Source organism: Micromonospora sp. NPDC049559 (genome assembly GCF_040676675.1).
Taxonomy (GTDB): domain Bacteria; phylum Actinomycetota; class Actinomycetes; order Mycobacteriales; family Micromonosporaceae; genus JBFAPK01.
The window spans coordinates 1-57,202 of sequence record NZ_JBFAPK010000044.1 but is presented as its reverse complement, the minus strand read 5'-3'; the positions used below and the strand labels follow the sequence as shown (position 1 = coordinate 57,202).

At 72.9% G+C, this 57,202-nt stretch carries 50 protein-coding genes (1 of these 50 cut by a window edge); 30 read left to right on the top strand and 20 right to left on the bottom strand.

Translation table 11 applies throughout. From position 1 onward, the window contains the following. Positions 1-1,130 carry the 3' portion of an AAA family ATPase gene (locus AB0J86_RS33325; protein ID WP_363861674.1) on the top strand. 1,630 nt of this gene lie to the left of the window's left edge, so the window shows 1,130 of its 2,760 coding nt (coding positions 1,631-2,760); the start codon falls outside the window, past its left edge; it ends in the stop codon at positions 1,128-1,130. Between the two features lie 95 nt (positions 1,131-1,225). On the opposite strand, the gene AB0J86_RS33320 is transcribed toward AB0J86_RS33325, so the two are convergent. From AB0J86_RS33320 to AB0J86_RS33310, 3 genes are all read right to left on the bottom strand, one after another. Then, positions 1,226-1,894 carry a response regulator transcription factor gene (locus AB0J86_RS33320; RefSeq protein WP_363861657.1) on the bottom strand — a complete coding sequence of 223 codons (669 nt, stop codon included), beginning with the start codon at positions 1,892-1,894 and terminating at the stop codon, positions 1,226-1,228. A 4-nt stretch (positions 1,895-1,898) separates the two neighbouring features. Beyond that, positions 1,899-2,999, bottom strand: coding sequence for an ATP-binding protein (locus AB0J86_RS33315; protein ID WP_363861656.1), 1,101 nt, complete (start codon positions 2,997-2,999; stop codon positions 1,899-1,901). A 953-nt stretch (positions 3,000-3,952) separates the two neighbouring features. After that, a complete protein-coding gene (locus tag AB0J86_RS33310; protein ID WP_363861655.1) occupies positions 3,953-5,788 on the bottom strand; it encodes an MFS transporter in 1,836 nt (611 codons plus the stop codon). A 260-nt stretch (positions 5,789-6,048) separates the two neighbouring features. Between AB0J86_RS33310 and AB0J86_RS33305 the strand changes: the two genes are divergently transcribed. Both AB0J86_RS33305 and AB0J86_RS33300 read left to right on the top strand, forming a co-directional pair. Further along, positions 6,049-6,420 carry a YciI family protein gene (locus AB0J86_RS33305; protein ID WP_363861654.1) on the top strand — a complete coding sequence of 124 codons (372 nt, stop codon included), beginning with the start codon at positions 6,049-6,051 and terminating at the stop codon, positions 6,418-6,420. After that, positions 6,417-7,661, top strand: coding sequence for a DUF6596 domain-containing protein (locus AB0J86_RS33300; RefSeq protein WP_363861653.1), 1,245 nt, complete (start codon positions 6,417-6,419; stop codon positions 7,659-7,661). The genes AB0J86_RS33305 and AB0J86_RS33300 overlap by 4 nt, the downstream gene beginning before the upstream one ends. Here the strand turns inward: AB0J86_RS33300 and AB0J86_RS33295 are convergent. After that, positions 7,649-8,566: a glycoside hydrolase family protein gene (locus tag AB0J86_RS33295; protein WP_363861652.1), complete on the bottom strand. Its 918-nt coding sequence runs from the start codon at positions 8,564-8,566 to the stop codon at positions 7,649-7,651. The two genes, AB0J86_RS33300 and AB0J86_RS33295, sit on opposite strands and share 13 nt — an antisense overlap. Positions 8,567-8,854: 288 nt before the next feature. Between AB0J86_RS33295 and AB0J86_RS33290 the strand changes: the two genes are divergently transcribed. The 6 genes from AB0J86_RS33290 to AB0J86_RS33265 all read left to right on the top strand — a co-directional run bounded on the left by AB0J86_RS33290 (position 8,855) and on the right by AB0J86_RS33265 (position 16,081). Continuing rightward, positions 8,855-9,793, top strand: coding sequence for a glycoside hydrolase family protein (locus tag AB0J86_RS33290; protein WP_363861651.1), 939 nt, complete (start codon positions 8,855-8,857; stop codon positions 9,791-9,793). Between the two features lie 43 nt (positions 9,794-9,836). After that, entirely contained in the window at positions 9,837-10,910 is a 1,074-nt protein-coding gene (locus AB0J86_RS33285) for a helix-turn-helix transcriptional regulator (RefSeq protein WP_363861650.1), read from the top strand. 133 nt (positions 10,911-11,043) lie between these two features. Then, the gene (locus AB0J86_RS33280; protein ID WP_363861649.1) at positions 11,044-11,805 is read left to right on the top strand and encodes a protein phosphatase 2C domain-containing protein; all 762 of its coding nucleotides are present in this window, start codon (positions 11,044-11,046) and stop codon (positions 11,803-11,805) included. Positions 11,806-11,918: 113 nt separating this feature from the next. Continuing rightward, positions 11,919-12,755, top strand: coding sequence for a universal stress protein (locus AB0J86_RS33275; protein WP_363861648.1), 837 nt, complete (start codon positions 11,919-11,921; stop codon positions 12,753-12,755). 6 nt (positions 12,756-12,761) lie between these two features. Then, on the top strand, positions 12,762-15,185 hold the full coding sequence (locus tag AB0J86_RS33270) for a phosphoketolase family protein (protein ID WP_363861647.1): 2,424 nt from the start codon (positions 12,762-12,764) through the stop codon (positions 15,183-15,185). An 11-nt stretch (positions 15,186-15,196) separates the two neighbouring features. Next, positions 15,197-16,081: a universal stress protein gene (locus AB0J86_RS33265; RefSeq protein ID WP_363861646.1), complete on the top strand. Its 885-nt coding sequence runs from the start codon at positions 15,197-15,199 to the stop codon at positions 16,079-16,081. Here the strand turns inward: AB0J86_RS33265 and AB0J86_RS33260 are convergent. From AB0J86_RS33260 to AB0J86_RS33250, 3 genes are all read right to left on the bottom strand, one after another. Continuing rightward, positions 16,067-16,849, bottom strand: coding sequence for an amino acid ABC transporter ATP-binding protein (locus AB0J86_RS33260; RefSeq protein WP_363861645.1), 783 nt, complete (start codon positions 16,847-16,849; stop codon positions 16,067-16,069). The two genes, AB0J86_RS33265 and AB0J86_RS33260, sit on opposite strands and share 15 nt — an antisense overlap. 5 nt (positions 16,850-16,854) lie before the next feature. Continuing rightward, positions 16,855-17,715, bottom strand: coding sequence for an amino acid ABC transporter permease (locus AB0J86_RS33255; protein WP_363861644.1), 861 nt, complete (start codon positions 17,713-17,715; stop codon positions 16,855-16,857). A gap of 81 nt (positions 17,716-17,796) precedes the next feature. Next, positions 17,797-18,627, bottom strand: a complete 831-nt coding sequence (locus tag AB0J86_RS33250; protein WP_363861643.1) for a basic amino acid ABC transporter substrate-binding protein — start codon at positions 18,625-18,627, stop codon at positions 17,797-17,799. Positions 18,628-18,684: 57 nt separating this feature from the next. On the opposite strand from AB0J86_RS33250, the gene AB0J86_RS33245 reads away from it, so the two are divergent. Then, positions 18,685-19,458 (top strand): GNAT family N-acetyltransferase, encoded by a 774-nt coding sequence (locus AB0J86_RS33245; RefSeq protein ID WP_363861642.1) that lies wholly within the window; start codon positions 18,685-18,687, stop codon positions 19,456-19,458. On the opposite strand, the gene AB0J86_RS33240 is transcribed toward AB0J86_RS33245, so the two are convergent. After that, positions 19,442-20,107, bottom strand: coding sequence for a helix-turn-helix domain-containing protein (locus AB0J86_RS33240; RefSeq protein ID WP_363861641.1), 666 nt, complete (start codon positions 20,105-20,107; stop codon positions 19,442-19,444). The two genes, AB0J86_RS33245 and AB0J86_RS33240, sit on opposite strands and share 17 nt — an antisense overlap. Positions 20,108-20,192: 85 nt before the next feature. On the opposite strand from AB0J86_RS33240, the gene AB0J86_RS33235 reads away from it, so the two are divergent. Continuing rightward, entirely contained in the window at positions 20,193-21,113 is a 921-nt protein-coding gene (locus AB0J86_RS33235; RefSeq protein WP_363861640.1) for a class I SAM-dependent methyltransferase, read from the top strand. A 77-nt stretch (positions 21,114-21,190) separates the two neighbouring features. Beyond that, positions 21,191-22,030, top strand: a complete 840-nt coding sequence (locus AB0J86_RS33230; RefSeq protein WP_363861639.1) for an NAD-dependent protein deacetylase — start codon at positions 21,191-21,193, stop codon at positions 22,028-22,030. A gap of 23 nt (positions 22,031-22,053) precedes the next feature. Here AB0J86_RS33230 and AB0J86_RS33225 read toward each other — a convergent pair whose 3' ends face one another. The 3 genes from AB0J86_RS33225 to AB0J86_RS33215 form a co-directional block, all read right to left on the bottom strand. Continuing rightward, a complete protein-coding gene (locus AB0J86_RS33225; protein WP_363861638.1) occupies positions 22,054-22,509 on the bottom strand; it encodes an SMI1/KNR4 family protein in 456 nt (151 codons plus the stop codon). A gap of 71 nt (positions 22,510-22,580) precedes the next feature. Next, positions 22,581-22,763 (bottom strand): hypothetical protein, encoded by a 183-nt coding sequence (locus tag AB0J86_RS33220; protein ID WP_363861637.1) that lies wholly within the window; start codon positions 22,761-22,763, stop codon positions 22,581-22,583. After that, positions 22,763-23,026 carry a hypothetical protein gene (locus tag AB0J86_RS33215; RefSeq protein WP_363861636.1) on the bottom strand — a complete coding sequence of 88 codons (264 nt, stop codon included), beginning with the start codon at positions 23,024-23,026 and terminating at the stop codon, positions 22,763-22,765. Before AB0J86_RS33215 ends, AB0J86_RS33220 begins: the two co-directional genes overlap by 1 nt. A gap of 289 nt (positions 23,027-23,315) precedes the next feature. On the opposite strand from AB0J86_RS33215, the gene AB0J86_RS33210 reads away from it, so the two are divergent. Then, on the top strand, positions 23,316-23,537 hold the full coding sequence (locus AB0J86_RS33210; RefSeq protein ID WP_363861635.1) for a winged helix-turn-helix domain-containing protein: 222 nt from the start codon (positions 23,316-23,318) through the stop codon (positions 23,535-23,537). 97 nt (positions 23,538-23,634) lie between these two features. Here the strand turns inward: AB0J86_RS33210 and AB0J86_RS33205 are convergent, their stop codons facing one another. Next, positions 23,635-24,408 (bottom strand): GntR family transcriptional regulator, encoded by a 774-nt coding sequence (locus AB0J86_RS33205; RefSeq protein WP_363861634.1) that lies wholly within the window; start codon positions 24,406-24,408, stop codon positions 23,635-23,637. A 93-nt stretch (positions 24,409-24,501) separates the two neighbouring features. Between AB0J86_RS33205 and AB0J86_RS33200 the strand changes: the two genes are divergently transcribed. The 3 genes from AB0J86_RS33200 (at position 24,502) to AB0J86_RS33190 (ending at position 27,782) form a co-directional block, all read left to right on the top strand. Then, positions 24,502-25,305 carry an enoyl-CoA hydratase/isomerase family protein gene (locus AB0J86_RS33200; RefSeq protein WP_363861633.1) on the top strand — a complete coding sequence of 268 codons (804 nt, stop codon included), beginning with the start codon at positions 24,502-24,504 and terminating at the stop codon, positions 25,303-25,305. A 62-nt stretch (positions 25,306-25,367) separates the two neighbouring features. Continuing rightward, complete coding sequence (locus tag AB0J86_RS33195) at positions 25,368-26,780, top strand: acyl-CoA synthetase (RefSeq protein WP_363861632.1); 1,413 nt, start codon at positions 25,368-25,370, stop codon at positions 26,778-26,780. A gap of 153 nt (positions 26,781-26,933) precedes the next feature. Next, positions 26,934-27,782, top strand: a complete 849-nt coding sequence (locus AB0J86_RS33190) for a hypothetical protein (protein ID WP_363861631.1) — start codon at positions 26,934-26,936, stop codon at positions 27,780-27,782. A gap of 44 nt (positions 27,783-27,826) precedes the next feature. Here the strand turns inward: AB0J86_RS33190 and AB0J86_RS33185 are convergent, their stop codons facing one another. Next, a complete protein-coding gene (locus AB0J86_RS33185) occupies positions 27,827-30,445 on the bottom strand; it encodes a tetratricopeptide repeat protein (protein WP_363861630.1) in 2,619 nt (872 codons plus the stop codon). Between the two features lie 307 nt (positions 30,446-30,752). Here AB0J86_RS33185 and AB0J86_RS33180 point away from each other — a divergent pair, with 307 nt between their 5' ends. Together AB0J86_RS33180 and AB0J86_RS33175 are read left to right on the top strand one after the other, a co-directional pair. Next, a complete protein-coding gene (locus AB0J86_RS33180) occupies positions 30,753-31,202 on the top strand; it encodes a hypothetical protein (protein WP_363861629.1) in 450 nt (149 codons plus the stop codon). Positions 31,203-31,223: 21 nt separating this feature from the next. After that, positions 31,224-31,637 (top strand): peptidase inhibitor family I36 protein, encoded by a 414-nt coding sequence (locus AB0J86_RS33175; protein ID WP_363861628.1) that lies wholly within the window; start codon positions 31,224-31,226, stop codon positions 31,635-31,637. 55 nt (positions 31,638-31,692) lie between these two features. Here AB0J86_RS33175 and AB0J86_RS33170 read toward each other — a convergent pair whose 3' ends face one another. Continuing rightward, positions 31,693-32,565: an oxidoreductase gene (locus AB0J86_RS33170; RefSeq protein WP_363861627.1), complete on the bottom strand. Its 873-nt coding sequence runs from the start codon at positions 32,563-32,565 to the stop codon at positions 31,693-31,695. A 130-nt stretch (positions 32,566-32,695) separates the two neighbouring features. Between AB0J86_RS33170 and AB0J86_RS33165 the strand changes: the two genes are divergently transcribed. After that, positions 32,696-33,583: a LysR family transcriptional regulator gene (locus AB0J86_RS33165; protein WP_363861626.1), complete on the top strand. Its 888-nt coding sequence runs from the start codon at positions 32,696-32,698 to the stop codon at positions 33,581-33,583. 44 nt (positions 33,584-33,627) lie between these two features. Here the strand turns inward: AB0J86_RS33165 and AB0J86_RS33160 are convergent, their stop codons facing one another. Both AB0J86_RS33160 and AB0J86_RS33155 read right to left on the bottom strand, forming a co-directional pair. Beyond that, positions 33,628-34,497: an LLM class F420-dependent oxidoreductase gene (locus tag AB0J86_RS33160; RefSeq protein WP_363861625.1), complete on the bottom strand. Its 870-nt coding sequence runs from the start codon at positions 34,495-34,497 to the stop codon at positions 33,628-33,630. 202 nt (positions 34,498-34,699) lie between these two features. After that, entirely contained in the window at positions 34,700-36,679 is a 1,980-nt protein-coding gene (locus AB0J86_RS33155) for an amino acid transporter (RefSeq protein WP_363861624.1), read from the bottom strand. Positions 36,680-36,935: 256 nt separating this feature from the next. Here AB0J86_RS33155 and AB0J86_RS33150 point away from each other — a divergent pair, with 256 nt between their 5' ends. The 8 genes from AB0J86_RS33150 to map all read left to right on the top strand — a co-directional run bounded on the left by AB0J86_RS33150 (position 36,936) and on the right by map (position 46,291). After that, positions 36,936-37,073: a hypothetical protein gene (locus AB0J86_RS33150; RefSeq protein ID WP_363861623.1), complete on the top strand. Its 138-nt coding sequence runs from the start codon at positions 36,936-36,938 to the stop codon at positions 37,071-37,073. Further along, positions 37,070-37,159 (top strand): K(+)-transporting ATPase subunit F, encoded by a 90-nt coding sequence (kdpF, locus tag AB0J86_RS33145; protein WP_363861622.1) that lies wholly within the window; start codon positions 37,070-37,072, stop codon positions 37,157-37,159. The genes AB0J86_RS33150 and kdpF overlap by 4 nt, the downstream gene beginning before the upstream one ends. Then, on the top strand, positions 37,160-38,815 hold the full coding sequence (gene kdpA, locus AB0J86_RS33140; RefSeq protein WP_363861621.1) for a potassium-transporting ATPase subunit KdpA: 1,656 nt from the start codon (positions 37,160-37,162) through the stop codon (positions 38,813-38,815). A gap of 38 nt (positions 38,816-38,853) precedes the next feature. Next, positions 38,854-41,055 (top strand): potassium-transporting ATPase subunit KdpB, encoded by a 2,202-nt coding sequence (gene kdpB / locus AB0J86_RS33135; RefSeq protein ID WP_363861620.1) that lies wholly within the window; start codon positions 38,854-38,856, stop codon positions 41,053-41,055. After that, positions 41,055-41,942 (top strand): potassium-transporting ATPase subunit C, encoded by an 888-nt coding sequence (locus AB0J86_RS33130; protein ID WP_363861619.1) that lies wholly within the window; start codon positions 41,055-41,057, stop codon positions 41,940-41,942. The genes kdpB and AB0J86_RS33130 overlap by 1 nt, the downstream gene beginning before the upstream one ends. A gap of 78 nt (positions 41,943-42,020) precedes the next feature. Beyond that, positions 42,021-44,579: a DUF4118 domain-containing protein gene (locus AB0J86_RS33125; RefSeq protein WP_363861618.1), complete on the top strand. Its 2,559-nt coding sequence runs from the start codon at positions 42,021-42,023 to the stop codon at positions 44,577-44,579. Continuing rightward, the gene (locus AB0J86_RS33120; protein ID WP_363861617.1) at positions 44,576-45,256 is read left to right on the top strand and encodes a response regulator; all 681 of its coding nucleotides are present in this window, start codon (positions 44,576-44,578) and stop codon (positions 45,254-45,256) included. Before AB0J86_RS33125 ends, AB0J86_RS33120 begins: the two co-directional genes overlap by 4 nt. 267 nt (positions 45,257-45,523) lie before the next feature. Next, the gene (gene map / locus AB0J86_RS33115) at positions 45,524-46,291 is read left to right on the top strand and encodes a type I methionyl aminopeptidase (protein ID WP_363861616.1); all 768 of its coding nucleotides are present in this window, start codon (positions 45,524-45,526) and stop codon (positions 46,289-46,291) included. A gap of 210 nt (positions 46,292-46,501) precedes the next feature. On the opposite strand, the gene AB0J86_RS33110 is transcribed toward map, so the two are convergent. Beyond that, complete coding sequence (locus tag AB0J86_RS33110; protein ID WP_363861673.1) at positions 46,502-47,464, bottom strand: TIGR03557 family F420-dependent LLM class oxidoreductase; 963 nt, start codon at positions 47,462-47,464, stop codon at positions 46,502-46,504. 204 nt (positions 47,465-47,668) lie between these two features. Between AB0J86_RS33110 and AB0J86_RS33105 the strand changes: the two genes are divergently transcribed. Next, a complete protein-coding gene (locus AB0J86_RS33105) occupies positions 47,669-50,353 on the top strand; it encodes a hypothetical protein (protein WP_363861615.1) in 2,685 nt (894 codons plus the stop codon). A 202-nt stretch (positions 50,354-50,555) separates the two neighbouring features. On the opposite strand, the gene AB0J86_RS33100 is transcribed toward AB0J86_RS33105, so the two are convergent. The 3 genes from AB0J86_RS33100 to AB0J86_RS33090 all read right to left on the bottom strand — a co-directional run bounded on the left by AB0J86_RS33100 (position 50,556) and on the right by AB0J86_RS33090 (position 55,257). Beyond that, on the bottom strand, positions 50,556-52,319 hold the full coding sequence (locus AB0J86_RS33100) for a hypothetical protein (protein WP_363861614.1): 1,764 nt from the start codon (positions 52,317-52,319) through the stop codon (positions 50,556-50,558). A 503-nt stretch (positions 52,320-52,822) separates the two neighbouring features. After that, positions 52,823-53,746 carry a DUF2726 domain-containing protein gene (locus tag AB0J86_RS33095; RefSeq protein ID WP_363861613.1) on the bottom strand — a complete coding sequence of 308 codons (924 nt, stop codon included), beginning with the start codon at positions 53,744-53,746 and terminating at the stop codon, positions 52,823-52,825. Positions 53,747-53,862: 116 nt separating this feature from the next. Further along, positions 53,863-55,257: a 6-phospho-beta-glucosidase gene (locus AB0J86_RS33090; protein ID WP_363861612.1), complete on the bottom strand. Its 1,395-nt coding sequence runs from the start codon at positions 55,255-55,257 to the stop codon at positions 53,863-53,865. 71 nt (positions 55,258-55,328) lie between these two features. Between AB0J86_RS33090 and AB0J86_RS33085 the strand changes: the two genes are divergently transcribed. Together AB0J86_RS33085 and AB0J86_RS33080 are read left to right on the top strand one after the other, a co-directional pair. Continuing rightward, complete coding sequence (locus AB0J86_RS33085) at positions 55,329-56,441, top strand: PfkB family carbohydrate kinase (RefSeq protein ID WP_363861611.1); 1,113 nt, start codon at positions 55,329-55,331, stop codon at positions 56,439-56,441. Positions 56,442-56,596: 155 nt separating this feature from the next. Continuing rightward, positions 56,597-57,202: aldehyde dehydrogenase family protein (locus AB0J86_RS33080; RefSeq protein WP_363861610.1), on the top strand; the 606-nt coding region annotated here is incomplete at its 3' end.

Sequence of the window (57,202 nt, the reverse complement as noted above, 5' to 3'; positions counted from 1 at the left end):
TGCTGTCGGGGCTGGTCGACGAGGCCGAGAGGTCGGGCGAGTGGGTGCTGGCCGCGCGAGCGCTGAACAACCTCGCGCAGGGGGTACCGCCGGCCGAGTCCACGGAGCACGCCGAACTGCTGGAGCGGATGCGCGTCGACGCGGAGCGGGCCGGCTTCGACTCCCTCGCGGTCGCCGCGTACTTCCAGGGCCGGGCCCGGCTCCGGATCCGCCAGGGCGAGCTGGACGCCGCGATCGCCGAGCTGGAGGAGGGGCGGGCCCTCGACCGGGGATACCTGCGCCGAGGCCAACCCGCCGACTTCCACGCCGTCTTCCTCGCCGGTCTCTACCTGGAGGCGGGAGAGCTGGACCGGGTCGACGACATCGTGGCCGACCTGCGGGCCGCCCCGGCACGGCCGGGCCGACCCTCGGGCGCCGCGGTACCCGGCATCGCCCTGCACCTGGCCGCCCGCCGCAACCAGCCGGAAGCCGTCGACCAACTGGTCGACGAGGTACTCGCCGAGCTGCGGACACAGCCGTGGCGCACCGGATCCGAGGCGCACGACCTGATCAGCGCCGTGCTGCACGTGGGCCTGCCACTGCCCAGGATCACGCTGCTGGCCGACGCACTGCTCGGGCCGGACACCTGGGACGACTACCGAACCTTGGTGAACGCCCAGCTGGCCGAGGCCCGGGGCGCACACGAGACCGCCCGGGACGCGTACCTGCGGGTGGCGTGCTCAGGCGTGGTACCGCCGTCGGTCCGGGGTACCGCCGAGGTCGGCGCGGCCCGCTGCCTGCTGACGGCCGGGGCGCCGGAGCAGGCCGCCAGCCACCTGGCCCGGGCCGGCGCCCTGCTGGCGCGCTGGCGTGGCTGGCGGGTGGCGCAGCTGGACGTGGTGCGTGCCCGACTGGGCCTGGAGCCCGGGGCCGGACCGCGGGCCGTCTCCGGCACCGACGCGCTCACCGCCCGCGAACGGGAGGTCGCGCTGCTGTTGGCCGACGGGCTCACCAACGCCGAACTGGCCCGCCGGCTGTACATCTCGCCGAAGACCGCCGCGATACACGTCTCCAACATCCTGCGCAAGCTCGGCGTCTCGTCGCGTACCGAGGTCGCCGGCCACGTCTCCTCGGCGGGTCGTGCCTCGTGACGCGGGACATCGGGGGCCACGAGTCCTGTCTCGACTGAGCGGCCGTACCGCCGAGAACCCCGGAAGAGCGGGTCACCGAGCACCGGTCGGGCCGGTCATTGCCGGCTCTGGGTGATCTCGCCGGTCTCCCAGAGCCGGGCGGCGATGCCGACCCGGTTACGGACCCCGAGCTTCTGCTGGATCGTCGCGAGGTGGTTCTTCACGGTGCCGGCGGCGATGAACAGCGTGGCGGCGATCTCGGCGTTCGTCCTGCCCTGGGCGACCAGCCGCGCGACGTCGCGCTCGCGGGGGGTCAGCGGCACCGTTTCCCGGGTGGTCGCGGTGGGCGGTGTGGTGAGGTGTCGCAGCAGCCGGATGGTGACCTGCGGGCTGACGAGTGCGTCGCCGGCCACCGCGGCGCGGATGGCCTCGGTGAGCAGGGCAGGTCCGGACCGCTTGAGCAGGAAGCCGTGCGCTCCGTTGCGCAGCGCCGCGTACACGTACTCGTCGAGGTCGAACGAGGTCACCACGACTATTCGGAGTGGATTGGGAACCTCCGGGCCGGCGAGGACGCGGGTGAGTTCCAGGCCGTCCACCCGGGGCATCCGGATGTCGGCCAGCACCACGTCGGGGCGCAGGTGCCGGGCCTGATCCACGGCCGAGGCGCCGTCGGCGGCCTCGCCGACCACGACCATGTCGGGTTGGGCATCGAGGATGATCCGGTACGCGACGCGGATGTTCTCCTGGTCGTCGGCGATCAGTACCCTGATCCGCTGGTCCGCCACGGCGCTACCGCCCCGCCGGGGCAGTGGGCTGCGCGCGAAGCGGAAGCACCGCGGTGACCCGCCACCCGAGTGGTACGGCCGGGCCCGTGCTCAGCGTGCCACCGAGGGCGTCCAGGCGGGCGGCCAGCCCGGCCAGCCCGTGTCCGCCGTCGTGACCCGGCCCGGTGTCTGCCCGCCCGCCGTTGCGGCCGTCGTCGGTGATCTCCACCCGCACCCGGCCGCCCGGCGCCCGGGCTACCGTCACTCGCACGTGGCCGGCGTCGACGGCGTGGCGGCGGACGTTGGTGAGCGCCTCCACGACGATCCGGTACACCGTCGTGGCTATCTCCGGTGGCAGCGAGGACGGCGCACCCGTGCCGGCCAACAGCCCGGGGTCGAGGTCGAGGCGGGCCCTGATCGACCCCGTGGCGGCGAAACGGTCGACGAGTTCCGGCAGGTCGTCCATCGTGGGCTTCGGCAGCCGCGGCGCGCCGTTCGGATCCGGCTCCACCGGTCCGGCGGACGCCGGGGTCTCGGGGCGGTGCAGGAGATGGACCGTACGGTCCACGGTCGTCAACGCCCGCAGCGCCGTACGCTCGATCCGGCGCAGCACGTCGGCCACCCCGGCCGCGGCCCCGTCGACGAGCACGAGCCCGGCCTGCGCCTGCAACAGCATCTCGTTGATGTCGTGGACGACGAAGTCGTGCAGGTCGTCCGCCAGCTCCAGCCGCTGGGCACGGCGGGCGGCGGCGGCCTCCCGGGCCCGGCGTCCGTCGAGGCCGCGCAGGTACGCCCCGACGGCGACGGCGACCGCCGAGAGGGTCGCCCAGGCGGCGTAACCGCCAACGGACTGCGCCGACCAGGTCGGCGGGCCGAACCGCAGTAACCAGAGCGGAACGGCGAGTCCCGTCGACGCCCCGGCCGCGACCGCCACGCCGGCCCGCGAGCGCCGCACCACCAGCACGCTCAGCACCAGCAGCACGGCCGGCTCGGCCAGACCCAGCGTGCCCACGAGCGTCGCGCCCTGCGGGTAGGGCCTGCCCTGTGCCAGCACCACCGCGTCGGCGACCATCGAGGCCAGACCCGCCCCGGCCGCCGTCACGCCAAGCCTGTCCCGCCCGTCCATACCTCCGAGGGTAGGTGCCCGGCCGACCGCCGTACCCGTGCCGAACGGCACCCTCCACGACCGACCCCGACCACCATCAGCGGCCGGACGGCAGGTGCCCACGCCGCTCCCCCGCCGCCAGCCTGGTGGGCATGACACACACAGTCACGAATCTCGACAACGCCGACGACGCCCGCGCCCGGCTCCGGCCGTGGCCGACCCGCTGGCCCGAATGGATCGGCTGGGCGGCGGCGGCCTGGTCGCTGGCGTACGCGCTGCTCGGCCTGTACTGGTGGCGCGGGGGCGCCGGCTTCCCGTTCGGGACCGCGCACGATCCCGCCGCCGGCGGCGTATCACTGCTCGAACACGCGCGGCCGGAGACCACCGGGCCGGCGCTCGCCGTCGCCGGGCTCTGCGGTGCGGCGATCGCCGTCGTGCTCACCCGTACCCGCCGGGGCGGGCTGCTCGGTGGTGCGCTCACCGGCATCGGTTGGACGGTGGCCGGCACGCTCGCCGTGGTGATTCCCGACTACCGGCCGCTGCTGGCGGTGGTACGCGCGCCCATGCTGCTGATCGGCGCCCCGTTCGGCTGGCCGGAGCAGGTCCGACTGAGCCAGTTCCCCGCCCTGTTCCTGCCCTGGCCGGTGCTCAACCAGGTGCTGTTCATCGTCGGTGGGCTCCTCTGGGCCGCAACGGTGCTCGCGTACCGGCGCCGCAGCCGCTCCGCCTGCGGCAACTGCGGCCGCGACGACAGCCGGACCGGCTGGACGACGCCGGCCGCCGCGGCGCGCTGGGGTCGCCGGGCGGTGGCCGTCGCGGTCGCCGTCCCGGTCGGCTACGCCCTGACCCGCTGGGCGTGGGCGCTGGACATCCCACTCGGAGTGTCCCGCGAAGGGCTCCACACGCAGGCCGCCGAAACGCCGGGGATCTGGCTGGCCGGTGCCATGCTCGCCACCATGGGCGCCAGCGGAGCACTACTCACCATCGGCCTGGTGCGGCCGTGGGGCGAGGTGTACCCGCGCTGGATTCCGTACCTGCGCGGGAAGCGGGTCCGGCCACGCACCGCGATCATCCCGGCCACCGCCGTCGCCCTGCTCGTCACCTCGGCCGGGCTGATGTACCTGCGCTGGCTCGCACTGGGCCGGATCGACCTCACCGCCGACACCTGGGGACTGTTCCTGCCCGAATTCTTCTGGCCGCTCTGGGGCGCCTCGCTCGGCGCGGCCACCCTCGCCTACCACCTCCGCCGACGCGGCGGTTGCCCTGACTGCGGCCGAATCTGAACCGGCGGACTCCTCCGCGCGGGTCGCCGGGTGGTCGCGCGGTCCGGCGGGGGCGGTCCGGGTCGTCGGGCGCATGGCCAGGACCAGTACGGCCAGCCCGGCGAAGATGAGCGCGGCGAGAGCCCCCGTGACGTGCAGGCTGGCGGTGAACGCCGCCCGCGCGTCGTGCAGCAGCGCCGCGCCCTGGCCGGCGGGGAGGTGCCGGCTGGCGGCGACCGCCCCGGCCAGCGAGTCGGAGGTGCCGCCCATCCGGTCCCGGTAGACCACCGTGGCCACCACGCCGAGCAGGGCGAAGCCGAGCGAACCGCCGAAGTAGTTGCCGGTCTCCGACATCGACGCCGCCGAACCGGCGCGCTCCGGCGGTACTGAGCCGACGACCAGGCCGGTGCCCAACGCGAAGAGCGGGCCGGTGCCGAGCGCCAGCACGGCGATGCCGGTCATCACCAGCGGCAGGGCACCCGCGCCGTGGACCCCGACCAGCAGCAGGCCGCCCAGCGCCGACACCGCCAGCCCACCGGCGATCGCCGTCGCCGGCCGCAGCCGCCGGGTCAGCGCCGGCGCGGCCACGGTACCGACCGCCGAGCCGAGGCCCATCGGCGCAAACAGCACCGCCGAGGCGACCGGCGAGAACCCCAGCACGCTCTGCAGGTACTGGGTGACCAGCAGGCCGGTGCCGGCCATGGCGATCCCGGCGAAGACCAGCGCGACGAGCACGGCCGTGAACGGCCGGTTACGCAACAGCCGCAGGTCCAGCAGCGGCGTCTCCAGCCGCAGCTGCCGGCGTACGAACGCCGCGCCGACGACCGCGCCGACGACCAGGGCCGCGGCCGGTACGACCGGCACGCGCTCGACGGTCAGCTGCTTGATGCCGTAGACCGTCAGGAGCACGGCCACGAGCGACAGCCCGACGCTGGCCAGGTCCAGGGCCCGGGTCAGCGGCACCGGCCGGTCGGCCCGGTCGCCGCGGAACTCCGGCAGCAGGACGGGTCCGGCGAGCAGCAGCAGCGCCATCGCCGGCACCGCGGCCAGGAAGACCGATCCCCACCAGAAGTGCTGGAGCAGGAGTCCCGCGAGCACGGGTCCGAACGCGCCGCCGGCGAACTGGCAGGCCGCCCAGATCGCGATGGCCTGCCCGCGCTGCCGCCCGGCCGGGAACATGTTGGTGATCAGGGCGAGCGTGCACGGCGCCAGGGTCGCGCCGGCGACGCCCAGCAGCGCCCGCGCGACGATCAGCAGCAGCGGGTCGGTCGCGAACGCGGCCACGACCGACAGCACCCCGAACGCCGCTCCGCCGATCATCAGCAGCCGCCGGCGGCCGATCCGGTCGCCGAGCGTACCCATCGTGATGACCAGGCCGGCCACCATGAACCCGTAGCTGTCGCTGATCCACAACTGCTGGACGTTCGTGGCCCCCAGCTCGGCGCTCAGCCTCGGTAGCGCGAGGAGCAGCGCCGTCATGTCCATGGCGACCAGCAGTGTCGGCAGCATGAGGACGAACAGCCCCAGCCAGGCCCGGTTGACTCGCATATCCGAAACTTCCCGTTCTCTCGACGTTCCGCAGGGTGGTCGGAGCGGTCGGGGGCTTCTTGACATCGGTACGCGGAAAAATCTCCCGGGTCCGCTCCGGCCCCCGGGTCGTCACCCGGAGCGACGACCTCGCGGCCCGGCGAGCGCGGCGACGGAGAACTTCCGCGTAGGTTCCGGCGGGGATGTCAAGACGGCGGCGTCGGGTCCGACAAGGGGGTGACGGGCCCGGCCGAGGGCCCGCGGACCACGAGGAGTACGAGATGCAGTTCCTGATCAGCCTCTACATCAACCCGGCCGTGCTGGACGCGCTGACCGAGGAGGAGCAGGCGGCGATCGGCGAGGGCCACGGGAAGTTCCTCCAGGCGCTGAAGGAGTCCGGCGAGTTGATCACCACGCAGGCGCTGGCCGACCCGTCACAGGCCGCCGTGGTCTCCGTACGCAACGGCCAGCCCGTGGTCACCGACGGGCCGTTCGTGGAGTTCAAGGAGTACCTGGGCGGTTTCTACCTGATCGACTGCGAGAACAGGGAGCGGGCGATCGAGCTGGCCGCGCGGATCCCGGACACCGCGATCGAGGGTCTGGGTGTCGAGGTGCGGCAGGTGATGTTCGCCGACGGACAATTGGAGGCATGACGGCACGAGCCATCGGGGACCTGCTGCGTGAACTCACGCCGCAGGTCCTCGGCGCGTTGGTGCGCCGGTACGGGCAGTTCGAGGGGTGCGAGGACGCGGTACAGGAGGCGCTGCTCGCCGCCACGGTGCGGTGGCCCGCCGAGGGGGTACCGGAGAACCCGCGCGGCTGGCTGGTGACGGTCGCCTCCCGGCGCTTCATCGACCAGCTGCGCAGCGACCACGCGCGCCGCGAGCGGGAGTCGGCCACGGCCGCCGAGGTGGTGCCCCCGGAGGTGCCGGAGACCGACGACACGCTCGTCCTGCTCTTCATGTGCTGCCATCCGGCGCTGACCCCCGCCTCGCAGACCGCCCTGACGCTGCGGGCGGTCGGCGGCCTGACCACCGCCGAGATCGCCCGCGCGTTCCTGGTGCCGGAGGCCACGATGGCGGCCCGGATCAGCCGAGCCAAGCAGCGGATCAGGGCCGCCGGCAGTACGTTCGGCCTGCCGGCGGGCGCCGAGCGCGAGGAGCGGCTGCGCGTCGTCCTGCACGTGCTCTATCTGATCTTCAACGAGGGCTACACCGCCTCCTCCGGCAGCGAGCTGCACCGCGCCGACCTCGCGCGCGAGGCGATCCGGCTGACCCGGATGGTGCACGCCCAACTGCCCGAGGACGGCGAGGTGACCGGGCTGCTCGCGCTGATGCTGCTGACCCACGCCCGCCGCGAGGCGCGTACGACGGCCGCCGGCGACCTGGTGCCCCTGGACGAGCAGGACCGCACGAGGTGGGACCGCGCCTCGATCGACGAGGGCAGCGCGCTGGTCAAGGCGGCGCTGGCCGGCCCGACGCTGGGGCCGTACCAGCTCCAGGCCGCCATCGCCGCCACGCACGACGACGCGGCCACGGCCGAGGAGACCAACTGGGCCCAGGTGCACGCCCTCTACCTGATCCTGGAGCGGATCGCGCCCAACCCGATGGTCACCCTCAACCGGGCGATCGCGCTCGCCGAGACGCAGGGCCCGCCGGCCGGGCTGGAGCTGCTCGCCACGCTCGACGCCGACGAGCGGATGGCCGGGCATCACCGGCTGCTCTCCGTACGGGCGCACCTGCTGGAGCAGGTCGGCGACCCGGCCGGGGCGTACGAGCACTACCGGCGCGCCGCGCGGGCCACCGCCAGCCTCGCCGAGCGGCGCTACCTGGAGGCCCGGGCCGCTCGGGTGCGGCCACCCGCCCGACCCGGTGCCCGAGGTCAGGCGCAGTAGATGTCGAGGAAGCCGACCCAGTGATTCTCGTAGTAGACCTCGATCCGGGTGAAGTTGCACTTCATGTGCCCCACACCACCGCCGCCACCCGTGGTGTCGGGCGGCGACGACGGCTGGATGGTCGTCACGTCGTTCGGGTAGCGCACCGGGTTGACCGGTATCCCGGGAATGTCGGGCGACACCGGCGGCGGCGGTACCGGTAGCGGCTTCGGATCGCAGACCCCGCCCCGGCGCATGATCGCGATGTCGTGGGTGGCCCGGGTTCCCACCTGCGTCTTCCAGGCGGAACTCGCCATCTCGTTCGCGGCGGCCTCGAAGTCACCGCGGTTGATGGCGGCCAGCATGTTCTGGAACTGCGCCACGCCGGTGGGCCCGAGGTTGAAGATCATGTCGAGGACCACGGCCTGCCGGGACATGGAGAGGTTGTCGAATCCGGGCACCAGCCGGTACGCCGCCGAGTACGCCTCGGCCATGGCCTGCTCGAACAGCAGTGTGGTCTGCAACTGGGTGAGGTCGGCCCGGCCCGCGAGCACGTCGGCGTAGTTCGCCCCGACGGCGGCGAGCGCGGCCGCGGCGTCGGCGCGGTTGAGGTTGAAGCCGATGCCGACGGTGGGGATACCCCGGCTGTCCCGGTAGACGTGCGGGTCGCCGGCGAGTCCGTTGGGGCTCTCGTGCCTGGCGATCATCTCTTTGATCTCGCGCATGTCCATGTCGCGCATGGTCTTCATCGGTCCGCACGGTCCCGGGTCGGGCGGATCGGTGGGCTTCCCGGGCGGCGGGGGCGGCGGCGTGCCGCCCGCGAGCGCCGGAGTGGTGGCCAGCACGGTCGCCGCCACGGTGGCCGCGCCGACGCCGAGCAGCAGCCGCACGGCTTTGGTACGCCGGCGGCGGGTCGTCTCGCTCATGGTTTTCCCCTTGCAGCGGGTACCGCTCGACGGACGTACGCCGAGCACGGGATCAGGGAGGGAATACGGCCGGGAAACGTTCGAGTCCGGCGGCCCGACTCACGTTAGCGAGGCGCCCCCTGGAGCCGCCATCTCCCAGAAATCTGGGATACCGGGGATCGCGAGGGCGTCACTAGTGTGGCCACCGCCGACCGGACGTGAGGATTCCTCGCCTACGTCGTCTCGGCCTTTCCCCGCCCCACCGACGAACTCCCGGCGAGGACGTCCCTTCTGGAAGAGAGATGCTCGATGCGCAGATATCCCCGGCGTGCACGGGTGGCCGCCATGCTGCTCGGCCTGACCACCGCGCTCGTCACGGTCGCGCCCGTGGGGACGGTCCCGGCCCACGCCGGCTCGGCACCGATCGGCAAGGACCAGCCCGGGACGCCGCAGCCGAACGGCCCGTGCCCGTCGAACCGGGTACCGCGCGAGATGCAGGTCGGCGAGCTGAAGGCGTTCATCGCCGGCCACGAAAGCACGCACGGGCTCGCGGGTGACCCGCACGTCTACCTGGACAGCCTGGGCATTCCGACCGTCGGCATCGGCTTCAATCTCGATCGCCCGGACGCCGCGGCCACGCTCGCCGCCGTCGGCGCGAACTACGCCGACGTGCGCGCGGGTCGGGCCGACCTGACGCAGGAACAGATAACGAAGCTGTTCGAGATCACCGTCGCCGAGGCCACCACCCATGTCCGGCAGTTGGTGCCGGGCTTCGACCGGCTTTCCAACGTCCGGAAGGCCGTACTGATCGATATGATGTTCAACCTGGGACCCACCCGCCTGGCGCAGTTCCGGAACATGCTCGCCGCGTTGACCGAGAGCGACTTCGCGGCCGCCGCGCGGGAGATGCAGAATTCGAGCTGGTACAGCCAGACCGGCAACCGCGCCCGGCAGGACGTCGACCTGATGCAGCGGGGCTTCCTGTGCGACGTTCCCGAGCCCCGGTTCACCCCGCCGGGACCGCCGCCGGTGGCGCCCGAGATCCCCGGCATGCCGCGCCCCGACCATCCCGGATACACCCCGTACGACAACGGGATCGCGAGCTACCAGTGGGACGTTCCGTGGGGCGGCGGGGGCGACGGCTCCTCCGGCGGCGGCTCCGCCGCCTGTCCGACCGGCCGGGTCTGGCGGGTCGTGGTGGTGCTGAGCGACGGCCGGGTGGTGGACCAGTGGCACTTCGAATGCTGAGCCGCTGACCGATCCGCGTGCACGAGGGAAGTAGCTTGTCGCCGTGGTCACTCGCCGCCAGGCCCACCGGGCCGTCCTGGGCATGCTCCGCGACATCACCGGGGTACGCCCGCCGCCCGCGGAGATGTTCCGGCAGTGCACCGACCTGCTCCGCGAGTCGGTCGGGTTCGACGCGGTCTGTTGGCACCTCAACGACCCGGTGACCGGGCTGATCGGCACCGTACAGGCCGACGGGCTCGACCCGCGCGGGTTCGCCCAGGCCGTCGCGATGGAGTACGGGGCCGACGACGTCGCGACGTTCGTCAAGATCCGGCAGAGCGGCCAGCCGGCGGACGCCCTCAGCCAGGCCACGCAGGGGCGGGTCGACCGGAGCATCCGCTACCGGCAACAGCTCGCCTCGGCCGGCTTCGGCGACGAACTGAGGGCGAACTTCGACGCGCGGGGCGGCCGGTGGGGGTGCGCGGCGTTCATGCGGGCACCCGACCGGGGCTTCTACACGCCGCACCAGCTGCGGCTCGCCCGCCAGGTCGCCCGGGAACTCGGCGCCGCGCTGCGTGACCTGCACCGGCCGCGCGGCGAGCGGGGACCGTACGCCGACCACCTGCCGGCGACGGCCGTGCTCGGTGCCCGCAACGAGCTGCTGGCGGCCGACCCGGCGGCCCAGGCGATCATCGACGAGCTGACGGAGGACGAGCCGGGTCTCGCGGTGCCGGCCTGTTTCGTCGTCGTCGCCACCGAGGCCCGGCGGGCGTACGCCGACCGGGTCACCCGGCCCGCGAAGGCCCGCGTCCGCGACCGCGGCGGCGCGTGGCTGGTCGTACACGCGTCCCTGCTCGACGGCCGCGCCGACGGTCGGGTGGCCGTGGTGGTGACCGCGGCCTCCCCCGTCGAGGTGCTGCCGGTCGTCCTCACCGGCTACGGGCTCAGCGGCCGCGAGCAGGAGGTGGCGCTGGCGGTCGTACGCGGCGGCAGTACCAGCGAGATCGCCCGAGCCCTGTCGTTGACCAACCTGACGGTGCAGGACCACCTGAAGTCCATCTTCCAGAAGACCGGGGTACGCAGTCGCCGCGAGCTGATCGCGCGGCTGCTCGCGATGGCGCCGCCCGAGATCTGGTAGCGAGCCGGCCGAGACCTGGAGAAACCGGGCCGGGTCGCGGCGTGCCGGCGTGGGAGGCCGACCCCGGGGCCCGACCTTGCTAGCGTGGTCGATCATGCCTGCCCACCTGCCCGCGTCCGACCGGGGCTGACCGATGCCGGTCGAGAGCGACGTCGTCCGCAGCCTCGAATGGGGCCCGTACCGGCTGGAGGTGGCCGCCGGTACCCGGGTCGGCAACCGGTACGCGGCCAACTTCGACGTGCTGCACGTCGACGAGAAGCTGCCCTTCTTCGCCGTCGCCGACGGGATGGGCGACGGGCGGGGCAGCGCGCTGGCCGGCACGACGGCCATGTCGACCCTGGTCCGGCAGGTACGCGAGCTGGACGGTGCCGCCGACGCGGCCGCGCTGCGGGCGGCGGTCGCCGCGGTGCAGCGCCGCGTGCGTACCGCCGGGGCCCGGCTGGCCGAGCTGACCGGGTGCACGCTGACCGCCCTGCTCGCCGGCGCCTCGGGCGAGGACGCCTGGATCGTCCAGCTCGGCGACTCCCGGGCCTACCGGCTCCGGGGCGGCCTGCTCGAACTGCTCACGGTCGACCACACCGTCGCCTGGCTCGGCGCGGTCTACGGCTGGTACCCCGCCGACTCGCCGGCCGCGGCCTCGGCCCGCTACCAGCTCACCCGCTACGTGGGGCACCCCGACGAGCCCGAGCCGGACCTGTCGAACGTCTCGCTGCGCCCGGGTGACGTCTACTGCCTCTGCACGGACGGGGTGGCCGAGCAGGTCGACTACCACCGGCTGCGGGAGCTGCTCGCCGGGGCGCCGGCCGCCGCGGCGCGTACGGTGCTGGCCGACACCCTGGCCGCGGGCGGCCGGGACAACGCCACGATCGTGGTCGTGCGGGTCGAATCCCGCTAGCCGGCCCCGCCACACCGGCGCCACCACTACCGTAAGGAATTGGACGGGTACGCGGCGTGTCCACGTCCTCGGCCGCCGGACGTACCGGGTGACCGGTCCCGGAGGTGACGACGATGAGCGCTTACGCCAAGGCGCCGATCGTGGTCGGGGTCGACGACACCCCACTCGGGCTCTCCGCCGTCCGGATGGCCACCCGGGAGGCGGCCCGGTACGAGCGCCCGCTGCGGATCGTGCACTCCTTCAACTGGAGCCCCGAGCTGGAGGCCCCGCCCGCCAACGAGCTGCGCCGCCCCACCGAGCTGCTGCTCGACCGGGCGGCGACCACGGCGCGCTCGGCCGAGCCGAGGGTCGAGATCAGCACCGCGCTGATCGAGGGCCCGGCACTCACCACCCTGCTGCGCGAGTCCGGCTCGGCCGCGCTGACCGTGATCGGCGACGGCGAGCTGACGTGCCCCGACGCGGTACCGGCCGACACGCTGTCGGTGCAGATCGCGGCCCGGGCCGGCTGCAGCGTGCTCGTCGTCCGCGAGAGCCCGCCGGACCAGGGACCGGTACTGGTCGGCTTCGACGGTTCCGGCGGCTCGTACGCGGCGCTCGACTTCGGCTTCGACGCGGCCGCCCGGCGCGGCACGGAGCTGCTGGTCCTGCGCGCCTGGGATCCGGAGGAGCACCCGCACCGGGAGGCGCCCACCACCGAGCAGCTGGCCGAGGCGGTGCGCCCCTGCCGGGAGAAGTACCCCTCGGTACGGGTCACCGAGCGGGTCCGGGTCGACGATCCCGAGCAGGTGCTGATCGCCGAGTCCCGGCAGGCCCAACTCGTGGTGGTGAGCGCGCGTGGCGACCAGCCGTGGCGGGGAATGTTGGGTTCGGTATCCCAGGCACTGCTCTACCACTCGCCGGTGCCGGTGGCGGTGGTCCGCAGCGCCCACGAGCTCTACATCCAGGAGTGAGACGACGTGGCGACCGCGCTGGAACAGCAGGCACCCCTGACCGACGACGAGCTACGGCGCGTCGACGCGTACTGGCGGGCGGCGAACTACCTCACCGTCGGGCAGATCTACCTGCTGGACAACCCGCTGCTGCGCGAGCCGCTGCGGGCCGAACACGTCAAGCCGCGCATCCTCGGGCACTGGGGCACGAGTCCGGGGCTGAACCTGGTCTACGTCCACCTGAACCGGGCGATCGTACGGCGCGCGCTGAACGCGATCCTGGTGACCGGGCCGGGGCACGGCGGGCCGGCGATCGTGGCGAACACCTGGCTGGAGGGGACCTACAGCGAGCTGTACCCGTCGGTCTCCCGGGACGAGGCCGGCATGGCCCGGCTGTTCCGGCAGTTCTCCTTCCCGGGCGGCATCCCGAGCCACGTGGCCGCCGAGGTGCCCGGCTCGATCCACGAGGGCGGCGAGCTGGGGTACTCGCTGATGCACGCCTACGGCGCCGCGTTCGACAACCCGGACCTGCTGGTCGCCTGCGTGGTCGGCGACGGGGAGGCCGAGACCGGGCCGCTGGCGGCGAGCTGGCTGTCGAACGTCTTCCTCAACCCGGCCCGCGACGGCGCGGTCCTGCCGATCCTGCACCTGAACGGCTACAAGATCGCCAACCCGGCGGTGCTCGACCGGATTCCCCGTCACGACCTGCTCGGCATGCTGCGCGGCTTCGGCTACCAGCCGTACCTGGTCGACGGGGTGGCGAACGAGGTTCCGGTCGGCGGGGTCAGCAGCACCCGGGTGCACCGGGAACTCGCCGCGACCCTGGACCGGGCGCTGGACGACATCGCGGCGATCCAGGGACGGGCCCGCGGCACCGGCCGGGCCGAGCGCCCTCGCTGGCCGATGCTGGTGCTGCGGACGCTCAAGGGCTGGACCGGGCCGGTCGAGGTGGACGGGCACCAGGTCGAGGGCACCTACCGCGCCCACCAGGTGCCGCTGGGCGGCGTACGCGACGACCCGGACCGGCTGGCCGAGTTGGAGCGCTGGCTGCGCGGGTACCGGCCGGAGGAGCTCTTCGACGCCACCGGCGCCCCGGTCGAGGAGCTGCTGGCGCTGCCACCCACCGGGGAACGGCGGATGAGCGCCAACCCGCACGCCAACGGCGGCAGCGTACTGCGCGACCTGGTCCTGCCCGACTACCGCGACTACGCCGTACCGGTCTCGGCGCCCGGCGGCGCGGTCGCCGGGCCGACCCGGGTGCTCGGCAGCTGGCTGCGCGACGTGATCGCGGCGAACCCGGACCGGTTCCGGCTCTTCGGGCCCGACGAGATCTCCTCCAACCGGCTCGACGCGGTCTTCGAGGTGACCGACCGGGTCTTCCTCGGGGAGATCCGACCCGACGACGACCACCTCTCCCCCGACGGGCGGGTACTGGAGGTCCTCTCCGAACACCTCTGCCAGGGCTGGCTGGAGGGCTACCTGCTCACCGGCCGACACGGCCTGTTCACCAGCTACGAAGCGTTCATCCACGTCGTCGACTCGATGGTCAACCAACACGCCAAATGGCTCAAGGTCACCCGCGACATACCCTGGCGGCGACCCGTCGCCTCCCTGAACTACCTGCTCTCCAGCCACGTCTGGCAGCAGGACCACAACGGCTTCTCGCACCAGGACCCCGGCTTCATCGACCACGTCGTCAACAAGAAGGCCGAGGTCGTCCGCGTCTACCTGCCACCGGACGCCAACACCCTGCTCTCCACCATGGACCACTGCCTACGCAGCCGGCACTACGTCAACGTCGTGGTCGCCGGCAAGCAACCCGCCCCCTGCTGGCTGCCGATGGAGGACGCCATCCTGCACTGCCGGCGCGGACTCGGCATCTGGGACTGGGCCAGCAACGACACCGGCACCGAGCCCGACGTCGTCCTCGCCTGCGCCGGCGACGTACCCACCCTCGAAACCCTCGCCGCCACCGACCTGCTCCACCAACACCTACCCCAGCTCAAGGTACGCGTCGTCAACGTCGTCGACCTCATGCGGCTACAACCCGCCGACGCCCACCCCCACGGCCTCCCCGACTCCGAGTTCGACACCATCTTCACCCGCGACAAGCCGATCATCTTCGCCTACCACGGCTACCCCTGGCTCATCCACCGCCTCACCTACCGCCGCACCAACCACCCCAACCTCCACGTCCGCGGCTACAAGGAAGAAGGCACCACCACCACCCCCTTCGACATGGTCATGCTCAACGACCTCGACCGCTTCCACCTCGTCATGGACGTCATCGACCGGGTACCCGGCCTCGGCCCCACCGCCGCCCACCTACGCCAACGAATGGCCGACGCCCGGCAGGAATGCCGCGACCACACCCGCCGCTACGGCGAGGACGCCCCCATGGTGGCCGAGTGGCGCTGGCGGGGCCGCTCCGCCGAATCGACCCCCTCGTAGCGGAGGCGACCATGCGGACCGATCCCATCCTCGTCGGCTTCGACGGCTCCGACCCGGCGCGCGCCGCGCTGGACTGGGCCCTGGACGAGGCCGCCCGCACCGGCCAGCCGGTGCGGCTGCTCTACGTCTTCGAGTGGGTCGACTTCGGCAGCGCGATGGCGCCCGGCATCGGCCCCGGCGGGTGGCACGACGAGGTCGCCTGGCGCGAGGTCGAGGCGATGCTGCGCGCCGTGGAGAGCGAGGCCGCCACCACCCACCCGGGCGTACGGGTCGGCGGCGAGGTGGCCGACGGCCCGGCCAGCGGCCTGCTGCTGGAGCGGTCCGCGCAGGCGGCGCTGGTGGTGCTCGGCCACCGGGGGCACGGCGGGTTCGCCGGGCTGCTGGCCGGCTCCACCGCCGTCGCGGTCTCCTCGCACGCGCACTGCCCGGTTGTGGTGGTGCGCGGCGAGCCCCGGCGCAAGGAGCCGGTGGTGGTCGGCGTGGACGGCTCGCGGTACTCGCTGCTCGCGCTGGACTTCGCCCTCGACCGGGCGGCCACCCGCCGGGTGCCGCTGCGGGTCGTGCGCACCTGGACGCCGCCGTCGGTGCCGTGGCGGTCGCCGGAGCTGAACCTCGCCGAGGTGGACGACGCCGAGCGGGCCGCCGTGCGGGAGCTGCTCGCGCCGCGCCGGGAGCGGTACCCGGGCGTCGAGGTCGACGTCGAGGTGGTGGCCGGCAACCCGTCGGTGGTGCTGGCCGACGCGGCCCGGGCGGCGCAGCTGGTCGTGGTGGGCAGCCGTGGTCGGGGCGGCTTCACCGGGCTGCTGCTCGGCTCGGTGAGCCAGCAGCTGATCAACCACAGCGAGTGCCCGGTGGCCGTGGTCCGGGAGCTGGGACAGTCCTCAGGCGCCCGTTGAGTGGTGCGCGCCGATCTCGGCCTCGCTGACCCGGGTCGGTTCGAGCACCCGGTGCAGGAACTCCCGGGTACGCGCCTGGCTCGGCGCGCCGAACAGCTCGGCCGGCGGACCCGACTCGACCACGGTGCCGCCGTCCATGAAGACCACCCGGGAGGCGACCTCCCGGGCGAAGCTCATCTCGTGCGTCACCACCAGCATGGTCATGCCGTCGGCGGCGAGCGAACGCATCACGGCGAGCACCTCGCCGACCAGCTCCGGGTCGAGCGCGCTGGTCGGCTCGTCGAAGAGCATCAGCGCGGGGTCCATCGCCAGCGCGCGGGCGATGGCGACCCGCTGCTGCTGCCCGCCGGAGAGCTGTGCCGGGTACGCGTCGGCCTTGTCGGCCAGCCCGACCCGGTCCAGGTTCGCCGTGGCGATCCGGGCCGCCTCGGCGCGGGAGCGGCGCAGCACCCGGCGCTGCGCGATGGTCAGGTTCTCCCGGACGGTGAGATGGCCGAAGAGGTTGAACTGCTGGAAGACCATGCCGATGCGACGGCGGACCGCGTCGATGTCGCAGTCCGGGTCGGTGACCTCGACGCCGGAGACGTGCACCGTACCGCCGGAGGGCTGCTCCAGCAGGTTGACGCAGCGCAGCAGGGTGGACTTCCCGGAGCCGGAGGGGCCGATCACGCAGACCACCTCGCCGGTCTCCACCGACAGGTCGATGCCGCGCAGCACCTCCAGCCGGCCGAACGACTTGCGCAGACCACGGATCTCGATGGCGGGCACCCGGTTCACCTCTCCCTCGCGGCCCGGCGCTCCAGCCACCGGACCAGCTGCGACAGCGGCAGCGTCACCACCAGGTAGAGCAGGCCGGCCACCACCAGCGGGGTCGGGTTGACCCGGGTGTTGAGGGCGTCGCCGGCGTACTTGGTCAGCTCGATGGTGGAGGCCGTCACGCCCAGGACGTACGCCAGCGAGGTGTCCTTGGTCAACAGGATGATCTCGTTGGTCAGCGGCGGGATGACGATCCGGAACGCCTGCGGCAGCACGATCGAGACCATGGCCCGGGGATGCGACATGCCCAGCGAGCGGGCCGCCTCCAGTTGCCCCTTCGGCACGGCCTGGATGCCGGCGCGCAGCGTCTCGGCCATGTACGCCGCGGCGGTCAGGCCGAGGCCGACGGTGACCGAGCCGTACACCCCGCCCGGGATCTCGCGGTCCGGGAAGGCCAGCGGCACGCCGTAGCCGACCATGAAGAGCACCAGCAGCGCCGGCAGGCCGCGGAACAGCTCGACGTACGCGGTGGCGAACCAGCGGTACGGCGGCACCGACGAGAGCCGCATCAGGGCCAGGACCAGGCCGAGCACGAGCCCGAAGGCGAAGGCCAACAGGGTGTAGCAGATGGTGTTGCGCAGCGCGACCGTGACCGCCTCGGGAAACATCGAGCGGGCCACGTCGAGCCGGAAGAACGCGTCGGCGAGCCGGCCCCAGTCGGCCGCCGCCGCCACGCCCGCCAGCAACAGCAGGAAGACCAGGTACCCGGCCAGCCGGGCCAGGCGTTGCCGCTGCCGGCGCCCGAGCCGCCGCCGTACGGGTGCCGGGGCGGCACCGGCGGACGCGGGCCGTTCCGGCAGTGTGTCGGGTCCTGCCATGCCTCCCAGTCCCTTCCCGGGTCGCCGGGGGCGAGCAGGCCGTACCGCCGTTCGCCCCCGGGTCAGCCTCTACGTCGCTGGTCAGCTCGCCGGCTTCGCGCCGATCCACTTCTCGTAGATCTTGTCATAGCTGCCGTCGGCCCGCGCCGCCGCGAGCGCCTCGTTGATCGTCTTCAGCAGCTCGGGGTTGCCGCCCTTGCGGACCGCGAAGCCGTACTGCTCACCGGTGTCGAAGCCGTTCGCGACGACCACCTTGCCGGGGTTCGCGCGCACGTACTCGTTCCAGACCGGCAGGTCCCCCACCGCGGCCTCGATCTGGCCGGTGGCCAGCGCCTGCTGCGCGGAGCCGAGATCCTTGTACGACACGATGGTGATCTTCAAGCCCTGCTGGTCGTTCTGCTGCTTGACGTAGTCCTCGCCGGTGGTCGCGCCCTGCACGCCGAGCCGCTTGCCGCTCAGGTCGGCCAGCGTCTTGTACGGCTTGCCGGCCGGCACGGCCAGCGCCTGGGTGGCGTCGAAGTACGGGTCGGTGAAGTCGATGACCTTCTTGCGCTCGTCGGTGATGGTCATGCCGGCCGCCGCCACGTCGCACTTGCCCGAGTTGAGGTCGGCACCAGACTTGATGCCCTCGAACGGCGTGTCCACGATCTCCTGGGTGACGCCGAGCTTCTTGGCGGCCAGGTCGATCAGGTCGACGTCGAAGCCGACGACCTTGCCGCTGGCGTCCTTGGACTGGAACGGCGAGTACGGCAGGTGCGTGCAGGTGGTGAGCTTGCCGGCGTGCACGAGCTTCACGCCGCTGTCGGTCGTACCGCCGGTGTCCTCCTTGGCGCAGGCCGCCGCGCCGAACGCCAGCAGCAGCGCCCCCACGGTCAGCGCGGTACCGCGCCGGATGCCTCGAAGCCGCTCCATCCGCACACCCTCCCCAGGGCCGGTCGAATCACGTGATCCCGATAGGTTATGCCAGTCATGACGATCAACAGCGTGCACGACCGGGCCGAGCTGGCCGAGTTACTCTCCCGTGACCTGGCGCTGCACGCGTACGAGCTGGGCGACCTCGACGACTTCTTCTGGCCGTACACGACCTGGTACCGCCACGGCGACTCGGTCGCGCTGCTCTACCACGGGTCCGACCCGCCCACCCTGCTCGCCCTGGACCGGCCGGAGCACGCCGACCGGCTGGCCGCCCTGGTCGACGGGCTGCTGCCGCTGCTGCCGGTACGCTGCCACGCCCACCTCAGCCCGGGCGCGGAGTCTCGGCTCGCCGACCGCTTCGCGGTCGAGTCGCACGGCCCCCACCTGAAGATGGCGCTCACCGACCCCGACCGGCTGCCGCCCGCCGACCCGGCCGCCGTCGTGCTCTCCGCGGCCGACCTGCCGGAACTGCTGCCGCTCTACGCCGCCGCCTACCCGGGCAACTGGTTCGACCCGCGCATGCTGGGGACCGGCCAGTACGTCGGGGTGCGCCGCGACGGCGAGCTGCTGGCCGTGGCCGGGGTGCACGTCTGGTCCCCCGGCTACCGGGTGGCCGCGCTGGGGAACGTGACCAGCCATCCCCGGGTACGCGGGCAGGGGCTGGCTCGGGCGGCGGTGGCGACGCTCTGCCGGCGGCTGCTCGGCACGGTGCAGCGGGTCGCGCTGAACGTGCGGGCCGACAACGAGCGGGCGGTGGCCCTCTACACCGGCCTCGGCTTCACCCCGGTCGCCGAGTACGGCGAGTTCTCCCTCACCGCCCGCGGGTAGCGCGGGTCCGGTCAGGGGTCTTTCCCGGTACCGACACCGCGGGCGTCGGTAGCGGCACCGGCGGCGGTGCGGACCCGGGCGGGGCCTCGCACGCCCGGATCATGAGTGCGGCGAAGCGCCGGGAGGCCGCGATCCGTGCCGCCGGCGTACTCGCGCGGATGCCGTCGTTGGCCATGATCATGAGGATCAGGTCCTCCAGGACGACGTCGGGGCGCAGGCGGCCGGTGTCCTTGGCGCGGCGGATCAGTGCGGCCGCGCGGGTCAGCGAGGACGTGCGCATCGCGGCGAAGTCCATCGCGCGCGGGAAGGTGGACTTGACCGCCGCGGTGAAGCCGCGATCACGCGCCTGTAGCTCGCAGAGCCTCTCGACGGCGAGGCGGAATCCGCGCCAGGGATCGGGGTCGGCGAGCCCCTCGTCCAGGGCGGATCGCCAGGCGAGCGCCTGGGCGGCGAACGCCTCGGCGGCCAGCATCTCCTTGGTCGGAAAGTGACGGTAGAGGGTCGCGGGCCCGACCTCCGCGCGTCGGGCGATCTCCCGGACAGGCACGTCCAGGCCGTCGGTGGCGAACACCGCGCGGGCCGCGTCGAGGATGCGGTCGCGGTTGTCCCGGGCGTCGGAGCGCTGGTTCCGAGGCAAGCGAGCGATCACCGCTCCCATTTTAGGCGGACGGACGGGAATGTCCGTTACGGTCCGCTGATCACCAGTCCAAGTCCGGAGAAGGGTGAGGCGGAACGTGACTTCGACCAGGCACGACGGAGACGACTGGGACCTGGCGTCCAGCGTCGGCGCGACCGCGACCATGGCCGCGATGGCCCGGGCGATCGCGACCCGCACGGATCGCCCGATCATCGACGACCCGTACGCCGAACCGCTCGTCCGGGCGGTCGGCATCGACCTCCTCACCCGGCTGGCGTCCGGCGAACTGCCTCCCGACGACCTGGTCGACCGGGTGGCGATCGACGGCGCCAAGGTGCGGACCAGGTTCTACGACGAGTTCTTCCTCGACGCGGCCAACTCGGGGATCACGCAGGTCGTGATCCTGGCTGCGGGGTTGGATTCGCGCGCGTACCGGCTGCCTTGGCCGACCGGGACCGTGGTGTACGAGGTCGACCAGCCGCGGGTCATCGAGTTCAAGACCCGCACACTGGCCGAGTTGGGCGCCGCGCCCACCGCCGACCGGAGGGTTGTCGCGGTCGACCTGCGCGACGACTGGTCCGCCGCGCTGCGTACCGCCGGGTTCCAGCCGGCCCTGCCGAGCGCCTGGAGCGCCGAGGGTCTGCTCGGCTACCTGCCGCCCGAGGCCCAGGATCGCCTGCTGGACACCGTCACCGAACTCAGCGCGCCGGGGAGCCGGGTGGCCACCGAAAGCAGGCCCAACCCGCGACCGGGCGACGAGGACCGGACGCGGAAGGGCCTGGACAGCATCTCCGAACGCTGGCGGGCGCACGGGTTCGACACCGACATGGCGAGGCTGCGATATTTCGGCGCGCGCAACGAGGCCGCCCCCTACCTGACCGGCCTCGGCTGGACGCTGGACGCGATCAGCACCCGGGACCTGTTCGCCGCCAACGACCTGCCACCCCTCGAGGCCGACGACCTGCGCATGAGCGACCTGCGCTACGTCAGCGGCACCCTCGACAAGACGCCGAAGTAGCTCCGCGCCCCGGGTAACCTGCGTCACCCCGGGCGGCCGGCCTCGCCGCACGGAGTTGGCTGAGGCAGCATGGTCTCGTGGTGGAGGAGCGGTACGGTGCGCTGACTCGGCTGCTGGCCGGCGGCGACGTGGTGGTGCTGAGCGGGGCGGGACTGTCGACCGAGTCCGGCATTCCGGACTACCGGGGGCCGGACGGCGCGCTGCTGCGGCGCACCCCGATGACGTACCAGACCTTCACCCGGGACGAGGCGGCCCGGCGGCGGTACTGGGCCCGCAGCTTCGTCGGCTGGCGCACCATGGCCCGGGCGGAGCCGAACGACGGGCACCGGGCGGTCGCCCAACTGGAGCGGCTCGGCCTGGTCACCGGCGTGATCACCCAGAACGTCGACGGCCTGCACCAGGCGGGCGGCAGCCGCGAGGTGATCGAGCTGCACGGCAGCCTCGGCCAGGTGATCTGCCTGGACTGCGGCGAGGTCAGCACCCGGGAGGAGCTGGACGAGCGGCTGCGGCGGGCCAACCCGGGCTTCGACTTCGGCGCGCTGGAGGTCAACCCGGACGGCGACGTCGAGCTGCCCGAGGCAGCGGAGCGGACCTTCCGTACCGTCGACTGCCGGGCCTGCGGCTACGGCATGCTCAAGCCGGACGTGGTCTTCTTTGGCGAGACCGTGCCGGCCGAGCGGGTCCAGGCGTGCTTCGCGCTGGTGGAACGGGCCCGGCTGCTGCTGGTCCTCGGCTCGTCGCTGACGGTCATGTCCGGCCGCCGGTTCGTGCTGCGCGCCGCGAAGCTCGGCATCCCGGTGGCGATCGTCAACCGCGGCCAGACCCGTGGCGACCACCACGCCACGCTCTGCCTCGATGCGCCGCTCGGGGTGGTCCTGCCCGAGCTGGTACGCCGCTGCGACGCCCTGGTCGCCTGAAGGTTTTCGGTAGCAGGGATCGGTCAGGACCTGACCCCGCGTCGCGCGACGAACTCCAGGAAGTCGGCCGCCTCCTTCGTCGGCTCGCCGGCGTCGTGGAAGCGAAACCACACCTCGTCGTGACACCGGCCGTCGGTGACGGGAAAGCCCCAGTAATCCCCGGTGCCCACCGGCGCCACCGCCAGGAAGGATCCGTCGGGGAACTCGCCGCGACTGACCGACACGATGTCGTCGACGCCGTCGGCTCCTCGCCCAGGAACCGTCAGTAGATCCACGAATCCGAACTGACCGCCGCCGTAGCGCACCATGAAGGCCTTGTACCGCGCCGGCAACACCACGCCGAGCGCCCGCTCCGCGCTGGCGATCTCGTCGTCCGTGGCCGTACGTGCCTCGATCAGCGGAAAGTCATGTGCGGCAACCATCCTTGCCGACCGCTCACGTAACGGCTCGACCAGCCTGTCGAACTCCGCGAAATCCACGCCGCCAAGGTAGGCCACCTCGGACGACCTCCGCGCCTACCCACCCGCAGCCGACGCGCCCGCAGATCTGGTCACGTCGCCGGGCCGTCCCGGGTCGCCTTCGGCCTCGCACCGAACATCTCCCGGTGCTTCTCCTGGTGCGCCCGGACGCTGACCTCCCAGGCTTCCTGGTCCATGTCCGGATCAGGCGGTACCCACCGGTGCGATCCGTCCTCGTAGTGCATCGGCTCGTCACCACGCCGAAGGATCCCCATCAGCGCGTCCAAGCGATGAACCGAGCGTGCAGCTCGGTCGGGTTGATGTCGGTCCGGTTCAGGCGCAGATAGAGATCGGCAGTGGCGATGAAGAGTTGATCAGCCATCTCGATCGACAGACCGATCCGATCTCTGCCGTACCGCTCGCGTAGCCGCGCCTTGGCTGGATCGCAGGGCCATGTCCGGAAGCACGTGCCGCAATTCCATTCGGGTCGGGCGGGCTTGTGACCGTCCACGGCTTCCTGGGCGAGGTAACGCAGCATCACCGCTCCCCCGGCCAGTGACCTCGATTGAGAGGTACGCGGTGCCGGGCTCGGCATGGCAGCTCAGAGCCGCAGCGGCAGATTCGGCGCCAGCGCCGCCATGACCACACCGGTCGATGTCGCCGGGCGAGGGTCAATGCGGCATGGATCAGGTACTCGTCGTAGCGGACCATCTGCACCTCACAGGGATCGCAACCTACGTTACCCGGTACACCCAGTATCGCTACGATACCCCGTATCGCTTGTTGTCTCCCCCGGCGTGTTGTCTTGACGCTGGGAGGAGGTACGCGTGGCCGAGCCGCTGTACCAGCAGATTGCCGACGACATCACCCGACAGATCGAGTCAGGTGTATTGAAGCCTGGCGACAGGCTGCCCAGCACGAGCAAGCTGTGCGAGATCTACGAAGTCTCGGAGACGGTCATCCGGTTCACCATGATCCAGCTCAAGGCTCGAGGTCTGGTGTACGGCCAGCCAGGCCGAGGCGTCTACGTGGCCGGGGACAAGAAGTAACAGCAGGGGGTGCGGCCAGGTGGGAGCGGGCACCTCATTAGCAGCGCACCCGCACATCGTCGAGAGTTGAACAGTTCGCCTGTTCCAAGCACGGCACTCAGCGGGTCGACGACGCGGTGGCGAGGCGGGCCAGCCACGCCTCGGCCGCCGGGGTACGCCCGCCGAGCGTGTCGCCGAGCGCCAGGACGAAGGTCCGGTGGCCGTGTCCGTCCAGCGCCGCCAGCACCGTGGCCGGGTCGCCGTCCTCGACCGCCGCGAGCAGGGCGCCGTGCCGCTCGACGTTGCCGAGCAGGTCCTCGCGGTCCCGCCGGGCCCGCTGGTTGAGCCCCATGCAGAGTCGCATCTGCGACGAGAGTGACCGGTACGCCTCCTCCAGCCGCCCGTGCCCGGCCAGCCCCACCAGCGCCAGGTGGAAGCCGAAGCCGTGCCCGGTCACCGCCGCCGCGTCGCCGGCGCGCGCCGCCTCGGCCATCTCCGCCAGTGCGGCGCGGCAGCGGTCGAGCCGGGTGGCGTCGCGGACCGGTACGCCCAGCTCGACCGCCATCCGTTCGAGCTGGTCGCGGAGGGTGAAGATCTCGTACACGTCGTGCAGGGTGATCGGGACGACGATGACGCCGCGCCGGGGCTGCTGGACCAGCAGTCCCTCCTGTTCGAGCACCCGCAGCGCCTCGCGCAGCGGCGGGCGGGAGATGCCGAGCTGCTGGGTCAACCGGTTCTCCACCACCCGGTCGCCGGGCCGTAGCTCGCCCGTGAAGATCATCGCGCGGACCGCGTCGGCGGCGAGCTGGGAGAGGCTGGGTGGCGCCAGGATGCGCCGTGCGGTCCGCACCGCCGCCCGGTCCGCGCCGGTGGCCTGCTCCACTGCCGCCACGGCGGCCCTCCCCGATCAGGTCCCACGTCGTCGTCTTTTGTAGACAAGCCTACAATCACCGGAGCAGTCGCCGGTGTCCCGCGGAGGTAGCCCGTGTCCCCGCCCCCGAACGAGGGCGTCCCCGCCGGGGCGGAACTCGTCGTCGAGCAGGCCGGCCCGGTCCTCACGGTCACGTTCGACCGCCCGGCCCAGCGCAACGCCATGACCTGGGCCATGTACGACGGGCTCTACGCCGCCTGCGAGCGCGCCGACGCCGACGCCACGGTACGGGTGCTGGTGCTGCGCGGCGCCGGTACGGAGGCGTTCGTCGCCGGTACCGACATCGCCCAGTTCGCCGAGTTCGACGGCGGCGCCGACGGGGTGGCGTACGAGCGGCGCATCACCGAGGTGCTGGAGCGGCTGGAGGCGGTCGACGTACCGACCGTGGCGGTGATCCGCGGCTACTGCGTCGGCGCCGGGCTCGCCCTCGCGGCCGTCTGCGACCTGCGCCTGGCCACCCCGGACGCCCGCTTCGGCATCCCGGTCGCCCGGACCCTGGGCAACTGCCTCTCGATGCCCACGTACGCGCTGCTGGTCCACCACCTCGGCCCGGCCCGGACCATGGAGCTGCTGCTCAACGCCCGGTTCTACACCGGGCAGGAGCTGCACGCCGCCGGTTTCGTCGGCGAGGCGACCGAGGAGCTGGACGACGCGCTCCGGCGCGCCGTCGACCGGTTGACCGGGCACGCCCCGCTGACGATGTGGGCCACGAAGGAGTCACTGCGCCGGCTCCGGCGCGCCGCCGTGGCGACGGTGGACTGCGACGACGTCGTGGCCCGCGTCTACGGCAGCGCCGACTTCCGCGCGGCGGTACGCGACTTCACCGCCAAACGGCCGCCGACCTGGACCGGCCGGTGAACAGGGAGGGGCCGCCCGCCGCGGCGCGCCCCTCGTCGACACCCCAAGCAAGGAGCACCCGCATGTTGCTGCCGGCGTTGTCCGGGGCGTTCGGTGACCGGCCCGACGCGATCCAGATAGCGGACCAGACGGCGTCCCGCGAGGCGGTGCTGGGGGCCGCCACCGCCACCGCCGACCGCATCGCCGGCCTCGACGCGGTGGCCGTCTGGGCGACCGCGAGCATGGAGACCCTGGTCGGCGTCGTCGCCGGCCTGATCGCCGGGGTACCGGTGGTGCCGGTGCCGCCGGACGCCGGCCCGGCCGAGCGGGACCACGTACTGCGCGATTCGGGGGCGGCGCTGCTGCTCGTCGCGCCCCGCGAGGCCGCCGCGCCGGCGCTGCACGGTCTCCCGGTACCGGTCGCGCCGATCAACCTCGCCGCGCGCTCGTCGACCAGCTACCCGGAGCCGCCCGCCGAGCAGACCGCGCTGATCCTCTACACCTCCGGCACCACGGGCGCGCCGAAGGGCGCGCTGATCCCGCACGGCGCCATCGCCGCCGACCTGGACGCGCTCGCCGACGCCTGGGCCTGGACCCCCGACGACCTGCTGGTGCACGGCCTGCCGCTGTTCCACGTGCACGGGCTCGTGCTGGGGGCGCTCGGCCCGCTGCGGCTCGGCTCCCGGCTGCGGCACACCGGCCGGCCCACGCCGGAGGCGTACGCCGCCGCGGGCGGCACGCTCTACTTCGGCGTACCGACGGTCTGGTCGCGGGTCTGCGCGGTACCGCCGGCCGCCCAGGCGCTCTCCTCCGCGCGGCTGCTCGTCTCGGGCAGCGCGCCCCTGCCGGTCCCGGTCTTCGAGCTGCTCCGCGAGCTGACCGGGCAGCGCCCGGTGGAGCGGTACGGGATGACCGAGACGCTGATCACGATCAGCACCCGGGCGGACGGCGAACGCCGGCCCGGGTACGTCGGCCTGCCGTTGGCGGGGGTCGAGACGCGGCTGGTCGGCGACGACGGCACGGCCGTACCGGCCGACGGCGAGTCCCCGGGCGAGCTGCAGGTGCGCGGCCCGGTGCTGTTCCGGGGCTACCGGAACGCGGCGGAGGCCAACGAGCGGGCGTTCACCCCGGACGGCTGGTTCCGCACGGGCGACATCGCCACCGTCGGCCCCGACGGCTGGCACCGCATCGTCGGCCGCGCCTCCACCGACCTGATCAAGAGCGGCGGGTACCGGATCGGCGCCGGCGAGGTCGAGAACGCGCTGCTCGCCCACCCGGCCGTACGCGAGGCCGCGGTGATCGGCGCGCCCCACCCCGACCTCGGCCAGCAGGTCGTCGCGTACGTGGTGGCCGAGTCGGTGACCGAGGCGCAACTGATCGACTTCGTCGCCTCGCGGATCGCCGTACACAAGCGACCCCGGCGGGTGCACCTGATGGAACGGCTGCCCCGCAACGCCATGGGCAAGGTCCAGAAGAAACTGCTCCCCAGCGGCTGAACGCGCCCGGTCGGCGACGCCGAGTCCCGCCGGCGGGACGGTCCCGCATAGACTCCGCTCGACCACTGGACGACGCGGGGGAAACCGGCAATGTCAACGAACCAGACCGAGGGTGGAGCGCCGGCCACGCCGGACGGACCGCAGGGGGGACGAATGAGCGGGTTCCGGACCAAGCTTCTCGCCGCGCTGGCTGCGGTGGCGCTGGCCGCCGTCGGCGCCGTCTTCACCCCGCTGGGCGAGAAGGTGGCGAACGCCATCTGGCCCGACTCGCCGGAGGAGACGCCGGCCCCCGTCCTCTCCGACGGCAAGCTCGTGCCCAACCAGCCCTGCCGGCCGGGCGGCCCGCCGCTCAGCCTCGCCCTCTCGTACGACTTCGAAGCCCCGGGGTCGACCTGGTGGGCAACCGCCGAGAACCTGCCGTCCATACTTCCGGCGCTCAACGCGAACAACGAGTTCGATCCGGACAAAGTGCTGGCGAAGTACCAGCCGGTCCGGTCGCAGTACAACGCCGGTACGCCGTTGAAGCTGATCGCGACCGGCTGCGGCCCGGAGCCGGTGGTCATCAAGAACATGTACGCCGAGGTGACGAAGCGCGCCGCCCCACTGAGCGGCACCCTCGTCTGGCACCCGCCGGCGGGCAATCTCGACATCACCGCGGTCGGGTTCGACCTCGACACCCCCAAGCCGCGCGCGCGGACCTACGACGGACTTGAGAACAAGCTGGGTGGGGATTTTTTCGCGAAAAAGGTCGTGCAGGTTGCGCCCGGTGAGGCCGTCCCAATGTCGATAGAGGGGTTGACCAAGCGCTCCTACCTCGAATGGTCCATCGCGGTCGAGGCGTTGGTCAACGGACAACCGTGGAACATCAGCGTCTTGCTTCCCGGCGACAAGCTGATCCGCAGCACCGCCGCCGTGCCGGCCTACCGGTCGGTGTACCACTTGGACAGCGGGAACGGCGTCTACATACCGTTCGACCCGAAGGACCCGTGGGGTGGGATCTAGGTTGACCGGCGGTGGCGGGCGCCGAGGCGAGGAAGCCCGGACCGTCACCGACGGACCGGGCTCGTCTCGGTGATCGCGGCGAGTTGGGCGCGGACCTGCTCGGCCTGCGGCATGCCGAGCTCGGCGTAGAGGTCCAGCGCCGCCGCGTAGTGCCGCTGTGCCCCGGCCTCGTCGCCGAGCGCCAGCCGGGCCTGGCCGAGGCCGGCCTGGGCGCGGGCCCGCTGGTCGAGGGCGCCGATCTCCAGGGCGAGGGCGTGCGCGGCCTCGTGGTGGGTCACGGCCTCGGCGGGCCGCCCGGCGGCGTGGGCGGCCTCGCCGAGCCCGTTGAGCGCGTACGTCTCGCCGTCCCGACCGCCGCTGTCGCGGAAGAACTCCAGCGCCCGCCGGTGCTGCTCGACCGCGCGGTCCGGCCGGCCGAGGCTGGTGTGCAGGATGCCGAGGCTGTCCAGCGTCCAGGCCTCGCCGTCGCGGTCGCCGCGCTGCCGGTACAGGGCCATGGCCTGCTCGATGTGCTCGGCGGCCGGACCGTACCGGCCCAGCCGCACCTCGACGTCGCCGAGGTTGCCCAGCGCGGAGGCCTCGCCGGTACGGTCGCCGGCCCGCCGGCACAGCGTCAGGGCCTGCTCGTAGCGCTCGGCGGCGGCCCGGTACCGCCCCAGCCGTCCCTCGACGAAGCCGAGGTTGCCCAGTGCGCGGGCCTCACCGGTGGGGTCGCCGGCCTGCCGGTACCGGACCAGGGCCTGCTCGTGGTGTTCCGCCGCCGCGCCGTACTGACCTAACCGGGCGGCCCGGATGCCGAGGTTGGTCAGGGCGCGGGCCTGGCCGACCAGGTCACCGACCCGCCGGTGCAGGGTCAGCGCCCGCTGGAGGTGCTGGCCGGCCGGCTCGAACCGCCCCATCTGCACCTCGGTGGCCCCCAGGTTGGTCAGGGCGTGCGCCTGCCCGCGCGGGTCGTCGAGGTCGCCGGCCGCCCGCTGGGCGTGCTCGTGGACGGTCAGGCCGTCGGCGTTGTACCCGCCATTGAGGTACCGGAACAGGGTGGCCGACAGCCGGACGGTGTGCGCCGGCCAGCCCCGGGTCGCGGCGTGCACGGCGACCGCGACGAGGGTGTGCCGCTCGGCGTCCAGCCAGGCGCGAGCGGCGCCCGGTTCGGCCAGGTCGGGCACCGGGGTGGCGGGCGCGGCGATCCTGGGCCGGCGGTGCGCCTCGGCCGGGAACAGGGTGTCCATGGCCGTGGCGGCGGTGGCCAGGTAGTGGTCGAGGAGGCGGGTCAGGGCCTGCCGGCGCGCGGGTGGTGGGTCCTCGTCGGCGGCGCGACCGGCCGCGTGGGACCGGACGAGGTCGTGCAGGGCGTACCGGCCCGGGGTCGCGTCCTGCAGCAGGTGGTCGCGGCGCAACCGCCGCAGGTGCGCCTCGGCGGTGGGCAGGTCGGTGCCGGCGAGCGCCGCGGCGGCGTACGCGTCGAGGTCCTGCCCGGGGTGCAGCGCCACCAGCCGCAGCAGGCGCTGCTGGTCGGCGGCGAGGTGCCGGTAGGACAGGTCCAGGGCGAGTTCGACCCGGTCGTCCAGGCGCCGGTCCCGGTGCCGCTCGTCGAGCCGGTCCGCGTGGTCGGTCAGGGTCCAGCCGGACCGGCCGCGGATGTGTCCGGCGATCAGTCCGACGGCCAGCGGTAGATGCCCGCAGCGCCGGACGATCCGGGCGGCGGCGTCCGGGTCCGGGCCCACCGGGACGTCCGGCACGGCCCGCCGCAGGAACGCCTCGGCCTCCACGGCGGTGAAGCCGTCCACCGTGAGGTGTGTCGCGTCGGGCAGGCCGCCGAGGCCGCGTCTGCTGGTGACCAGGGTGAGGCAGCCGGGGGATCCCGGGAGCAGGTGGCGGACCTGTTCGGCGTCGGCCGCGTCGTCCAGGATCACCAGCGCCCGGTGATCGGCGACGCGTTCGCGGTAGGCGGAGGCGCGGGCCGGCAGCTCGTACGGGATCTTGTGCCCCGGTACGCCCAGCAGCCGCAGGAAGCCGTCCAGGACGGCGGCCGGTTCGGCGGGTGGCTGGGCGGGGTCGGGGTGGAATCCCCGGAGGTTCACGAAGAGCACCCGCTCGAACGGCTCCTCGCGGGCGAGGAAATGCCCGGCGTGGATGGCGAGCAGCGTCTTGCCGACCCCGGCCATCCCCTCGATCGCGCAGGTCACCGCGGCGCCCGCCCGCCGGCCCTGCCGCACCGCCCGGCGCAGCCGCGCCAGTTCCACGGTACGGCCGGCGAACTCGGCCGGGTCCGGTGGGAGCGCGTCCTGGACCCGTACCTGGGTCGCCGCGCGGGCCTCCCCGCCGACCACCCGCAGCGCCTGGCGCCACTGGGCGACGTACCCCGGGTCGGGGTGCAGCGCCGCCACCACCGCGACCACCAGGTCGGTGTTCAACCGCCGTCGGCCGCGCCGGAAACAGTCCACCACCGTGGTCTTCCGGGCCAGCTCGCCGACCGGCCGGCCCGCGTCGGTCCAGGCCGCGTTGACCCGGTCCTTGATGGACTCGTACGACGGGTCGCCCGCCCAGACCTTCAACCAGCGCAGCCGCTCGACCAGTTCGTCGAGCGTGCCGGCCTGGCCGGGGTCGGGCAGCGCGGCGAAGGCGTCGGCGGGCGGGCGGGCCGGTTCCCGCGCAGGCGGCATGGTTCGGCTCCTGACCGAGGGGGGTCTCGGGCGAGCCCAGGTTAACCACCGCCGCGTCGGGTGATGTCACCTTCGCCAACTTTGCGACATTTGCTGGCCGGGCGCGTCGGGGCGCCGCGCGTACCGCGGCGGTCGGATTCGGTCGGATTCCACCCGCCGGGCGGGTCACTGCTGTTCGGTGAGGGGGCGTGACACCGGAGGGAGGGGATCCGGTGCCGCGGCCACGAACCCGTCTCCCGGGAAGTCTCCCCGGGGGAGGAAGACACGGAGGTAGCGAGCGATGCGGAGATTCCTGACGCGGCGAAACTTGTCGATCATCGGAGCGGTGGCGGCCCTGCTGCTCGGGTTCGCCGCCCCGGCCTCCGCCGACAGCGGTGGCGGGGCGTCCATCATGGCCGGGCCGTGCGGATCCTCGTACGCGCTGGTCGGGCACCACCCGGTCGGCAACCAGTACACCGACAGGATCGACATGTACCTGGACGTCTACTACTCGTCGACCGCCAGGCGGAACTGCCTCGTCGCCAACCACTCCGGCGACGCCTACGGCGAGTACCGGAATTCGCTCGCCAAGATCCGGCCGTCCGGATACGCCTGGCCGGCCTGCCCCAGCGTCGGCTGCGACCAGGGCAACTACGCGTACTACGCGGGACCCGTCTACACGCCGGCCGGGGTGGACATGTCCCACCGCTGCGTCGACTTCGGCGGGATGGCCGGCATCCAGGTCGACAAGATCCTCTACAACCAGCACTGCGGCTGAGCGGGACGGGAGGACGGGAACGTGTTCACCTTCAGGAAAACGATCACGCACGCGCTCGTGGCGGTGGCGGGAGCCGCGGCCCTGGTCGGGGTCACCCCGACGGTCGCGTCCGCCGCCACCCGGAACGGCGTGTGCGAGGGCGGGGAGATCTGCTTCTACTGGGGCTACGGCGTCGAGGGGTCGATTTCGGACTTCACCACGTCGATCGACAACTACGGCAGCACCCAGCCGGGCTGCTACGAGTTCAAGTCCCCGGACGACGGCCAGTACCAGTGCATGAAGAACAACGCCGCCTCGGCGCTGAACCTCAGCTCCCGGACCGTCCGCGTCTACGTCAACAGCTACTACGGCGGCCGCTACGAGGACATCCGGCCCTACACCTCGGCGAACCTCACGGTGACCGCCAACAACAACGCGTCGCACAAGTTCCTCTGACCGGGAACGGTGGGTACGCCGGCAGGGTCCGGCGTACCCACCGGGGTCCGTCCGCTCAGCCGGCGGCGGTGAAGTCCACGTCGCGGGCGGCCGGCTCCCAGGCCAGGAACTCGGCGCGGGCCCGGTCGAGGCTCGCCGAGATCGCGTCGGCGGCGTCGTTGCCCAGCGGCAGGCGCAGCGGGGTCGGGTCGGCGTCGAGCGCGGCGAGGATCGCCTCGGCCGCCCGCGCCGGGTCGCCGGGCTGGCGGCCGTCGTCGGCCGTCAGGTTCGCGGCCACCGCGCCGACGCTGTCGGCGTACGCGTCGAGGGCCGGGGAGCGCAGCAGGGCGCCGGCGCCGTTGAAGCCGGTACGGAACGCCCCCGGCTCGACGATCAGCACCTTGATCCCGAACGGCGCGACCTCGGCGGCGAGCGCCTCGGAGAACCCTTCGAGGGCGAACTTGGTGGCCGAGTACGCCGAGACCCCGGCGAAGGAGAGCCGGCCGCCCATGCTGCTGAGCTGGACGACGGCGCCGGAACCCTGGCCGCGCATGTGCGGCAGCACGGCCCGGGTGAGCGCGGCCGGGCCGAAGAAGTGCAGTTCCATGAGATCCCGCAGTTCCCGGTCGGTGGTCTCCTCGACCGCGCCGACCAGGCCCCGGCCGGCGTTGTTGACCAGTACGTCGATCCGGCCGTACCAGAGCATCACCTGGGCGACGACGGCGGCGATCCGGCCCGGGTCGGTGACGTCCAGCTCGACGGCGCTGGCCCGGTCGGGGTACGCCGCCACGAGGTCCTTCAGCGTCTCCGGGCGGCGGGCGGTCGCCACCACGGTGTCGCCGGCGCGCAGCGCCGCCTCGGTGATCGCGCGGCCGAAGCCGGAGGAGGCGCCGGTGATCAGCCAGACCCGACCGGTCGGGCGGCGGGTGGACGGGGTGTCGGTGGACATCTGGGCCTCCGGTGTCGCGGGTCGCAGCCGCTGGACGAGCGGCTGAGCTGCTCAAAGTGTGGCCAGCGGCGCCCCGGCGGGTCCAAGACAGAAGATCGTTCGAGCCATAAGCGGGATTTATGATGCCGGCATGGAGCTGCGCCAGCTGCGCTACCTCGTGGCGATCGACGAGGCGGGGAACCTGGGCCGGGCCGCCCAGGGGCTCTACGTCAGCCAGCCCGCCCTCTCGTACGCCCTGCGCAACCTGGAGGCCGAACTCGGCGTGCGGCTGTTCGACCGGCACGCCGGTGGCGTGACCCCGACCGCCGCCGGCCGCGACGTGATCGCGGAGGCGCGCCGCACGCTGCGGCAGGTCGAACGCGTCACGGCCGCCGCGCAGCGGCACCGGCGCGGGCAGACCGGCGTGCTGCGGGTGGGCTTCGAGGCGAGCGGCGCGGGCGAGCTGACCACCCGTTCCCGGGCCGAGTTCGCCCGCCGCTACCCGCAGGTACGGGTGGAGCCCAAGCGGTTCGACTGGGGCGAGGAGGCCGCCGCGCTGCGCGACGGCCGGGTCGACGTCGCGTTCGTCTGGCTCCCCGCCGATCTCGCCGGGATGCACGTCGAGGTGGTGCACGCCGAGGGCCGGGTCGTCGGCCTGCCCCGCGGGCACCGGCTGGCCGGCCGCGACGGCGTGTCGATCCTGGAGACCAACGACGAGCCGCTGCTCTGGACCGAGCGGGCGCCCCGCGAGTGGGTGGACTGGTGGGCGGTGAATCCCCGCCCGGACGGGTCCAGCCCGCGCTGGGGGCCGACCAACGACAACGTCGAGGAGATGCTGGAGCAGGTGGCCGAGGGTACGGCGATCTGCTTCGCACCCGAGAGCATGGCGCGGTACTACGCCCGTCCCGACCTCGCCTGGGTACCGCTGACCGACGTGGCGCCGTTGCGGGTCGCGCTCGCCTGGCCGGCCGGCGCCGACAGTCCGCTGGTGCGCGGCTTCGCCCAGGTGGTCCGCGAACTGGCCGGGCAGTCGGCCTAGGCGATCGCCCAACGCCGGCCAGGGTCACCCGACGGCCCGATCCGTCAGCCGATCTCGGCGAGCCCCGGGAGCACCCGCTCGGCGATCTGCTCGATGAACTCGACCGGGTGCCGGTCCGCCATCACCTGGATCTCGGTCACCCCGAGCGCGGCGTACGCGCGCACGCTGGCGAGGAAGGCGTCCACGTCGGCCAGGGCCGGCTGGCGCATCCCGACGGTCTTCTCGATGCTGTCGTAGTCGCGCCCCTCGGCCTCGCAGTGCGCCCGGAGCACGTCGAACTTGTGGCCCACCTCGGCCACGCCGATGTCGAAGACGTTGCACGAGTCCGCGTACCGGGCGACCATCAGCAGCGTCTTCTTCTCCCCGCCCCCGCCGATCATGATGGGCGGGCGGGGCCGGCGCAGCGGCGCCGGTACGCAGAGGGTCTCCTCCAACTGGTAGTGCTTGCCCCGGTAGGGGCCGTTGTCGTCGCTCCACATCTGCAGGCAGATCTGGAGCGTCTCCTCCAGCCGCTCGAACCGCTCGCCCACCGGCACCACGGGGACGCCGAGACCGCGCTGCTCCCGCTCGTACCAGGAGGCGCCGAGGCCCAACCGGGCCCGGCCGCCGGAGAGGACGTCCAGGGTGGTGACGGTCTTGGCCAGCAGCCCCGGGTACCGGTACATCACGCCGGTGACCAGCACGCCGAGCGTCATCCGCTCGGTCCGGGCGGCCACGTACCCGAGCGTGGTGTACGCCTCCAGCATCGGCTCCTCGGCCTTCGCCACCGCGTCCATCTGGAAGAAGTGGTCCATGACCGTGAAGGACGCGACGCCGGCCTCCTCGGCGATCTGCGCCGTCCGGGCGAGTGTCGGGGCGATCAGCTCCGGCTCGCGCGGGGTGGTGTAGTTCCAGTAGTGCAGGCCCAGTTTCACAGCCGTTCCCTCCGTCGCGGCGCGCGGTTCCGGGCGGTCGCGGCGCCGCTCCGGGTACGGCGTGCACCCGATGGCAGCCTGGCGCCGGCCGGCGCGCACCGGTTGCAGCGCATCCGGCTCAGCCTCTCAGTTCGAGTACGCTCGAAGTCAAGCCCCGCCGCCGGATCACCCGGACGGCGGGGCGACCCGGCGGTCAGGCCGGTCAGCCGCCGACGTGGATGCCGGGCCGGCGCTCCGGGTCGGGCTCGGCCTTGCGGATGATCTCCCGTACCACCGGGGCGGTGTCGCCGCGGCCGAGGAGCAGGTACCGGAACAGGTGCACCAGGGGACTTCCCTCGGCCCAGGCGAAGTAGCAGTGCGGCCGTACGCCGGTGGCGTCGCGCAGCGCGAGCAGGATCGCGGCGATGGCGTTCGGCGCGGCCGGGGAGCCGGCGCGCAGCACCCGGTACCCGTCGACCTCCACCCCGCGCACGGTCAGCACGTCGCTGAAGTCGGACGGGTCGACCACGTCGATCTCCAGGAAGAGCACGTCGGCACCGCCCGGTACGGGGTTGTTGCCGCGCTGTTCCCGCTCCTTGCCGGCGTACTCGGCGGCGTCGCCGGTCTGCCGCCGGTTGGTGATGATGTTGAGCGCCGCGTCGTGCGCGAGCGAGTCGGTGACGAACCGCCGCGCGGTCGGGTCGAACTCGATACGGTCGGCCCGCAGCTCGGTGGTGCGGGAGACCCGCGAGATCAGCGAGACGGCGATGATGCCGGCGATGAACATGGCCGAGATGGCGATCCCGTCGGGCTTCTCGACGATGTTGCTGACCAGCGCGTAGAGCAGCACCGCGGTCAGCACCCCGAAGCCGGCCGTGGCCGGGCGGTGCCGGCGCCGGAACGCGGAGACCGTGACCGCGAAGGCGCCGGAGACCATCATGGCCAGGATGCCGGTGGCGTACGCGCCGGCCTGGGCGTTGACGTCGGCGCCGAACGCGATCGTGATCACTACGCAGATCGCGGTGTAGACCAGCACCACCGGGCGTACGGCCCGACCCCACTCGGGGGCCATTCCGTAGCCGGGCAGGTAGCGGGGCACGATGTTGACCAGTCCCGCCATCGCCGAGGCGCCGGCGAACCAGAGGATGGCGATCGTGCTGAGGTCGTAGGCGGTGCCGAACACCTCGCCGAGCTGTTCGTGGGCGAGCCACGCCAGGGCGCGGCCGTTGGCGCCGCCGCCGGGCTGGAACTGGTCCGCCGGGATCAGCACGGTGGTGACGAGGCTGCTGGCCAGCAGGTACCCGCTCATCACGACCGCGGCGGTGGTCAGCAGCCGGCGAGTGTTGCGGACCCGCGCGGCCAGCCGCTGTTCGGCGTCGGCGCCGTCCGCGGCGACCAGCGGCATCATGCTCACCCCGGTCTCGAAGCCGGAGAGGCCGAGCACCAGCAGCGGAAAGGCGAGCACCGCCGGTCCGACCAGCCCGCCGATCCCCCCGCCGCCGTCGCCGAGGGCGGAGACCCAGGTGGCGAGTGCGCCCGGGGTGGTGAAGACCTCGACCAGCCCGACGACCACCACCACGGCGTTGAGGCCGAGGAAGACGGCAACGAGCGGGATCGCCACGCCGACCGCCTCGCTGAAGCCGAGCAGGAAGACCCCGCCGAGCACCAGCAGCAGCGCGACCGTGAGGGCGACCTGGTGGCCGTGCAGGAACTCCGGCAGGTACGGGTTCTCCACCACGTGCACGGAGGCGTCCGCGGCGGAGAGGGTGATCGTGATGATCCACGAGGTGGCGACGAAGCCGAGCAGGACCAGCACGAAGAGCTTGCCCCACCAGAACGGCAGCAGGTCCTCCAGCATCGCGACCGAGCCGGCGCCGTGCGGGCTCTCCCGGGCCACCCGCCGGTACATGGGCAGCATCCCGAGCAGCGTCAGCGCCACGATCAGCAGCGTCGCCAACGGGGAGACGGCCCCGGCCGCCAGCGCCGCGATCGCCGGTACGTAGGCCAGGCTGGAGAAGTAGTCCACGCCGGTGAGGCACATCACCTTCCACCAGGCGTGCGGCTCGGCGTGGGCCTCCCCGGCCGCCGGCCCGACCGGCTGCACCTGGTGCCGCAGCAGCCACCGGGCCAGGGGGCCGTCCGGTTGGGGCGGGCGGGGAGTCTCCACCACCGCCGGTACCGCGAGGTCCTCCGTGGTCTCCATCGATCCTCTCCCCGGTGGCACCGCCGAACTCGCCCGTCCCGACGGCGGGACGCCGCGGACCGGCCTGATCACAGCCGCACCAAGCTACGCCCCCGGTACCCCGGGGCGCGCTCCGCGCCTCCGTGACGCGGGCCACTGCGCCGGAGCGCGCGTCCATCTGGATCCCCGTCAAGGGGGCGTCAAGAAGCCGGCCACGGGCGTAGCGAGAACGTCAGAACACGTCACCGCCACAGGTCGGGCGCGCTTCCATGAATCCGTGGCCGCCAGCCGGCCGCTGCTGTCGCCCCTTCCGACTTCGAGGAGACGTTCGGTGATCGACGTCCTGTTCGTGCTGCTGACAGTGGGACTGTTCGCGGCCATGGCACTGCTCGTCCGGGCGGTGGAACGGCTGTGAACGTGGTCAACCTGGTCGGCCTGATCGTGGCGGCCGTCCTGGCCGTCTTCCTGGTCGCCGCCCTGCTGTTCCCGGAGCGTTTCTAGATGAGTACGACAACCGCGGGCGTGATCTTCATAGTGGTGCTGGTCGCCCTGGTCGTGGCGGCCTACCGGCCCTTCGGCGACTACCTGTACCGGGTGGTCTCCGGTACCCGGCACAGCCGGGTCGAGCGGGGGATCTACCGGCTGATCGGCGTCGACCCGGCCGGCGGGCAGACCTGGGGCGGGTACGCCCGCGGCGTCCTGGCCTTCTCGCTGATCTCGGTGCTGTTCCTGTACGCGTTCCTGCGGCTGCAGGACAAGCTCTGGCTCTCGCTCGGCTTCGACCCGGTCACCACCCACGTCGCCTGGAACACGGCGGTCTCGTTCGTCACGAACACCAACTGGCAGGCGTACTCAGGTGAGTCGACCCTGGGCCATCTGGTGCAGATGGCCGGCCTGGCGGTGCAGAACTTCGTCTCCGCCGCGGTGGGCATCGCGGTCGCGGTCGCCCTGGTACGCGGCTTCGCCGGCAGCCGCAGCGAGCGGCTGGGCAACTTCTGGGTGGACCTGACCCGGATCACGATCCGGATCCTGCTCCCCGTCGCGGTGGTCGGCGCGATCGTGCTGATCGCCGGCGGCGCCGTGCAGAACCTCTCCGGCGGTACCGACGCGGCGACGGTGGCGGGCGCGACCCAGCACCTCACGGGCGGTCCGGTCGCCAGCCAGGAAGTGATCAAGGAACTGGGCACCAACGGCGGCGGCTTCTACAACGTCAACAGCGCGCACCCGTTCGAGAACCCCACCACCTGGACCAACCTGTTCGAGATCTTCCTGATCCTGCTGATCCCGTTCAGCCTGCCGCGGGTCTTCGGCCGGATGGTCGGCCAGAACCGGCAGGGGTACGCGATCGCGGCGGTGATGGCGATCCTCGCCATCGGCAGCATCGCGCTGATCAACGTCTTCGAGCTGTCCGGCCACGGTACGGTGCCGCAGGCCGTGGGCGCGGCGATAGAGGGCAAGGACGTCCGGTTCGGCGTGTCGAACTCGGCCACCTTCGCCTCGGCCACGACGTTGACCTCGACCGGCGCGGTGAACTCGTTCCACGACTCGTACACCGCGCTCGGCGGCATGATCACGATGCTCGACATGAAGCTCGGCGAGATCGCCCCCGGCGGTGTCGGCTCCGGCCTCTACGGCATCCTGATCATCGCCGTGATCACGGTCTTCGTCGCCGGCCTGATGGTCGGCCGGACGCCGGAGTTCCTGGGCAAGAAGATCGGCGCTCGGGAGATCAAGTTCGCCTCGATCTACTTCCTGATCACTCCGGCGCTCGTCCTGATCGGTACCGCCGCCGCCTTCGCCACCGGCAACAACTCCACGGCGCTCAACGTCGGGCCGCACGGGCTCTCCGAGGTGCTCTACGCGTTCACCTCGGCCAGCAACAACAACGGCTCGGCCTTCGCCGGCATCACCGTGAACACCCCCTGGTGGGACACGGCGCTCGGCCTGGCCATGCTCTTCGGCCGGTTCCTGCCGATCATCTTCGTGCTCGGCCTGGCCGGTTCGCTGGCCCGGCAGAAACCCGTACCCGCCACCGACGGGACGCTGCCGACCCACAAGCCGCTCTTCGTGGGCATGGTCGTCGGCGTGGTCCTGATCCTCGTCGCGCTCAGCTTCCTGCCGTCGCTCGCCCTCGGCCCGCTGGCCGAGGGCCTGTGAGAGCACCGCTGCGGAAACAAGATCTGAGGAAAGAAGAAATGACTGCTACTCCCCTGGCACCCGCCCCCTCCGGCGGGCCCGCCGGCGGCAGATCCCTCGGGCGGGTCGGCGGCGGACTGCTCGACCCCGGACAGATGCTCCGCTCGCTGCCCGACGCGCTGCGCAAGCTGGACCCGAGGACGCTCTGGCGCAACCCCGTCATGTTCATCGTCGAGGTCGGCGCGGTCTTCACCACCGTGCTGGCCGTCGCCGACCCGACCTTCTTCGCCTGGGCCATCACGGTCTGGCTCTGGCTGACCGTGCTCTTCGCCAACCTGGCCGAGGCCGTCGCCGAGGGGCGCGGCAAGGCGCAGGCGGCCACCCTGCGGCAGGCCCGCAAGGACATCGTCGCCACCCGGCTGGTCGGCTGGTCGCCCGGCGCCCGGCCCGGGGCGTACCGGGAGGAGGCCGTCGCCGCCCCCGAGCTGGCGATGGGCGACGTCGTCGTGGTCGAGGCCGGCCAGTTCATCCCGGGTGACGGCGACGTGGTCGAGGGGATCGCGAGCGTCGACGAGTCCGCCATCACGGGCGAGTCGGCACCGGTGATCCGGGAGTCCGGCGGGGACCGCAGCGCGGTCACCGGCGGCACCAAGGTCCTCTCCGACCGCATCGTCGTACGGATCACCCAGCAGCCCGGCAAGAGCTTCATCGACCGGATGATCGCGCTGGTCGAGGGCGCCAACCGGCAGAAGACGCCGAACGAGATCGCCCTCAACATCCTGCTCGCGTCGCTGACCATCATCTTCCTGCTGGCCGTGGTGACGCTCCAGCCGCTGGCGATCTTCTCGAAGCACTTCCAGGCCGCCGCGCCGGACACCGCCGCCATCAACGGCGACGGCGTCACCGGCATCGTGCTGGTCTCGCTGCTGGTCTGCCTCATCCCGACCACCATCGGCGCGCTACTCTCCGCGATCGGTATCGCCGGGATGGACCGGCTGGTGCAGCGCAACGTGCTCGCCATGAGCGGCCGGGCGGTCGAGGCTGCCGGCGACGTGAACACCCTGCTGCTGGACAAGACCGGCACGATCACGCTCGGCAACCGGCAGGCCGCCGAGTTCGTCCCGGTCGAGGGGGTCGAGGCGGCCGAGGTGGCCGACGCGGCCCAGCTCTCCAGCCTCGCCGACGAGACCCCCGAGGGGCGCTCGGTCGTGGTGCTCGCGAAGAACCGGTACGGGCTGCGGGAGCGCGAGGCGGGCCTGATCCCGCACGCCACCTTCGTACCGTTCACCGCGCAGACCCGGATGAGCGGCGTCGACCTCGGCCCGGAGACGGTCACCGTCGACGAGGGCAGCGAGGGCTCGCTGCGGCAGATCCGCAAGGGCGCCGCGGCGGCGGTGATGAAGTGGGTACGCGACAACGGCGGCCACCCCACCGAGCAGATCGGCGACATCGTCGACGGGATCAGCGGCAGCGGCGGCACCCCGCTGGTCGTCGCCGAGCGCGTCGACGGTCGGCCGGCCCGCGCGCTCGGGGTGATCCACCTCAAGGACGTGGTCAAGTCCGGCATGCGCGAGCGCTTCGACGAGATGCGCCGGATGGGCATCCGGACCGTGATGATCACCGGCGACAACCCGCGTACCGCCAAGGCGATCGCCGACGAGGCGGGGGTGGACGACTTCCTCGCCGAGGCGACCCCGGAGGACAAGCTCGCCCTGATCAAGAGGGAGCAGGAGGGCGGTCGGCTGGTCGCGATGACCGGTGACGGTACCAACGACGCGCCGGCGCTGGCCCAGGCCGACGTCGGGGTGGCGATGAACACCGGCACCACGGCCGCCAAGGAGGCCGGCAACATGGTCGACCTCGACTCCGACCCGACGAAGCTGATTGAGATCGTCGAGATCGGCAAGCAGTTGCTGATCACCCGGGGCGCGTTGACCACGTTCTCCATCGCCAACGACATCGCGAAGTACTTCGCGATCATCCCGGCGATGTTCGCCGGGGTGTACCCGAGCCTGGACACGCTGAACATCATGCGGCTGCACAGCCCGGAGTCGGCGATCCTCGCGGCGGTCATCTTCAACGCGATCATCATCATCGCGCTGGTCCCGCTCGCCCTGCGGGGCGTGCGGTACCGGCCGAGCAGCGCCTCGGCCCTGCTGGGGCGCAACCTGTGGGTCTACGGGCTCGGCGGCATCGTCGCCCCGTTCATCGGTATCAAGATCATCGACCTCGTCATCCAGTTCATCCCAGGGATCTCCTGATGCGACTCCCCAACTGGCTCAGCCAGCATCTCGCCGCGTTCCGCGCCATCCTGGTCGCCACCGTGGCGCTCGGGCTGGCGTACCCGCTGGTCATCACGGCGGTGGCGCAGCTACCCGGCCTGCATGACCGGGCCCAGGGCTCGCTGGTCCGCGCCGCCGACGGCACCGTGGTCGGCAGCCGGCTCATCGGCCAGTCCTTCACCGACGCCGACGGCAACGCCCTGCCCGGGTACTTCCAGAGCCGACCCTCGGCCGCCGGGGACGGGTACGACCCGACCTCGACCGCCGCCAGCAACCTCGGCCCGGAGAGCGTCGTCGACACGCTCGCCGAGAACCCGGACGACGCGACCCAGAGCCTGCTCACCCAGGTCTGCTCGCGGAGCAAGGAAGTCGGCGAACGCGAGGGGGTCGACGGCAGCCGGCCGTTCTGCACCCCGGACGGCGTCGGCGCGGTGCTCGCGGTCTTCCACCGGGACGGCCTGACCGGCCCCGTCACCCGCGCGGTCAGCCTGAACCAGGCCTGCCCGGCGACCCCGTTCCTGGCGACCTTCGACGGCGTGCCGGTCGAGTGCGCCAGGATCGGTGATGACCTCTCGGCCGGGGTGGTCACCCCGGTCCGGGGCAACGCGCCGGCCGACCCGGCGGTACCGGCCGACGCGGTGACCGCCAGCGCCAGCGGGCTCGACCCGGACATCAGCCCCGCCTACGCCGATCTCCAGCTGGCCCGGGTCGCCCGGGAGCGGCACACCGACGCGGCGGCGGTACGGCGGCTGGTCGACCGGTACACCGCCGGCCGGGCGCTCGGCTTCATGGGCGAGCCGGCGGTGAACGTACTGGAGCTCAACCTCGCCCTGGACCGTGATTTTCCACTGCCGGCGCGAGGCTGAGAACGGTCGGGAAGGGGCCCCTGTGGTACAGAGGGCGAGGACAGGGCCCCTTCCCCCTGGACGACGACGGGATACGACGTGACACGCGGTCAGCTGCGGATCTACCTCGGGGCGGCCCCCGGCGTGGGCAAGACCTACGCGATGCTGGAGGAGGCACACCGCCGCCGGGAGCGCGGCACCGACGTCGTCGTCGGGTTCGTCGAGACACACGGGCGCAAGCACACCGCGCAGATGCTCGGTGACCTGGAGACCGTGCCCCGCCGCCCGGTCACCTACCGGGGCGCGGAGTTCACCGAGATGGACCTCGACGCGGTGCTGGCCCGCCACCCCGAGGTGGCCGTTGTGGACGAGCTGGCCCACACCAACGTGCCCGGCTCGCGCAACGCCAAGCGGTGGCAGGACATCCACGAACTGCTCGACGCCGGCATCGAGGTGCTGACCACGGTCAACATCCAGCACCTGGAGTCCCTCAACGACGTGGTCGAGCAGATCACCGGAGTGGCGCAGCGGGAGACGGTACCGGACGAGGTCGTCCGCGGCGCCGAGCAGGTCGAGCTGGTCGACATGACCCCGGAGGCGCTGCGCCGGCGGATGGCGCACGGCAACGTCTACCGTCCCGACAAGGTCGACGCGGCGCTGGGCAACTACTTCCGGGTCGGCAACCTCACCGCCCTGCGCGAGCTGGCGCTGCTCTGGCTCGCCGACAAGGTCGACGACCAGCTCGACCGCTACCGGGCCGAGCAGGGCATCGGCGAGACCTGGGAGGCGCGCGAGCGGGTGGTGGTCGCGCTGACCGGCGGCCCGGAGGGCGAGACGCTGATCCGCCGGGCCGCCCGGATCGCCGCCCGTACCGCCCGGGGCGCCGAGCTGCTCGCCGTGCACGTGGCCCGCAGCGACGGGCTCGCCGGACCCGACCCCACCCAGCTGACCCGCCAGCAGGCGCTGGTGGAGAGCCTCGGCGGGACGTACCACCAGGTGGCCGGCGACGACATCCCCGCGGCGCTGCTGGAGTTCGCGCGCGGGGTCAACGCCACCCAGATCGTGCTGGGCGCCAGCCGCCGGGGTCGGGTCGCCCAGGTCCTCTCCCCCGGCGTCGGGGTCACCACCGTGGCGCACTCCGGGCCGATCGACGTGCACCTCGTGACGCACGAGCAGATCGGCCGGGGGCGGCGACCGCTCCGGCCCACCAGCGCGCTCTCCCGCCGCCGCCGCGTCGCCGGCTTCGCGCTGGCGGTCGGCGGCATCCCGCTGCTGACGTACCTGCTCCGGCTCGCGGCGGACAGCCTCTCGCTGACCAGCGACATCCTGCTCTTCCTGGCCCTGGTGATCACCGTGGCGCTGGTCGGCGGCCTCTGGCCGGCGCTACTCGCCGCGCTCGGCGGGTCCCTGCTGATCAACTACTTCTTCACCCCGCCGGTGCACGCCTTCACCATCGCCGAGCGGGAGAACCTGCTGGCCCTGGCGGTCTTCCTCGTCCTCGCCGGTGCGGTCAGCGCCGTGGTGGACCTCGCCGCGCGGCGTACCCGGGACGCGGCGCAGGCCGGCGCCGACGCGCAGACACTGGCCAGCGTGGCCGGCAGCGTGCTGCGCGGCGGCCGCCCGCTGACCGCGCTGCTGGAGCGGCTCCGGGAGACCTTCGGGCTCACCTCGGTCACCCTGCTGGAACGGGTGCCCGAGGCGCAGTCCGGGCCGGACCGGCAGCGCGACCCGCGGGCGTGGCGGATCGCGGCCGGCGTCGGCGCCGAACAGTGCGGCACCCCCGCCGCCGGGGACGTGACGGTACGCGTCGACGAGGACCTCTCGCTGGTGCTGCGGGGCGGGGTCCTCGCCGCCGGGGACCGGCGCATCGTCGAGGCGTTCGCGGCGCAGGCGGCGGTGGCCCTGCGGCAGGAGCGGCTGGCCGAGGAGGCCGCCACCGCCCGGCCGCTGGCCGAGGCCGACCGGATGCGTACGGCCCTGTTGGCGGCCGTGAGCCACGACCTGCGTACCCCGCTTGCCTCGGCGAAGGCGGCCGTGACCAGCCTGCGCAGCCCCGAGGTCGAGTTCGACGAGGCCGACCGGGACGAGCTGCTCGCCACCGCCGACGAGTCGCTGGACCGGCTCGCCCGGCTGGTGGCGAACCTGCTGGACATGAGTCGGTTGCAGGCCGGCGCGCTCGGGCTGTCGCTGGTGGCGCTCGGGCTCGAGGACGCGGTGTCGCACGCCCTGGACGAACTCGGGGAGGCGGCGCGCCCGGTGCGCGTGAGCCTGGCCACCGACCTGCCGGCGGTACGGGCCGATCCGGGGCTGCTGGAGCGGGTGCTGGTGAACCTGGTCGCCAACGCGCTGCGGTTCAGCCCGCCGGACCGGCCGCCGCTGGTGACCGCGAGCGAGCACGGCGGGCAGGTCGAGCTGCGCGTGGTCGACCAGGGGCCGGGCATCCCGCCGGGCGAGTGGGCGCAGGTCTTCCTGCCGTTCCAACGGCTCGGCGACCGGGACAACCACGCCGGCGTCGGTCTCGGCCTGGCGCTGTCCCGGGGGCTGGCCGAGGCGATGGGGGGCGGCCTCGTGCCGGAACAGACCCCGGGCGGCGGGCTCACCATGGTGCTCAGCCTCCCCTCGACCGAGCCGTCCGAGAACGCGGGAGGCAGCAGATGACGCGGGTACTGGTGGTCGACGACGAGCCGCAGATCCTGCGGGCGCTACAGATCAACCTGCGCGCCCGCCGGTACGAGGTCGCGGTGGCCGGCGACGGTACGGCCGCGCTGCGCCTGGCCGCCAGCCATCCGCCCGACCTCGTGGTGCTGGACCTCGGCCTGCCCGACATGGACGGCGTCGAGGTGATCCGGGGGCTACGCGGCTGGACGAACATCCCGATCATCGTGCTCTCCGGCCGGGCCGGCAGCCAGGACAAGGTGGCCGCGCTCGACGCGGGGGCGGACGACTACGTGACCAAGCCCTTCGGCGTCGACGAGCTGCTCGCCCGGGTCCGGGCGGTGGCCCGGCGGACCAGCGGCTCCGGCGAGACCCCGCCCGTGGTGACCGTCGGTCGGTACGCGGTCGACCTGGCCGCCCGTACCGTGCGCGGGGACGACGGGCGGGAGGTACGGCTGACGCCGACCGAGTGGCACCTGCTGGAGATCCTGGTCCGCAACCCCGGCCGGCTGGTCAGCCAGCGCCAACTGCTGCACGACGTCTGGGGTCCGCAGTACCAGTCGGAGACCAACTACCTGCGCCAGTACCTGGCCCAGCTGCGCCGCAAGCTGGAGGACGACCCGGCCCGGCCGCGCCACCTGCTCACCGAGCCGGGCATGGGGTACCGCTTCCAGCCGTAGCCCCCCGGCGATCTAGGGCAAATCCTCGTGAGTTGATCTCCAATCACGAGGATTTGCCCTAGATCGCGGGGACGGGCCGTGCTGCCCGTCGTTACCCGGCCGCCGCCGATCGCGTGGCGGAGGCGGCCGCCTCGGGCCGAACCCGGCACGCGCACCGGCGACCGCGCCGCCGGTTCGTCGCGGCGCCGGCCCGAGGGGCGGGCCGCGCGCGCGTTCGTCCGCGGTCGACGGGGTGTCGGCACTCGTGCTGGTATTAAAATACCGGGCATGGTCGAGCTGAAATCAGAAGCCGAGATCGCGGTGATGCGCGAGGCAGGCCGGATCGTCGCCCGTACCCTGGCGGCCGTCGCCGCGGCGGCCCGGGCCGGCGTACGGCTGAGCGACCTCGACGCGCTCGCCGACGAGATGCTCACGAGCGCCGGGGCGAAGTCGTCGTTCCGCGACTACCACCCGTCCTGGGCGCCGACGCCGTACCCGGGCGTGCTCTGCCTCTCGGTGAACGACGCGGTCGTGCACGGCATCCCCGACCGACGGGTGCTGCGCGACGGCGACCTGCTCTCCATCGACTTCGGCGCGGAACTCGACGGTTTCCACGGCGACGCCGCGATCACCGTGGGAATCGGCGAGATCGACGGATCCGCCCGGCGCCTCACCGAGACGACCGAGCGGGCGCTCGCGGCCGGCATCGCCGCCGCCCGGCCCGGCGCCCGCATCGGCGACATCTCGCACGCCATCGAGACCGTCGCCCGCGAGGCCGGGTACGGGCAACCCGACGGGCTCGGCGGGCACGGCGTCGGCCACGCCATGCACGAGGAGCCGTTCGTACCCAACACCGGCCGCCCCCACCAGGGCTTCGAACTGCGCCCGGGCCTGGTCATCGCGATCGAGCCGATGTTCGTCGAGGGCGGCGACCGGCGCTGCCGTACCGCCCCGGACGGCTGGACCGTCGTCACCGCCGACGGCAGCCGGGCCGCCCACGCCGAGCACACCATCGCCGTCACCGCCGACGGCCCCGTGGTGCTCACCGCGCCGTAGCCCGCCGCGCGGTCCGGCCCGTCGCGAGATCGTGCCCGTCGCGAGATCGTGCTACCGCCCGGAAACAGGGCCTTCCCCGGCGCGCCGAGGCCCCTGCATGCGGGCAGTAGCACGATCTTCGTCGCGCGAGCCCGACGTGACGAGACCTCCGAATTGGCGGGACCTTCGGCGTGGCGGGACCGGCGTCGGCCGCGCGGGCTCGTGACCTGGCTACAGCCGGCGGAGCCGGGGCAGCAACTCGCGGCCCGCCCAGTCCAGGAACTCGCGCTGGCCGCCGTTGCCGACCTGGACCAGGCCGACGTGGGTGAAGCCGGCGTCGACGAACTTCTTGAACGCGGCCACGTGCGCGTCGACGTCGGGCCCGCAGGGCACCGAGGCGGCCACGTCCTCCTCCCGGACGAACTGGCTGGCGGCGGCGAAGGAGTGGGGTTCGGGCAGCTCGGCCATGACCTTCCAGCCCAGCCCGAACCACCGCCACTGGTCGTACACCACCTGGCGGCAGTGGGCCTCGTCCGTGCCGTAGCAGACCGCGAGCTGGCCGTACCGCGGCTTGCCGGCGCCGCCGGCCCGGTCGAACATCTCGCCCAGTCGCGGCTCGGGCTGCACGGCGATCAGCCCATCGGCGTACTCGCCGGCGAGGCGGCACGATTCCGGCCCCGAGGCGGCCATGGCCATCGGTACGGGCCGCTCCGGCCGGTCCCAGAGGTACGCCTCGGGCACCTCGTAGTGGTTGCCGGAGAAGCTGAGCACCTCGCCGTCGAGCAGCGGCCGGATGATCTGCACGGCCTCCTCGAACATCTCGTGCCGCTGCGCCACGTGCGGCCAGGCGCCGACCACGTGCTCGTTCAGGTTCTCCCCGGCGCCGAGGCCGAGGGTGAAGCGCCCCTGGGAGATGACTCCGATGGTCGCGGCCTTCTGCGCCACCACGGCCGGGTGGTAGCGGCGGATCGGGCAGGTCGAGTACGTCATCAGCTCGATCCGGCCGGTGGCGTGCGCGACCGCGCCCAGCACGGACCAGGTGTACGGGCAGTGTCCCTGCTCCGTCAGCCACGGGTTGTAGTGGTCGGAGATCAACAGTTGGTCGAAGCCGGCCTCCTCGGCCCGTACCGCGTAGTCGATCAGTTCCGTCGGGCCGCTCTGCTCGCAGAGCAGCGTGTAGCCAACGGCAACCATCATCCGTCCCCTCCGGACGCGCGCCCGCGACGCCCGCCCCCGCCAACCTCGGGCCTGAACATATCGCGCATGGCCGGGCAAAACGCTCGAACCCGATTTCTCCCTGGCAAAACCGCCGTAGGCCTCCTCCGGACCGGCTATTGCCGCCGCGATGAACACTGTGGTCATCTGTTAAGTCACGCTCGGCCACGGTGGAGGTGTGCGATGACGGGCCTCGCCGCCCAGGATCAGCCGGCGCCGGACCGGATCCGGCTCCCCGCCGGCGGGCAGGAGTTCTTCGCCCTCCTCGCCCGGCTGCTGCGCCGGCCCCGGCGCACCGACCGGCGCCTCCCCCTGTTCTGGCTGGTCCGCTCCGGCGACGCCGCCGACGTGACCACCCTGCTGCGCCGGGCCGCGACCCAGGGCCACCGGCGCCGGGTACCGCACGTACTGATCGACGTGGCGGCGCAGCCGGAGAACGACGTACCGACGACGCTGCGGGCGATCTACCGGCAGCTGTCGCTGGAGGCGTTCGGCGGGGAGCGGCTGCGGTTCCGGCACTACCCGCTGGCGGACTGGCTGATGCACCAGTCGCTGGTCTACGGCCTCGACCTGGACGACAGCCGGGCGGCCCTGGTCCGGCGCCTGCGCGACCGGCACGGGCCCCGGCCCGCCACCGATCCGCTCGCGGCCACCGCCGGCGGTGGTGGCGGCGACATGGTCGCCACCGCCTCCCAGTTCCTGCTCTGGCTGGTCCGCCGGGCCATTCCCAGCGTCCTGTTCCGCGCCGCGATCTCCGGCCGGATACCGCTGCTCGGCCGCCACTACCGCTGGTTCATGCGCCAGCAGTACCTGGCGCCCCGGCAGTCGGCGACCTTCCTCGGCTTCGCCGAGCGCCTCACCGCCGGCTGGCGCGACGGCGAGCAGCCGGAACAGGTCAACAAGCTGCTGCTGCACGCGTTCCTGGAGGACCTGCGGCAGGCGTACCGGCGCCCACCGTGGCGGCTGGCCGGCTGGCGGCGTACCGCCTATCCCATGCTGGTGCTGGCGAACGTGGCACCCGGCGACGCCGGGCACACCATCGTCCGGCTGCTCGGCGACGTACGCAACGAGACCGGGCGCAACGACCCGCTGCTCGTGGTCGCCGTGGGCGATACCGCGCCGCCGGAGCTGCCCCAGTCGCGCCCGCTCACCGACGCCGACGAGGCGTACGACGAGTGGGCCGACGTACTGCCGGAGACCCGCCGGCTGCGGCGGCCCGGCGCCTGGCTGATCGTGCTGGGGCTCGACGGGCCGGTGGCGGGGCCGCAGCCGCGCGGCGGCCCCGTCGGCTTCGTCGCGCCCGACCCGCCGTGGTGGGCCCGGCGCGTCCTGGCCGTGGCGCTCGCCCTCGTCCTGGTGGCGACCGGGGCGCTCTGGGTGGGCGCCCGCTGGGGGGTGGGCTGTCATCCGCGACCGTTCGCCGGGCGGATCTCGGTCGAGCTGGTCGACGGCGAGTGCATCGGCTACAGCGACAGCGCCGCGCACGTCTTCAATCCGGGCCAGCCCCGGTTGCGCAGCGTCCAGGAGCGGATCTTCCAGCAGAACGCCGCCGCCGAGAAGGAGTGGGAGGCCAGCGAGCGGCGCCGGCCGTACCTCACCCTGGTCTACTTCGGCACGCTGACCGGCACCCTCACCGGTCCCGGCGAGGAGTCGTACGTCTCCGAACGCGAGGAGTTGGAGGGGATGGCCGCGGTGCAGTACGCGCTGCTCAAGGAGTCGGCCGGCGCGGAGGGGGCGGCGCTGCTCCGGGTGGTGGTCGCCAACGGCGGCCGGCAGATGCGCTACGCCACCCGGACCGTACGGATGCTCGCGGAGCTGGCCCGGGACGACCCGACGCTGCTCGGCGTGGTCGGGCTGGTGGACAGCCGGCGGGCCACCGTCGACGCGCTGCGGGACCTCAACCGGATCGGCCTGCCCGCCCTCGCGCCGACGCTCTCGGCCGACGGCATCGACCAGCAGTCCAAGCTCTACCTCCAGATGTCGGCGCCGAACGCGGACCAGGCGACGCTCGTGGCGGAGTACGCCCGCAAGGTGCTGCGGGTCGGCGAGGCGCACGTGTACTACACCACCGGGGAGGGCAGCTCCCGCGCCGACGACCTCTACGTGGACACCCTGGTCGACGCGCTGCGACAGCGGTTCGGCGACGGCCTGGCGCCGCCGCAGCCGTGGCAGACCGGCGGCCACCTGACCCAGGAGTGCGGCTACCCCGGTCTGCTCTTCTTCGCCGGCCGCTGGTCGGAGTTCGACGGGTTCCTGCGCGAGCTGGAGAAGTGCGGCGCCAACCCGCCGCGCCACCTGCTCGCCGACGACTCGGTCAACCGGTACATGGCCAACCCCGGGCTGCGCGCCACCGCGCCCGGCAACATCCCCCTCACGTACGTGTCGAAGGCGTCCCTGGCCACCTGCGCGGCGCTGGCCCGGGCCAGCGCGGCCGGCGACAACGGCCGGGGCAGCTTCCTGAACTGGATCCGCGCGGCCGACCTGCTCGACCCGCCGCGCTGCGTCGACGGTACGGCGCCACCGGTGGGCGAGCGGGTCAGCCTCGCCTACGACGCCGCGATGATGGTGGTCCGCGCGGTGGAGAGCCTGGCCGCGCGGCTGCGGCACGCCAGCCCGCAGCAGCCGTGGGAGCCCCGGGCCGTGAACCCGGTGGGGGTCCACGCCGAGGTGCTGCGGCAGAACGCGGGACAGGGATATCCGGGCGTCTCCGGCCTGATCCGGTTTCCGCCCGACTCGGGGCGGCCGGAGGCCAAGCGGATCGCGTTGATGCGGGTGGAGCGGATCCCCGACGTCGCCGGTGAGGTGCGGGAGGTCTACCACTGTGGCCGGGCCGACGACCCGGCCGGACCGGCCGGCTGCGGCGGGTGAGCCAGCCGGCCGAGCGGGGCGGGCGCGGCGGGTGAGCCCGCCGGGCGGGACGGGTGAACCGGCGACCGGGACGGGCCCGGGATCCGCCGCACGGGTACGCCTCCGGTGCCGCGCCGGTCCGGTCGGATCGACCGGCCGCGTACGACACCGGAGGCGGTTACCCGTTATCTGCTGCTCGTTGCCCCACCGTCAGGCGGTCGGGTCAGCCGAAGCAGTTCGGAATGGCGAAGGCCGTCAGGCAGTTGGTCGACCGGTTCTTGACGATGACGGTCTCGTGGTCGGCCGTCACCGTACCGGCGCCCGAGATGCCATCCGCGGGAACCGTCGAGGTGTTCTCGATGACCCGGGACTTGGTCAGGGTGACCGACCCGGGGGCGGTGTTGAAGCTGCCGCCGCCGGACGAGGCCGGGCCGAGCGCCCGGTTGAAGATGACCTCGCTGCCCCGCAGCACGATTCCACCACCGCCGTTGAGCAGGCCGCCGCCGTTGCCGGTGGTCGCCGTGTTCGAGTCGATCTCACTCTCGTCCGCCACCACCGCGGTCGCCGTCCCGGTCGTGGCGACGCCACCACCGGCACCGGCGCTGTTCAACCGCACCTTGGTACGCCGCAGCGTGGTGCTGTCGGTGCCGGCGGTGTTCACGCCACCACCGTTGCCGGTGGCCGTGTTCTCCGAGATCGCGCTGTCCTCGACCGTGGTGGTCGTCGTGGCTCCGGCGACACCGCTGGCGACACCGCCGCCGTTGCCGGCCGCGTGGTTGCCCTTGATCTCGGACTTCGTGACGATGACCGTGCCGGCGAGATTCTGCACCGCGCCGCCGTTGCCCGTGGCGTTGTTGTAGTTGAGCTGCGAATCATCGATCTTCAGCAGCCCCTGGTTGTTGATCGCGCCACCGGCGCCGGTGGCGCTGTTGCGGGCCAGCAGGCTCTTGCTGATGGTCGTCGTGCCGAAGTTCTGGATCGCCCCGCCGGGACCCTGGGCGGTGTTGTTGGCGAGCGTGGTCTCGACCAGGTTCAACTCGCCACCGGCCTGCACGAGGATCGCTCCGCCGCCGGCGGCGGGGGCGGGCCCAACCTGCTGGCCACCGAGGACCGTCAGGTTGCAAAGGGTCAGCTCGCCCCCGTTGGCGACCTGGAAGAGCCGGGTCGGGAACTGGGTCAGGCTGACCGAGCGAACGATCTTGGTTGCCTCACCACCCGCGATGGTGATCGGCTGCACGATGGGCGGCAGCGAGGTGACCAGGTTGTTCGCCGCCAGGTTGTAGGTGCACTGCGACGCGAGCTCCAACGTCCCACCCCTGTCGGCGTTGGCAAGCACGATCTCCGTGATCAGCTTGTCCGGGTCGCAGGGCACCTTCTTCACCTGGTCGTCCTTGGCCTGGCCGTCCTTAACCTTGTCGTCCTTGGCCTTGTCCTTGTCCTTCCGGCCGGCCTGGTCCTGCCCCGGGTAGTAGCTCCGGCCCTTGTCCTTGTCGGACTTGTCGCCCTTCGGGTCGTACTTGCCCTTGTCCTTGTCGGACTTGTCGCCCTTGCTGGACGGGTCCTTCGGGTCGTACTTACCCGGATCCTTCGGGTCGTCCTTGCCCTTGGGGTCGTCCTTGCCCTTCGGGTCCTCCTTGGCCTTCGGGTCCTCCTTGGCCGGATCCTTGGACTCGTCCTTGCCCTTCGGGTCCTCCTTGGCCGGGTCCTTGGACTCGTCCTTGCCCTTCGGGTCCTCCTTGGCCGGATCCTTGGACTCGTCCTTGGCCGGGTCGACCTTCGGGTCGCTCTTGTCGCCACTGACCACCATCGTGGAAAGGCCCGTCAGATCCAGGTCCGACACGCCCCCGCCCACGCCGGCCACGGTCGCCCCGCCGGCCACCAGGCCGCCGACGACGACCGCCCCCGCGACCACCAGCCGCGTCCGCCGTCTCTTCTTCCGCGCCGGCTTTTCGCCGGGATCGGTTTGATTTCCGTAGTACTCGGACATCGAGTTAGCCTTTCCCTCTTTCGATACAGGACATGGCTACGCGGCCCCGAACAATACGAATGGCCGCAATCGGCTACTGCCGTCGAATGTCACAGTAGATGCGCAGGTCAGGGCTGGGGCGGCATACGTGAAACAAGTACACACCCGGGTTGATCCGGGCCCCTGAGGCCGCTCGGGACAGGCGTGAAGGGGGTGGTCCACGGGGCGGGGCGGCGCCCGCCTCCTACCCGAAACGGCCGCTCCCGTACCGTCACCGCGCTCGGCGAGGCTTTCGCTCGCTATGCCCGGCAAGGGTAGCGCCGATGCCGCTCGCGTGCCCAGCGCCCGGCCACGCCGTACGCGTGGTTGCTGCCGGTTCGGACCCCCGGGGTGCCGTTACCGCCGGTACCGGCACGACCCGCGCCAATGCCACCGTCCGGCCCGCTACGGCGTTGTTCGCACCCGTACCGGCGACCGCGGCGCAATTGTTCCGCCCGGTCCCGGAGGCGAAAATCCGATTGCCGCTATTCGAAGATCAGATGGTCGAAGGCGAATTCCGTCTCCATCTCGTCGCGCCGCTGTCGGAGCAGTTCGAATTCGCGGCTCAGCTCCTGGCGCGGTACCAGCTCCGGTTCGGCCAGGTCGAGCAGCATCAGCCGCTCGCCGATCGCGGCGGCGGCGAGGTCCTCGGCGAGCCGGGCCGGATCGACTCCGCAGGAGAAGCGGTGCTGCCAGATCCGGACCCGCTCGAAGAGGCAGTCGCCGTCGCGCACCTCCGCCCAGCCCCAGCCCTCGGCCGGCCCGTTCTTCCAGGTGGCGTGCAACCCACGGATGATCGGATCGGCCAGGCGCCGGCTCGCGTACGCGTCGACGGCGGCGGCCCGCGCGACCGCGCCGAGGTCGTTTACGAAGCCGGTACGCCCGTCGGGCAGCCGGCCGATGATGTCGCGGTAGCCCAGCGCCCCGCCCGGCGACAGCTCGTCCGGGTAGGCCGGCTCGTCCGGGTCGAGCAGGCCCGCGTTCCGGTAGCCGACCGCGTCCAGCAGATACTCGACGATCCGCCGCCCCTGCGCGGCGGCGGTCAGCGCGGTGGACTCGATCCGCACCAGCGCCAGGCCGACCGCCTCGCAGACCGCGTTGGTCATCCGGTCGCCACGCTGGTCCCCGGCCGTACGCCGGGCCGGGTCGTCGAACCCGACCACGAAGGACGGTGTGTAGTCGGTGGCGTCGCAGACGACGAAGTCGAAGCGGGCTCGGATGGCGGAGCTCCACTGGTGGGCGGTGATGCCCTCCGGCCGCCGGTGCACGAGCTGGCTGAGCTTGCATCCGGGCCACACCAGGTAGCCGCCACGCTCGAAGATGTCGCCGCGGGCGAGCCGGGTCTCGTGCTCATCCGGCGTGAGGATCGGCCGCAGCCGAGAATCCCCGCGGTTGCCGCTGTTCGCCATATTCTCTTTTGTCCATCGCCTCGGGTGCTCGCCGCCCCCCGGTCGCCCATCGAGCCGAGGGTCGCTGGCCATGTTAGGTGCATCCGTCCCGACCCGGGCCGGGAGAAACGATCATGTTACCGGCGGGCCAGCACCTCGGCGATCTCGGGCGAGGCGGCCCGGTAGTCGGCGACGAGCCGCTCGGCCACCGCCGGCCCGACCAGCGGGTGCGCGGCGAACGCCTCGGCGGCCAGGCTCCGGGAGCCGGTACGGGCCGCCTCGATGGTCAGCCGCTCGGTCGCCTTCACCCGCCGGACCAGCTCCAGTTCCGGCTCGCCGAGCGGGGCGGCGGCCAGCGGCTGCGCGCCGTTGCTGTCGACCAGGCAGGGCAGCTCCACCACGGCACCGGCGTCGAGGCCGGGCAGGGCGCCGCCGCCGCGCACGTTGAGCACCAGCCGGGCCGGGGCGGTACCCCGCAGCGCCGCGAGCAGCGGCACGGCCACGTTCTCGTACCCGCCGGCCACGACGTCGTCCCGGTCCCGCTCGCCGCCGCCGGTGGCCCGGCGCACCTCGGCCGAGTAGCTCTCCTCCCGCCGCGCCAGCGCGTCCCGCCAGAGCGCCAGCGCGGCATCCGGCCGCGCCGCCGCGGCGGCGTAGAAGCGCTCCTGCTGGTCGCGCAGGTACTCGCCCCGGGTCTGCCGCGCGGCGCGGACGGACCGCAGCGCGGCCTCGGTGTCGTAGTAGTAGTGCAGGTACTCGTTGGGCACGGCGCCGAGCCGGCGGAGCCGTTGCGCCCCGAAGACCCGGCCCTCCTCGAACGAGTCGAGTGCCGCGTCGTCGGCGAGCAGTTCACCGAGCCGGTCCACCCCGTCCACCAGGGCCCGCCGCGCCCAGCCGAGGTGGTTCAGGCCGGCGTAGTCGACCCGCAGCCGCTCCGGTACGACCCGCAGCGCGCGGGCCAGCCGGCCGGCGAGCGCCGACGGGGAGTCGCAGATGCCGATCACCCGGTCGCCCAGCACCTCGGCCATCGCCTCGGTGACCAGGCCGGCCGGGTTGGTGAAGTTGATGGTCCACGCCCGGGGCGCCCGCTCGCGGATCAGCTCGGCGAGCCGGCGCAGCACCGGCACGGTACGCAGCCCGTACGCGATGCCACCGGCACCGACCGTCTCCTGCCCGAGGACGCCGGCTCGCAACGCCACCCGCTCGTCCACGGTACGGCCGCGCACCCCGCCCACCCGCAGCGCAGCGAAGACCACGTCCGCACCGGTCAGGGCGGCCGGCAGGTCTCCGGTGGCCGTCACCTCCGGCGCCGCCCCGCCCACTCCCGCCGCCCCGTCCGCTTCCAGCGATCCGGCCGTTCCCGTGGACTCGGCCGAGAGTTGGCGCAGCACCGCGGTGATGACGGAGAGCCGGACCGGGTCCGGGTCGTAGAGGACGACCCGGGTCGGCCGCGCCGGGCCGCGCTCGCGCAACAGGGCCCGATAGATCAGCGGTACCCGGAACCCGCCACCGCCGACGATCACCAGTCGCACGTCGCACTCCCTCCCCGATCCGACGGCCGAGCATATTTGCACTGGTCGTCCCGCCGATGGATGATCGCCGAATGTCCGACCGCATCGACCGCGCGAGCGACGACCGTCTCGACCTCTTCGTCGCCGGTACCGTCTACCTGGACATCATCTTCACCGGCCTGGACGCGGTACCGGCACCGGGGACCGAGGTCTTCACGCTGGGCATGGGCTCCTGCCCCGGGGGGATCGCCAACCTGGCCGTCGCCGCGAGCCGGCTCGGCCTGCGGACCGGGCTGGGTACCCCGCTCAGCTCCGACGTCTACGGCGACTTCTGCTGGCAGACGCTGAAAGAGGAGAACATCGACCTGTCGGCGTCGCGGCGCTTCGACGACTGGCACTCCCCCGTGACCGTCTCCCTCGCGTACGACCGGGACCGGAGCATGGTCACGCACGGGCATCCGGCGCCGCTCAACGCCGACGGCCTGGTCGGCGAGCTGCCCCCGGCGCGCGGCGCGTTCCTCGGGCTCGGGCACGAGCCGATGCCCTGGGTACGGCGGGCCCGCGAGGCGGGCACTCTCGTCTTCGCCAGCGTCGGCTGGGACTCCACCGCCACCTGGCCGGCCGAGGCGCTCGCCGTGCTGAGCGACTGCTACGCGTTCCTGCCGAACTCCGTGGAGGCGATGCGGTACACCCGCGCCGACACGCCGCGCGAGGCGCTGCACCGGCTCGCCGAGCGGGTACCGGTCGTCGTGGTCACCTGCGGCTCCGACGGCGCGATGGCGGTGGACTCCGGCACCGGCGAGACCGCCTCGGCGCTCGGCGTACCGGTCGACGCGCTCGACCCGACCGGCGCCGGCGACGTCTTCGGCGCGGGCTTCGCCACCGGTACGCTCGCCGGCTGGCCGCTGGACCGTCGGCTCGCCTTCGCCAACCTGGTCGCCGCCCTCTCGGTGCAGCACTTCGGCGGCTCGCTGTCGGCGCCCGGCTGGGGTGACATCGCGGACTGGTGGCGGGCGACCCGCGCGCGGGCCGAGCGGCACCACGCCGAGTCGACCGAGGCCGAGGTGGCCCGCCGGTACGGCTTCCTCGACGACGTGATTCCGGCCGGTCCGATGCGGACGGTACGGCGGGCCACGGCGACGATCGCGCGGCTCTCGGACGCCAACGTCGGCGGCGGTGCCACCGGCGCGGCCGACCCGCACTAGCCGGGGACCGGCCCGGCGGCGACCCCGGCCCGGGCATGCGGCCGGGCCGGCAGCCGAGCCCCGGCCGCCTGCCGGGCCTGGGACTTGCTGCCAGGCGCGACGGCCGCGCATATTCGCGGACGGGCGAACTGCCCGTACCGACCTACACTCCGCGCATGACGAGCGTTCGCGTTCCCGGCCTACCCGTGATCGAAGCCGGCGAGCTGATCTCCACGCACCCGGCGACCGGGGTGGAGGTGGGCCGCTTTCCGGTGGCGACCAGGGCGGACGTGGAGCGCGCGGTCGAGCGGGGCGCCGAGGCCGGGCGCTGGTGGGAGGGGCTGGGCTTCGCCGAACGGCGCCGGCGCCTGCTGCGCTGGCGGGCGGTGCTGGCGCGGCGGATCGAGGAACTCGCCGACCTGTCCCACCGGGAGGGCGGCAAGCCCGTCGCCGAGGCGATCGTCGAAACGGCGGGAGCGATCGAGCACATCGACTGGGCGGCCCGCAACGCCAGGCGCGTCCTCGGCCCGCGCCGCGTGCCGTCGCGCCTGGTCGTGGCCGAGTTCGCCGGGCGCCTCGAATACCGCCCGTACGGAGTGGTCGGCGTGATCTCGCCGTGGAACTATCCGGTGAAGGGGCCGATCGCGACCGTGGCGTACGCGCTGGCCGCCGGGAACGCCGTCGTGCTCAAGCCGAGCGAGTACACCCCCGCCGTCGGTCAATGGCTCGTCGACACCTTCACCGAACTCGTCGACAACCAACCCGTCCTCCAAGCCGTACAC

What these genes read in the sequence shown, in the direction of transcription:
- AB0J86_RS33095 (WP_363861613.1), bottom strand. Translation starts at nt 53,746, where the DNA reads ATGGCGAACAGCGGCAACCGCGGGGATTCTCGGCTGCGGCCGATCCTC.
- map (WP_363861616.1), top strand. Translation starts at nt 45,524, where the DNA reads ATGGTCGAGCTGAAATCAGAAGCCGAGATCGCGGTGATGCGCGAGGCA.
- AB0J86_RS33305 (WP_363861654.1), top strand. Translation starts at nt 6,049, where the DNA reads ATGCAGTTCCTGATCAGCCTCTACATCAACCCGGCCGTGCTGGACGCG.
- AB0J86_RS33105 (WP_363861615.1), top strand. Translation starts at nt 47,669, where the DNA reads ATGACGGGCCTCGCCGCCCAGGATCAGCCGGCGCCGGACCGGATCCGG.
- AB0J86_RS33275 (WP_363861648.1), top strand. Translation starts at nt 11,919, where the DNA reads ATGAGCGCTTACGCCAAGGCGCCGATCGTGGTCGGGGTCGACGACACC.
- AB0J86_RS33215 (WP_363861636.1), bottom strand. Translation starts at nt 23,026, where the DNA reads ATGCTGCGTTACCTCGCCCAGGAAGCCGTGGACGGTCACAAGCCCGCC.
- AB0J86_RS33100 (WP_363861614.1), bottom strand. Translation starts at nt 52,319, where the DNA reads ATGTCCGAGTACTACGGAAATCAAACCGATCCCGGCGAAAAGCCGGCG.
- AB0J86_RS33165 (WP_363861626.1), top strand. Translation starts at nt 32,696, where the DNA reads ATGGAGCTGCGCCAGCTGCGCTACCTCGTGGCGATCGACGAGGCGGGG.
- AB0J86_RS33255 (WP_363861644.1), bottom strand. Translation starts at nt 17,715, where the DNA reads ATGGCAGGACCCGACACACTGCCGGAACGGCCCGCGTCCGCCGGTGCC.
- AB0J86_RS33195 (WP_363861632.1), top strand. Translation starts at nt 25,368, where the DNA reads ATGTTGCTGCCGGCGTTGTCCGGGGCGTTCGGTGACCGGCCCGACGCG.
- AB0J86_RS33190 (WP_363861631.1), top strand. Translation starts at nt 26,934, where the DNA reads ATGAGCGGGTTCCGGACCAAGCTTCTCGCCGCGCTGGCTGCGGTGGCG.
- AB0J86_RS33120 (WP_363861617.1), top strand. Translation starts at nt 44,576, where the DNA reads ATGACGCGGGTACTGGTGGTCGACGACGAGCCGCAGATCCTGCGGGCG.
- AB0J86_RS33310 (WP_363861655.1), bottom strand. Translation starts at nt 5,788, where the DNA reads ATGCGAGTCAACCGGGCCTGGCTGGGGCTGTTCGTCCTCATGCTGCCG.
- AB0J86_RS33155 (WP_363861624.1), bottom strand. Translation starts at nt 36,679, where the DNA reads ATGGAGACCACGGAGGACCTCGCGGTACCGGCGGTGGTGGAGACTCCC.
- AB0J86_RS33300 (WP_363861653.1), top strand. Translation starts at nt 6,417, where the DNA reads ATGACGGCACGAGCCATCGGGGACCTGCTGCGTGAACTCACGCCGCAG.
- AB0J86_RS33250 (WP_363861643.1), bottom strand. Translation starts at nt 18,627, where the DNA reads ATGGAGCGGCTTCGAGGCATCCGGCGCGGTACCGCGCTGACCGTGGGG.
- AB0J86_RS33315 (WP_363861656.1), bottom strand. Translation starts at nt 2,999, where the DNA reads ATGGACGGGCGGGACAGGCTTGGCGTGACGGCGGCCGGGGCGGGTCTG.
- AB0J86_RS33280 (WP_363861649.1), top strand. Translation starts at nt 11,044, where the DNA reads ATGCCGGTCGAGAGCGACGTCGTCCGCAGCCTCGAATGGGGCCCGTAC.
- AB0J86_RS33085 (WP_363861611.1), top strand. Translation starts at nt 55,329, where the DNA reads ATGTCCGACCGCATCGACCGCGCGAGCGACGACCGTCTCGACCTCTTC.
- AB0J86_RS33290 (WP_363861651.1), top strand. Translation starts at nt 8,855, where the DNA reads ATGCGCAGATATCCCCGGCGTGCACGGGTGGCCGCCATGCTGCTCGGC.
- AB0J86_RS33170 (WP_363861627.1), bottom strand. Translation starts at nt 32,565, where the DNA reads ATGTCCACCGACACCCCGTCCACCCGCCGCCCGACCGGTCGGGTCTGG.
- AB0J86_RS33110 (WP_363861673.1), bottom strand. Translation starts at nt 47,464, where the DNA reads ATGGTTGCCGTTGGCTACACGCTGCTCTGCGAGCAGAGCGGCCCGACG.
- AB0J86_RS33185 (WP_363861630.1), bottom strand. Translation starts at nt 30,445, where the DNA reads ATGCCGCCTGCGCGGGAACCGGCCCGCCCGCCCGCCGACGCCTTCGCC.
- AB0J86_RS33265 (WP_363861646.1), top strand. Translation starts at nt 15,197, where the DNA reads ATGCGGACCGATCCCATCCTCGTCGGCTTCGACGGCTCCGACCCGGCG.
- AB0J86_RS33245 (WP_363861642.1), top strand. Translation starts at nt 18,685, where the DNA reads ATGACGATCAACAGCGTGCACGACCGGGCCGAGCTGGCCGAGTTACTC.
- kdpB (WP_363861620.1), top strand. Translation starts at nt 38,854, where the DNA reads ATGACTGCTACTCCCCTGGCACCCGCCCCCTCCGGCGGGCCCGCCGGC.
- AB0J86_RS33130 (WP_363861619.1), top strand. Translation starts at nt 41,055, where the DNA reads ATGCGACTCCCCAACTGGCTCAGCCAGCATCTCGCCGCGTTCCGCGCC.
- kdpA (WP_363861621.1), top strand. Translation starts at nt 37,160, where the DNA reads ATGAGTACGACAACCGCGGGCGTGATCTTCATAGTGGTGCTGGTCGCC.
- AB0J86_RS33220 (WP_363861637.1), bottom strand. Translation starts at nt 22,763, where the DNA reads ATGGGGATCCTTCGGCGTGGTGACGAGCCGATGCACTACGAGGACGGA.
- AB0J86_RS33295 (WP_363861652.1), bottom strand. Translation starts at nt 8,566, where the DNA reads ATGAGCGAGACGACCCGCCGCCGGCGTACCAAAGCCGTGCGGCTGCTG.